Source organism: Nocardia sp. BMG51109 (assembly GCF_000526215.1).
Taxonomy (GTDB): Bacteria; Actinomycetota; Actinomycetes; order Mycobacteriales; family Mycobacteriaceae; genus Nocardia.
This window is the reverse complement of sequence record NZ_JAFQ01000004.1, coordinates 7,291,915-7,346,570: the sequence shown is the minus strand read 5'-3', so window position 1 is coordinate 7,346,570 and position 54,656 is coordinate 7,291,915. Positions and strand designations below refer to the sequence as shown.

Annotated in this window: 61 protein-coding genes and 1 pseudogene (2 of these 62 only partly in view); 35 read left to right on the top strand and 27 right to left on the bottom strand. The window is 67.6% G+C overall.

Going from position 1 to position 54,656, the window contains the following annotated elements:
- The 6 genes from D892_RS0134620 to D892_RS0134595 all read left to right on the top strand — a co-directional run.
- Positions 1–103: the end of a hypothetical protein gene (locus D892_RS0134620; RefSeq protein ID WP_024805647.1), read on the top strand. It extends 176 nt beyond the left edge of the window; 103 of the gene's 279 nt are visible here — the last part of the coding sequence; the start codon falls outside the window, past its left edge; its stop codon occupies positions 101–103.
- Entirely contained in the window at positions 100–324 is a 225-nt protein-coding gene (locus D892_RS0134615; RefSeq protein ID WP_156959821.1) for a hypothetical protein, read from the top strand. Before D892_RS0134620 ends, D892_RS0134615 begins: the two co-directional genes overlap by 4 nt.
- 9 nt (positions 325–333) lie before the next feature.
- On the top strand, positions 334–486 hold the full coding sequence (locus D892_RS47290) for a hypothetical protein (RefSeq protein WP_156959820.1): 153 nt from the start codon (positions 334–336) through the stop codon (positions 484–486).
- A 34-nt stretch (positions 487–520) separates the two neighbouring features.
- Positions 521–1,144 carry a hypothetical protein gene (locus tag D892_RS0134605; protein WP_024805645.1) on the top strand — a complete coding sequence of 208 codons (624 nt, stop codon included), beginning with the start codon at positions 521–523 and terminating at the stop codon, positions 1,142–1,144.
- A 112-nt stretch (positions 1,145–1,256) separates the two neighbouring features.
- Complete coding sequence (locus D892_RS0134600) at positions 1,257–1,673, top strand: hypothetical protein (protein ID WP_156959819.1); 417 nt, start codon at positions 1,257–1,259, stop codon at positions 1,671–1,673.
- An 11-nt stretch (positions 1,674–1,684) separates the two neighbouring features.
- Positions 1,685–1,939 carry a hypothetical protein gene (locus tag D892_RS0134595; RefSeq protein ID WP_156959818.1) on the top strand — a complete coding sequence of 85 codons (255 nt, stop codon included), beginning with the start codon at positions 1,685–1,687 and terminating at the stop codon, positions 1,937–1,939.
- A 230-nt stretch (positions 1,940–2,169) separates the two neighbouring features.
- On the opposite strand, the gene D892_RS0134590 is transcribed toward D892_RS0134595, so the two are convergent.
- From D892_RS0134590 to D892_RS0134575, 4 genes and pseudogenes are all read right to left on the bottom strand, one after another.
- On the bottom strand, positions 2,170–3,411 hold the full coding sequence (locus D892_RS0134590; RefSeq protein WP_036567689.1) for a cytochrome P450: 1,242 nt from the start codon (positions 3,409–3,411) through the stop codon (positions 2,170–2,172).
- Positions 3,384–4,142: pseudogene (locus D892_RS0134585) on the bottom strand (TetR/AcrR family transcriptional regulator). The gene D892_RS0134590 and the pseudogene D892_RS0134585 overlap by 28 nt, the downstream one beginning before the upstream one ends.
- Positions 4,143–4,297: 155 nt before the next feature.
- On the bottom strand, positions 4,298–5,071 hold the full coding sequence (locus D892_RS0134580) for an SDR family NAD(P)-dependent oxidoreductase (RefSeq protein WP_024805640.1): 774 nt from the start codon (positions 5,069–5,071) through the stop codon (positions 4,298–4,300).
- A 25-nt stretch (positions 5,072–5,096) separates the two neighbouring features.
- The gene (locus tag D892_RS0134575) at positions 5,097–5,867 is read right to left on the bottom strand and encodes an SDR family oxidoreductase (protein WP_024805639.1); all 771 of its coding nucleotides are present in this window, start codon (positions 5,865–5,867) and stop codon (positions 5,097–5,099) included.
- 101 nt (positions 5,868–5,968) lie between these two features.
- Between D892_RS0134575 and D892_RS47285 the strand changes: the two genes are divergently transcribed.
- The 4 genes from D892_RS47285 (at position 5,969) to D892_RS0134550 (ending at position 11,633) form a co-directional block, all read left to right on the top strand.
- Positions 5,969–6,130, top strand: coding sequence for a hypothetical protein (locus D892_RS47285; RefSeq protein ID WP_198037062.1), 162 nt, complete (start codon positions 5,969–5,971; stop codon positions 6,128–6,130).
- A 166-nt stretch (positions 6,131–6,296) separates the two neighbouring features.
- Positions 6,297–7,184 carry a hypothetical protein gene (locus D892_RS47280; RefSeq protein ID WP_156959816.1) on the top strand — a complete coding sequence of 296 codons (888 nt, stop codon included), beginning with the start codon at positions 6,297–6,299 and terminating at the stop codon, positions 7,182–7,184.
- A complete protein-coding gene (locus D892_RS0134555) occupies positions 7,181–10,318 on the top strand; it encodes a hypothetical protein (protein WP_024805636.1) in 3,138 nt (1,045 codons plus the stop codon). The genes D892_RS47280 and D892_RS0134555 overlap by 4 nt, the downstream gene beginning before the upstream one ends.
- A 136-nt stretch (positions 10,319–10,454) precedes the next feature.
- Positions 10,455–11,633: a hypothetical protein gene (locus D892_RS0134550; protein WP_024805635.1), complete on the top strand. Its 1,179-nt coding sequence runs from the start codon at positions 10,455–10,457 to the stop codon at positions 11,631–11,633.
- A gap of 200 nt (positions 11,634–11,833) precedes the next feature.
- Here the strand turns inward: D892_RS0134550 and D892_RS47275 are convergent, their stop codons facing one another.
- The 7 genes from D892_RS47275 to D892_RS0134515 all read right to left on the bottom strand — a co-directional run bounded on the left by D892_RS47275 (position 11,834) and on the right by D892_RS0134515 (position 16,997).
- A complete protein-coding gene (locus D892_RS47275; RefSeq protein WP_156959815.1) occupies positions 11,834–13,078 on the bottom strand; it encodes a hypothetical protein in 1,245 nt (414 codons plus the stop codon).
- A 35-nt stretch (positions 13,079–13,113) separates the two neighbouring features.
- Positions 13,114–13,653, bottom strand: a complete 540-nt coding sequence (locus D892_RS0134540) for a hypothetical protein (protein WP_024805633.1) — start codon at positions 13,651–13,653, stop codon at positions 13,114–13,116.
- A 198-nt stretch (positions 13,654–13,851) separates the two neighbouring features.
- Entirely contained in the window at positions 13,852–14,232 is a 381-nt protein-coding gene (locus D892_RS0134535) for a hypothetical protein (RefSeq protein WP_156959814.1), read from the bottom strand.
- Between the two features lie 29 nt (positions 14,233–14,261).
- The gene (locus D892_RS0134530) at positions 14,262–14,483 is read right to left on the bottom strand and encodes a hypothetical protein (protein ID WP_156959813.1); all 222 of its coding nucleotides are present in this window, start codon (positions 14,481–14,483) and stop codon (positions 14,262–14,264) included.
- 13 nt (positions 14,484–14,496) lie between these two features.
- Entirely contained in the window at positions 14,497–14,991 is a 495-nt protein-coding gene (locus tag D892_RS0134525) for a hypothetical protein (RefSeq protein ID WP_036567687.1), read from the bottom strand.
- A 174-nt stretch (positions 14,992–15,165) separates the two neighbouring features.
- Positions 15,166–15,516 (bottom strand): hypothetical protein, encoded by a 351-nt coding sequence (locus D892_RS0134520; protein WP_024805629.1) that lies wholly within the window; start codon positions 15,514–15,516, stop codon positions 15,166–15,168.
- Positions 15,517–15,755: 239 nt separating this feature from the next.
- On the bottom strand, positions 15,756–16,997 hold the full coding sequence (locus tag D892_RS0134515) for a helix-turn-helix transcriptional regulator (protein ID WP_198037061.1): 1,242 nt from the start codon (positions 16,995–16,997) through the stop codon (positions 15,756–15,758).
- Between the two features lie 376 nt (positions 16,998–17,373).
- On the opposite strand from D892_RS0134515, the gene D892_RS0134510 reads away from it, so the two are divergent.
- A complete protein-coding gene (locus D892_RS0134510) occupies positions 17,374–18,204 on the top strand; it encodes a helix-turn-helix transcriptional regulator (protein WP_024805627.1) in 831 nt (276 codons plus the stop codon).
- Positions 18,205–18,228: 24 nt separating this feature from the next.
- Here the strand turns inward: D892_RS0134510 and D892_RS0134505 are convergent, their stop codons facing one another.
- Positions 18,229–19,653, bottom strand: coding sequence for an FAD-binding oxidoreductase (locus D892_RS0134505; RefSeq protein ID WP_024805626.1), 1,425 nt, complete (start codon positions 19,651–19,653; stop codon positions 18,229–18,231).
- Between the two features lie 670 nt (positions 19,654–20,323).
- Between D892_RS0134505 and D892_RS48065 the strand changes: the two genes are divergently transcribed.
- The 5 genes from D892_RS48065 (at position 20,324) to D892_RS49865 (ending at position 24,742) form a co-directional block, all read left to right on the top strand.
- Positions 20,324–21,025 (top strand): cytochrome P450, encoded by a 702-nt coding sequence (locus D892_RS48065; RefSeq protein WP_198037060.1) that lies wholly within the window; start codon positions 20,324–20,326, stop codon positions 21,023–21,025.
- A gap of 5 nt (positions 21,026–21,030) precedes the next feature.
- Positions 21,031–22,287, top strand: a complete 1,257-nt coding sequence (locus D892_RS0134495; RefSeq protein WP_156959812.1) for an NAD(P)/FAD-dependent oxidoreductase — start codon at positions 21,031–21,033, stop codon at positions 22,285–22,287.
- Between the two features lie 174 nt (positions 22,288–22,461).
- Positions 22,462–23,709 (top strand): NAD(P)/FAD-dependent oxidoreductase, encoded by a 1,248-nt coding sequence (locus tag D892_RS0134490; RefSeq protein WP_024805623.1) that lies wholly within the window; start codon positions 22,462–22,464, stop codon positions 23,707–23,709.
- The gene (locus D892_RS0134485; RefSeq protein ID WP_156959811.1) at positions 23,640–24,485 is read left to right on the top strand and encodes a DUF1365 domain-containing protein; all 846 of its coding nucleotides are present in this window, start codon (positions 23,640–23,642) and stop codon (positions 24,483–24,485) included. Before D892_RS0134490 ends, D892_RS0134485 begins: the two co-directional genes overlap by 70 nt.
- Complete coding sequence (locus D892_RS49865; protein WP_198037059.1) at positions 24,482–24,742, top strand: LuxR C-terminal-related transcriptional regulator; 261 nt, start codon at positions 24,482–24,484, stop codon at positions 24,740–24,742. The genes D892_RS0134485 and D892_RS49865 overlap by 4 nt, the downstream gene beginning before the upstream one ends.
- Here the strand turns inward: D892_RS49865 and D892_RS0134480 are convergent.
- The 3 genes from D892_RS0134480 to D892_RS0134470 are packed head-to-tail and all read right to left on the bottom strand — an operon-like array spanning position 24,662 to position 27,149.
- Positions 24,662–25,402, bottom strand: coding sequence for a 4'-phosphopantetheinyl transferase superfamily protein (locus D892_RS0134480; protein WP_024805621.1), 741 nt, complete (start codon positions 25,400–25,402; stop codon positions 24,662–24,664). The genes D892_RS49865 and D892_RS0134480 overlap by 81 nt on opposite strands.
- Positions 25,399–26,274, bottom strand: coding sequence for an acyl-ACP desaturase (locus tag D892_RS0134475; protein ID WP_024805620.1), 876 nt, complete (start codon positions 26,272–26,274; stop codon positions 25,399–25,401). The genes D892_RS0134480 and D892_RS0134475 overlap by 4 nt, the downstream gene beginning before the upstream one ends.
- A complete protein-coding gene (locus D892_RS0134470; RefSeq protein ID WP_024805619.1) occupies positions 26,271–27,149 on the bottom strand; it encodes a cyclopropane-fatty-acyl-phospholipid synthase family protein in 879 nt (292 codons plus the stop codon). The genes D892_RS0134475 and D892_RS0134470 overlap by 4 nt, the downstream gene beginning before the upstream one ends.
- A 114-nt stretch (positions 27,150–27,263) precedes the next feature.
- On the opposite strand from D892_RS0134470, the gene D892_RS0134465 reads away from it, so the two are divergent.
- The 4 genes from D892_RS0134465 (at position 27,264) to D892_RS0134450 (ending at position 31,291) form a co-directional block, all read left to right on the top strand.
- Positions 27,264–28,967, top strand: a complete 1,704-nt coding sequence (locus D892_RS0134465; RefSeq protein WP_063629984.1) for an AMP-binding protein — start codon at positions 27,264–27,266, stop codon at positions 28,965–28,967.
- 10 nt (positions 28,968–28,977) lie between these two features.
- Complete coding sequence (locus tag D892_RS0134460; protein WP_051499290.1) at positions 28,978–29,262, top strand: acyl carrier protein; 285 nt, start codon at positions 28,978–28,980, stop codon at positions 29,260–29,262.
- Positions 29,259–30,173 (top strand): cyclopropane-fatty-acyl-phospholipid synthase family protein, encoded by a 915-nt coding sequence (locus D892_RS0134455; RefSeq protein ID WP_024805616.1) that lies wholly within the window; start codon positions 29,259–29,261, stop codon positions 30,171–30,173. The genes D892_RS0134460 and D892_RS0134455 overlap by 4 nt, the downstream gene beginning before the upstream one ends.
- A 227-nt stretch (positions 30,174–30,400) precedes the next feature.
- Entirely contained in the window at positions 30,401–31,291 is an 891-nt protein-coding gene (locus D892_RS0134450) for a DUF5995 family protein (RefSeq protein ID WP_024805615.1), read from the top strand.
- Between the two features lie 148 nt (positions 31,292–31,439).
- Here the strand turns inward: D892_RS0134450 and D892_RS0134445 are convergent, their stop codons facing one another.
- Both D892_RS0134445 and D892_RS0134440 read right to left on the bottom strand, forming a co-directional pair.
- A complete protein-coding gene (locus D892_RS0134445) occupies positions 31,440–32,435 on the bottom strand; it encodes an SDR family NAD(P)-dependent oxidoreductase (RefSeq protein ID WP_024805614.1) in 996 nt (331 codons plus the stop codon).
- A 223-nt stretch (positions 32,436–32,658) separates the two neighbouring features.
- Positions 32,659–33,264 (bottom strand): hypothetical protein, encoded by a 606-nt coding sequence (locus tag D892_RS0134440; protein ID WP_024805613.1) that lies wholly within the window; start codon positions 33,262–33,264, stop codon positions 32,659–32,661.
- Between the two features lie 137 nt (positions 33,265–33,401).
- Between D892_RS0134440 and D892_RS0134435 the strand changes: the two genes are divergently transcribed.
- Together D892_RS0134435 and D892_RS0134430 are read left to right on the top strand one after the other, a co-directional pair.
- Entirely contained in the window at positions 33,402–34,223 is an 822-nt protein-coding gene (locus D892_RS0134435) for an acyl-CoA thioesterase II (RefSeq protein WP_024805612.1), read from the top strand.
- Between the two features lie 65 nt (positions 34,224–34,288).
- The gene (locus D892_RS0134430; RefSeq protein WP_024805611.1) at positions 34,289–34,936 is read left to right on the top strand and encodes a response regulator transcription factor; all 648 of its coding nucleotides are present in this window, start codon (positions 34,289–34,291) and stop codon (positions 34,934–34,936) included.
- Between the two features lie 15 nt (positions 34,937–34,951).
- Here the strand turns inward: D892_RS0134430 and D892_RS0134425 are convergent, their stop codons facing one another.
- Positions 34,952–35,920, bottom strand: coding sequence for a hypothetical protein (locus tag D892_RS0134425; protein ID WP_024805610.1), 969 nt, complete (start codon positions 35,918–35,920; stop codon positions 34,952–34,954).
- Between the two features lie 135 nt (positions 35,921–36,055).
- Positions 36,056–36,751, bottom strand: a complete 696-nt coding sequence (locus tag D892_RS0134420) for a GAP family protein (protein ID WP_232236236.1) — start codon at positions 36,749–36,751, stop codon at positions 36,056–36,058.
- Between the two features lie 110 nt (positions 36,752–36,861).
- Between D892_RS0134420 and D892_RS0134415 the strand changes: the two genes are divergently transcribed.
- Positions 36,862–38,049 (top strand): sensor histidine kinase, encoded by a 1,188-nt coding sequence (locus D892_RS0134415; RefSeq protein ID WP_024805608.1) that lies wholly within the window; start codon positions 36,862–36,864, stop codon positions 38,047–38,049.
- The gene (locus tag D892_RS0134410) at positions 38,046–38,690 is read left to right on the top strand and encodes a response regulator transcription factor (RefSeq protein WP_024805607.1); all 645 of its coding nucleotides are present in this window, start codon (positions 38,046–38,048) and stop codon (positions 38,688–38,690) included. The genes D892_RS0134415 and D892_RS0134410 overlap by 4 nt, the downstream gene beginning before the upstream one ends.
- 152 nt (positions 38,691–38,842) lie before the next feature.
- Here the strand turns inward: D892_RS0134410 and D892_RS0134405 are convergent, their stop codons facing one another.
- A complete protein-coding gene (locus D892_RS0134405) occupies positions 38,843–40,528 on the bottom strand; it encodes an APC family permease (RefSeq protein ID WP_084161882.1) in 1,686 nt (561 codons plus the stop codon).
- A 234-nt stretch (positions 40,529–40,762) separates the two neighbouring features.
- Here D892_RS0134405 and pdxT point away from each other — a divergent pair, with 234 nt between their 5' ends.
- The 5 genes from pdxT to D892_RS0134380 all read left to right on the top strand — a co-directional run bounded on the left by pdxT (position 40,763) and on the right by D892_RS0134380 (position 45,460).
- Positions 40,763–41,416 carry a pyridoxal 5'-phosphate synthase glutaminase subunit PdxT gene (gene pdxT / locus D892_RS0134400; protein ID WP_024805605.1) on the top strand — a complete coding sequence of 218 codons (654 nt, stop codon included), beginning with the start codon at positions 40,763–40,765 and terminating at the stop codon, positions 41,414–41,416.
- A gap of 138 nt (positions 41,417–41,554) precedes the next feature.
- The gene (locus tag D892_RS0134395; protein WP_024805604.1) at positions 41,555–42,307 is read left to right on the top strand and encodes a YebC/PmpR family DNA-binding transcriptional regulator; all 753 of its coding nucleotides are present in this window, start codon (positions 41,555–41,557) and stop codon (positions 42,305–42,307) included.
- A gap of 429 nt (positions 42,308–42,736) precedes the next feature.
- On the top strand, positions 42,737–43,744 hold the full coding sequence (locus D892_RS0134390; protein WP_232236235.1) for an ABC transporter substrate-binding protein: 1,008 nt from the start codon (positions 42,737–42,739) through the stop codon (positions 43,742–43,744).
- A complete protein-coding gene (locus D892_RS0134385; protein WP_024805602.1) occupies positions 43,741–44,640 on the top strand; it encodes an ABC transporter permease in 900 nt (299 codons plus the stop codon). Before D892_RS0134390 ends, D892_RS0134385 begins: the two co-directional genes overlap by 4 nt.
- A 13-nt stretch (positions 44,641–44,653) precedes the next feature.
- Positions 44,654–45,460 (top strand): ABC transporter ATP-binding protein, encoded by an 807-nt coding sequence (locus D892_RS0134380; protein ID WP_024805601.1) that lies wholly within the window; start codon positions 44,654–44,656, stop codon positions 45,458–45,460.
- A 15-nt stretch (positions 45,461–45,475) separates the two neighbouring features.
- Here the strand turns inward: D892_RS0134380 and D892_RS0134375 are convergent, their stop codons facing one another.
- Complete coding sequence (locus D892_RS0134375; RefSeq protein WP_024805600.1) at positions 45,476–46,780, bottom strand: amidohydrolase family protein; 1,305 nt, start codon at positions 46,778–46,780, stop codon at positions 45,476–45,478.
- A gap of 191 nt (positions 46,781–46,971) precedes the next feature.
- Here D892_RS0134375 and D892_RS0134370 point away from each other — a divergent pair, with 191 nt between their 5' ends.
- The 4 genes from D892_RS0134370 to D892_RS0134355 all read left to right on the top strand — a co-directional run bounded on the left by D892_RS0134370 (position 46,972) and on the right by D892_RS0134355 (position 51,087).
- Complete coding sequence (locus D892_RS0134370; protein ID WP_051499285.1) at positions 46,972–48,180, top strand: amidohydrolase; 1,209 nt, start codon at positions 46,972–46,974, stop codon at positions 48,178–48,180.
- 69 nt (positions 48,181–48,249) lie between these two features.
- Positions 48,250–49,068, top strand: coding sequence for an ABC transporter ATP-binding protein (locus D892_RS0134365; protein ID WP_024805598.1), 819 nt, complete (start codon positions 48,250–48,252; stop codon positions 49,066–49,068).
- Positions 49,065–49,913 (top strand): ABC transporter permease, encoded by an 849-nt coding sequence (locus D892_RS0134360; RefSeq protein ID WP_024805597.1) that lies wholly within the window; start codon positions 49,065–49,067, stop codon positions 49,911–49,913. Before D892_RS0134365 ends, D892_RS0134360 begins: the two co-directional genes overlap by 4 nt.
- A 43-nt stretch (positions 49,914–49,956) precedes the next feature.
- Positions 49,957–51,087 carry a hypothetical protein gene (locus D892_RS0134355; protein ID WP_156959810.1) on the top strand — a complete coding sequence of 377 codons (1,131 nt, stop codon included), beginning with the start codon at positions 49,957–49,959 and terminating at the stop codon, positions 51,085–51,087.
- A gap of 3 nt (positions 51,088–51,090) precedes the next feature.
- On the opposite strand, the gene D892_RS0134350 is transcribed toward D892_RS0134355, so the two are convergent.
- From D892_RS0134350 to D892_RS0134315, 6 genes are all read right to left on the bottom strand, one after another.
- A complete protein-coding gene (locus D892_RS0134350; protein ID WP_024805595.1) occupies positions 51,091–51,366 on the bottom strand; it encodes a YggT family protein in 276 nt (91 codons plus the stop codon).
- Between the two features lie 850 nt (positions 51,367–52,216).
- Positions 52,217–52,459, bottom strand: a complete 243-nt coding sequence (locus tag D892_RS0134340) for a hypothetical protein (protein ID WP_156959809.1) — start codon at positions 52,457–52,459, stop codon at positions 52,217–52,219.
- Between the two features lie 13 nt (positions 52,460–52,472).
- Entirely contained in the window at positions 52,473–52,865 is a 393-nt protein-coding gene (locus D892_RS0134335; RefSeq protein WP_024805592.1) for a hypothetical protein, read from the bottom strand.
- Positions 52,858–53,100 carry a hypothetical protein gene (locus tag D892_RS0134330; protein ID WP_024805591.1) on the bottom strand — a complete coding sequence of 81 codons (243 nt, stop codon included), beginning with the start codon at positions 53,098–53,100 and terminating at the stop codon, positions 52,858–52,860. Before D892_RS0134330 ends, D892_RS0134335 begins: the two co-directional genes overlap by 8 nt.
- Positions 53,093–53,410, bottom strand: coding sequence for a hypothetical protein (locus D892_RS0134325; protein ID WP_024805590.1), 318 nt, complete (start codon positions 53,408–53,410; stop codon positions 53,093–53,095). The genes D892_RS0134330 and D892_RS0134325 overlap by 8 nt, the downstream gene beginning before the upstream one ends.
- A gap of 229 nt (positions 53,411–53,639) precedes the next feature.
- Positions 53,640–53,840 carry a hypothetical protein gene (locus tag D892_RS0134315; RefSeq protein ID WP_024805588.1) on the bottom strand — a complete coding sequence of 67 codons (201 nt, stop codon included), beginning with the start codon at positions 53,838–53,840 and terminating at the stop codon, positions 53,640–53,642.
- Positions 53,841–54,036: 196 nt separating this feature from the next.
- On the opposite strand from D892_RS0134315, the gene D892_RS0134310 reads away from it, so the two are divergent.
- Both D892_RS0134310 and D892_RS0134305 read left to right on the top strand, forming a co-directional pair.
- Positions 54,037–54,504, top strand: a complete 468-nt coding sequence (locus D892_RS0134310; protein ID WP_024805587.1) for an NUDIX domain-containing protein — start codon at positions 54,037–54,039, stop codon at positions 54,502–54,504.
- A 4-nt stretch (positions 54,505–54,508) separates the two neighbouring features.
- Positions 54,509–54,656, top strand: the start of a protein-coding gene (locus D892_RS0134305; protein WP_024805586.1) for a carbohydrate kinase family protein. 779 nt of this gene lie beyond the right edge of the window; the window shows 148 of its 927 coding nt (coding positions 1–148); its start codon is at positions 54,509–54,511; its stop codon lies beyond the right edge, outside the window.

Genomic DNA, 54,656 nt, shown 5'->3' with positions numbered 1-54,656 from the left:
GGCCGGGTTGTGGGATGCGGTGCGGCATGAGCTGTGGTCGGAACTGGTTCCCGCGCAACAGGTTTCGATCGGCAGCCGGACGAGTGGACGGCCGTGGGATTGACCGGCACACAGCCGGAGGTGTCGGGACTGCCGGAGGTGTCGGGGCGGGAGGCCGCCGAGCGGCGGGCGCGGGCCATCGAGACCAGCGCTGGACCGGACCATCGTGTCGCCCGGGCACTGGCACCGCCTTGTGGCTGGCTCCTGTGCCGTGGCGGCGAACTGTTGTGCAGCGGCAGTCTCGACCACCTCGAGCCGTGGCCGACCGCGCCGGGCACCGAGTAGGAGCCGCGCGTGCTCTGGGTTTTCGCGCTGTCGCTGCTCGGTGCCCTGGTGTCCGGGTTCCTGGCGGTGCGGTGGTGGCCGCGCCGGATCCCGCCGGGCCGCAGCGTGCACGACATCCGCCGGCGCATCAACGACGAGCGCCGCCACAGGCCACACCGATGATCGATCACCGAGCAGAGAGGACAGCAGTACCCGCATGACCATTCCCACCCCGCCACCGGTGGCCGGACACGCCCCGATCCCGCCCCCGAAGTTCCTCGAGGCAGCGCAGTCCTACATGCTCGGCGCGCACGTCTGCGCAGACGGCCCGGTGATCTATTCATGGGGTACCGGCGACGATTCCACGATCGGTATCAAGGCGATCCCGGTCGACCGGATGCCGCCTGCCACCGAGGACATCCACCCCTACGACCGGGCGACCACCGTGCTGCAACGCAGTGCCCCGATTCCGTTGTGGGGCTTCGGCATGTCCTACTGCGGGCACGTGGCATTCGTCCCGACCGGGGTACCCGACAGCATGGCCGTCGTCATCGACCCCGCCCGGACCGAACCGGACAACCCCCGGCTCGACCTCCAACGCATGTGCGCCGCGGTGCTGTTCGTCCACTCGGCCGACCGCCACGACCTCATCCGCCCGGCCGGGAAAACCGAACCGACCGCAATCACCTTCCGCGGCACCGACAACCCGTACCCACCACCCGGGGACCTGCGGCATTTGTGGATCGCGGCCGTCGCGCTCGACCGCACCAACATCGGCCGCTTCGGCCCGCCCGAGTCCGGCGACATGAAAGGAACCGGGCAAGAGGTGTCCGACGGATAGAGCCGTCGAACACCGGACGGAGCTGGATCACCAGAACCACCTGGTCAGCGGCACCCGTCCATCCTCGCGCCAGCCGAACTCCCGGCTGGGCAACTCCATGGAGGGACACATCATGGCACGTACGCAAACACTCGTTGCCGTACTCGGTGCCACGCTGATCGGCGCGGCCACCGTTGCGACCGCACCCAGCGCGACAGCAGACCCATACCCTCAGTGCGACTTCGCATTTCACCAAGGGCAGCCGTATCTTCAAGAGCCTGTCTCGGTCATCGTCGGCGGCTACGTCGCGTGCAACACCCCGCCCGAACGGTTCCATGCGGCGCTGACACTGAGCTACCGCCGGGATGGCAGGTGGATCGTGCAGGGAGCCCAGCAGAGCGACGCCGTCCCGAACCTGCGGCTGAACATCGCCACGTACGCGCGGTGCGAAGACGGAGCATGGATCGGCGCTGCCGATATGTGGGAGACTCGCGAGGGCCGAGTGCTCGCGCACAGCATCCGGACACCACCGACCTTCATCCAGTGCTGAGGACAACGCTGATGACACCGACATTGCGTGAGCGGTTGCACCGCACCAGGTTCCGGCTGTGGGCTGCGAGGCAACCGCTGCCGAAGGGCGCGCGGCGCGGTGCGCCGTTGCGGCGTGAATGGGGTGCGTGGGTGGTCCGGCCCGGCCACGGCTGGCGTCGCGTCCGCTACGTGACTCCGCCCCTGTACTCCACCCGCAGCATCCCCGCCACCGACCAGGACGCCGCAGTGGACTGGATGTTGAAACGGATGGGGTTGCGCTCCTGACCAGCACGACCCACGCGCCGCACGCTGCATTCGCCGGGCGGGGCGCTCCCTTTTCCGGGGGCGCCCTCCCTCGCTCGCCGGCTTTCATCGGAAGACCGGTTCCGGAATACTCGTCACGGAGCGAATCAGGTTCGGCGGCAACGGTATCGAGGACCAGTACCACAAGTGCCCGGGCTACGAGATGCCCGCTCCCGCCGGGGCACTACCGGTGAGATCCCGTGAGGCAGTGGTCACCACGTGACCGGCAGCTCGTGGACGCCGTACGCCAGTGCGTCGTGCTTGAAGGCGAGTTCCTCCACCGGTGCCGCGAGCCGCAGCGCCGGGATGCGGCGGAACAGCGTCGGTAGCACGATCTGTAGCTCCATGCGGGCCAGCTGCTGCCCGACGCACTGGTGGCGGCCGTACCCGAACCCGACGTGCGGCCCGTCCTGGCGCTCCAGGTCCAGCCGGTCGGGCTCCGGGAACCGTCGCGGATCCCAATTGGCCGGGGCCACATCGAGAATGATCCCCTCGCCCGCGCGGATCACCCGACCGGCCACCTCGATGTCCTCGTCCGCGATGCGGCGCTGTCCCGTCTGGATGATGCTCAGATACCGCATCAGCTCCTCGACGGCCACCGCGACCACCTTGGGGTCCTCGGCATCGCGGAGCAGCGCCAGCTGGTCCGGATGTTCCAGCAGCGCAACCACGCTCAGGCTGATCTGGTTCGCGGTCGTCTCGTGACCGGCGATGAGCACACCGGTGCCCAGTTGGGCGGCCTCGGGCACGCTCAGCTCACCGGCCGACACACGTTCGGCCAGATCGGACACCAGATTCTCGCCCGGCTCGTCGGCCTTGGCGCGAACCAGACCGGCGAGATACCGCGCGAGCGCGCCCGCGCCCTTCGCCGCGTCCTCGGCGGTGGCGTACCGGTTCATGCCCCGATTGGCCTGTGCCTGAAAGAATTCCGCGTCCTCGTAGGGCACCCCGAGCATCTCGCTGATCACCAGCGACGGGATCGGGAGGGACAGCGACTCGACGAGATCGGCCGGCCGGGGACCGGCGAGGATCGCGTCGATATGCTCGTCGGTGATCCGCTGTACCGCCGGGCGCAGCGCCTCGATCCGCTTGTAGGTGAACGGTTTCGTGAGCATCCGGCGGTAGCGGGAGTGTTCCTCTGCATCGGAGGTGAACACCGACCGGGGCCGCTGGTGCACCGTGGATTGCATGCCCTCGTTCCAGTGCGGATAACCGGGCTTGCGGTCGTCGACGCTGACGCGGGGATCGGCGAACAACATGCGGATCGCGTCGTATCCGGTGATCAGCCACGGTGTGCTGCCGTCCCAGATCCGCACCCGGCTCAGCTGTTCGGCGGAGTTCAGCTCCAGCACGGTGGGCGGCGGGGCGAACGGACAGCCCGCGGCGCGCGGTGCCGGAAAATATGGTGGGGCCGAGGATGTTTCGGTCACACCGGCGGGTGCGGTATCGGGCATGGTGGGCCCTCCTTACGGGACCGGTTCATACAGTGGTGGACAGGGCGTGCGCCGCGACCGGCCGCCGCTGCCGCGACCCCGGCGCCTGCCACAGGCCGACGAGGCCGTCGATCATCCCCTCCGCGGCGGTGGCCCACCCGGCGCGAGACGGGCCACCGGTAGCGGCCATCTCGGCCTCGAGTTCCGCGCAGGTGTGCATCAGCAGATTGCGCGCCATCATCCACCGGGCCGATCGGATTCGCCTGGGCCGCACGGGAAGACACCGATTGATGCCGCGGACGGTCCGCAGCATCGGCGGCGAGGACAACGCGTCCCGGGCGACCAGATCGCGATAGGCCGGATCCGCCATCGCCTGGGCGGCGAAGCGCGCGTAGAACGTCGGGCCGCCCAGATCGGCGAGGTGATCGGTGAGCGGATAGACCAGCGTGCCCACCCAGCCGCGCAGATCCGCCGCCGCGCCGATCTCGGCGAGCCGCTGCTCCCGGAGCACATCGATCTCACCGCGATGCTTGGCCTCGATCGCCCGCAGCAGATCGGCTCTCGTCCCGAAGTGATAGCAGGCGGCGGCGTTGTTGCCCTGTTCGGCGGCCTGACTGATCTGCCGGTTCGACACGGCGTGCATCCCCCGCTCGGCGAACAGCCGCTCGGCCGCCGCCAGCAGGGCCTCCCGGGTGACCGTCGACCTGTCGCTCCGCGCGACCTCGGCTGTACTCACCACCCAAGTGAAACATCGTATGACCAAATAAATCAAGCAGATTATTTAGAAATGAGAATGCCATTCTCGAGCCGAGTCGTGCATAGCCACGGCACCGCCGCCGGATTCACCGGTAGCGTTGCGGCGCAGTGTATTTCAGGGTACACGGGCCGGCAATCCGGAAAGCCCGGCTCACTGGGCAGTCCACCCGCCGTCGACGGCGAGCAGCGAACCGGTGATGAAGGCGGCGGCGTCCGAGCCGAGGAAGGCGACGGCCTCGGCGACCTCCTCGGGCCGCCCGATCCGGCCGATCGGATGGTCCGGGCCGAACGAGGCGAGCATCTCGCGGCCGTTGTCGACGACGCCCGCCATGATGTCGGTATCGATCACGCCCGGCAGCACGGCGTTCGAGCGGATGCCCTTGGGGCCGCCTTCGACGGCCAGCACCCGGGTGATCTGGGCGAGAGCGCCTTTCGAGGCGGCGTAGGCGGTCTGGGTGGCGAAGGCGACGACCGACGAGACCGAGGCGATCGAGACGATGGCCCCGCCGCCCCCGGATTCCATCGTCCGGAACGCCTCGCGCGCCTGCACGAAATTCCCGCGGGCGTTGATGCGCAGGATCTCGTCGAACTCCTCGACGCCGGTCTCGGTGATCGGCTTGTTCAGCGTGCGGCCGGCGTTGTTGACCAGGATGTCGAGCCGGCCGAAGCGGTCGGTGGCCAGCTGCATCGTGGCCCTGGCCAGTTCCGCGTCGGAGACGTCGCCGACGAGCGCGGCGACGTTGCCGGGGTCGTCGGCCGCGAACTTCTCGACGGCGTCGAGCCGGTCGGTGACGACGAGCCGCGCGCCGCGTGCGCGCAGCAGTTCGGCGGTGGCGCGGCCGATGCCGCGGGCGGCGCCGGTGACGACGGCGACGCGGCCGGTGAGATCCCAGGACGCCGAGTGGATGGTGGTCGAGGTGGTCATCGATTTCCTTCGGGGAGACGGGTTTTCAGCGCTGCCGGGCCGGACGGACGACGATCTCGTTGACGTCGACGTCGGCGGGCTGGTCGAGGGCGTAGGAGACGGCCGCCGCTATGGCGTCCGGTGCGATGGCGTTCGCCCGGTAGGCGACCATCGCCGCGGCCGCGCCGGGATCGGTGATGGTGTCCGCGAGTTCGGAGGTGACGACGCCGGGCGAGATGGTCGTGACCCGGATCGCGGGATCGCATTCCTGGCGCAGCCCGTCGGTGATCGCCCGGGCGGCGAACTTGGTGCCGCTGTAGACGGCGCCGGTCGGCACCACCTCGTGGGCGCCGACGCTCGCGACGGTCACGAAGTGGCCTGCGCCCTGTGCGGTGAAATGCGGTAGGGCGGCGGCGATTCCGTGCAGCAGGCCGCGGAGGTTCACGTCGATCATCCGGTCCCACTCGTCGACGAGCAGCGCGTCGAGCCGGGACAGCGGCATGACGCCGGCATTGTTGATCAGGACATCGATGCGGCCGGTCCGTTCGCGGGCGGTCTCGACGAAGGCGGCGACGTCCGCGCGGTCGGTCACGTCGAGCCGGACCGGATGCAGGCCGCCGCCGGAGTCGGCGGCGCTCGCCGCGGTGCGCTCGGCGAGCGCGTCCAGCCGGTCGGTCCGTCGCGCACCGGCGAAGACCTGATGGCCCGCACCGGCCAGCCGGGCGGCGACGGCCTCGCCGATTCCGCTGCTGGCCCCGGTGACGGCCACCACTTTGCCCGTCGCCGAGCCGGGGAGAATTGCTCGATCCGAAGTCATGTCCACCACGATGGCCGGGTGCCGACGGCGGTGGGAGGCCGGTGATCTCCTGGGAGTACCGCACCCAGGAACCCGTCGGCACCGCGACCTACGATGCGGGTATGGCTTCCTCCGAACTCGGCGACTACCTGCGGGCCCGGCGCGCGCAGATTCGCCCGGACGAGGTGAACCTGCCCGTCACGGGGTACCGCCGGGTTCCGGGTCTGCGCCGCGAGGAGATGGCGCTACTGGTCGGGGTCACATGTCGGTTACACACTCCTTAATAGCCTGTGCGCGGAGATGTCGGTGGGTAGCGCGACAATCTACCGATCACCGACATGACCGAGGAGAGACGTGGCCCGGACCGATCGCCCCGGAACCCGCCTGGCAATGGGTTACCGAACCAGGAGAGGCCGCTACGAATGTGGCGTGTGCGGCACGGTCGCCAAGATGAGTAAGGCGCACGTGCCGCCGCAGTGCGCGGGTAATGAGGGCGCGGTAACACGAGGGCATTGGATGCGCACCGGCAGCACCGTCACCCTGGGACGCGCCGACGAAGGCGGGATCTGGTTCCTCGGCCAGTGCCGGTCATGCAACTCCGCTGCGGGCCGGGTGTTCGATCCTGCCTACGGTCAACTCGCCGCCGCGTTGCGACCGCTGTGGCTCGCGTCGCTGACCCGGCCGTCGTCCGGCCCCATGCCGATACCGTCGATGGCGTTCAGCCCCGGCGCGGTAGCCCGGTCACTTCTGGCCGGGATGTGCGCGACGACAGTCATGCTTCGCCAGGAATGGCCCGATGTGCCACGTCTGCTCGATCCGGCCTCAAAGTTGACGCTTCCCGCCGATTGGAAACTGTGTCTTGCCATGACCAAAGGAAAGACAGCGTACATTTCGGGAACCGGCGCGGGTGGCTACATCAGCGGGCCACGATCGACCGACCGTACGCCAGACGGGAATCCCCGTGTGTTGATGACCTGGGCCTCGGTGTTCTTCCCGCCGTTGGCGTGGCAGCTGGTCGGACATGGCGAGCAGATGCTTCTCGACGAGGGCTGGGTCAACGTCAGCCAGTGGTGCACGATCGCACCCACCGAGACTCGTGATCTGCGGGAGTTCACGACCTCCTTGCCATTGGTCCGGCATCCGCGCCACGAGGTAAATGGAGATCATCATTGGGGCGAGATGCTCCAGCACGACGTCTCCCTGATCGCTGAGTGCTTCGATGTCACCGACAGCCACAGCGACGAAGCCCGCGCGCGACGTCGGCTCATGGCCCGACGGATGATTCCGGCCGAAGAATTCGAAGCCGCCGCAGTCCAGCGAGGGATAACCCTCGAATGACCGGGACAGGACCGCATACGAATCCCGAGACGGCAACCCCGTCCAACCCCGTCCAACTGGTCAGCATCATCGAGTTCGGGCTCTCCCGCCTGGCCGGAAACAACGGCCACCACGAATTCGAGCACCTCTGCCGCTGGATCGCCAAACGACGCCTGGTCAGCAACGTCCTTCCCGCTACCGGGCCGGTGTCGTCGGGTGGTGACCAAGGACGGGACTTCGAAACCTTCCACACCTATCTGGCGCGCGAGCTCCCTTTCAGCATCGGCTTTCTGGCACACGCCACCACCGACGCCGTCGCCTTCGCCTGCACCATCCAGAAAGACAACCTGCGCCGAAAGTTCGAACGCGACATCGACGCCATCTGCACCCAGGGCACCCCCGTGGACCGAATCTACATCCTGACCACCGCGAATGTTCCGGTCCGGCTGCGACACGAACTTCAAGACTGGGCCCAGGCGCAGCACAGTGTCGCACTGGACGTCCTTGACGGCAAGATGCTGGCGGAGTTCCTCGCCGAACCCGAGCTGTACTGGCTGGCCGAGCAATACCTCGACCTTCCACCCGAACTCACCCCGCCCCGCGCACCCACCGACCGTACGAGCGAGCTCCCGGCCGGATACATCGAGCTGCGTGAGTACTGGCAGGAACCCGACAGGCAACCGGTCAATCTTGGTGACCTGTTCGACCTGGCGGACGGTCTGCGGTATGCCATACGGCCCGGCCCAGCCCGATCCGACCTCCCAGGCTGGCTGAGGTTGACGACCCGGCTGGCTGAACAAAGCCCCGATCGAGAGGTCCGTCTCTATGCCACTTACGAGCTCGTCGCCGCACGGTCCCGAGGCGCGGCGGACCTACGCCCGGCCGAAGCGCTGATCCGCACCTTTATCGATGAGATTGTGCACAGCAACAACCCGACACTGCTGTTCGATGCGAGCGTGCTCATCCAATTCTGCTCGGCCGCAGCGACTATGGGGCAGACCGATATCCCGCTCTCCGAAACGGCCGGGTGGGTGCCCCGGCTGCGTCGCCACGTCGATGACCTGCTCAACCAGGAATGGGGTCCGAACGCACGGGCCGGACTCCTCGAGGCTGCGGCACACCTGTCCCTGCACTTGGACTACACCGGCGTCGAGCCACACGGCACAGCGACTTTGGACGAGCTCGACCAACACTACGAGGCACTGATCGACTCGATCGAATCCGGCACTCTTCGGTCCCACCTCGACACCACCGAACCCACACCGATCGTCGACCTCGACGCCGCCATGGGGCATCTGCTCACCCTGGTCGAACTGCTACCGGACGCACCTGCCTACCCGATCGGCACCCTCGCCATGACCATCGACGTCCTCACTCCTCAAATGCAAGACCACCGGCTCTATCAGCGAGTCTGCGACAGGCTCGACGAAGCGGTCGCCCGGCGTGACGGTGACGCCGCCGTCGCCGAACGATGCCGCCAGCGCGCACAGTCCTTCGAGAGCGCCGGTCGACCACTCGATGCCTTGCGCGAATACCACAAAGCCAAGGTCAAATGGTTTCACGGCGACACCTTCCAGGACGCGCTGGACACCATCGTCCATATCATCGACCTATACAGCGAGTTGGGCATGTATCTCGTCGCCAAGAAGTACGCTCTCGGCCTCGCTGCACTCGCCTACGACGGCGCCGCGCCCTCCGACAGTGACCTCACCCCACTCGGCATGTTCGCCGCCGCCAAGATGGACCACCTCGCGGGCGCCTGGATCGCCTCCGCAAAGCTGGCGACCATGGCCGGCCGCGCACACATGGCCTTGGCACCCGACTCGGGCAACCTCGAACGCCACACCATCGTGACCGAAGCGATTAAATTTCAGGGATTCACCACGGTGATCGCCGAACAGACCCGCCCCGCGTTCCTGCCGCTCGTCCACTCCATCCTCCGAGGATCGATATTCGACGAGTTCACCCACCCACGCGCAATCTCGACCTCCGCGAACGCTCAGACCGAAGTCGAATGGACCGATTGGCTAAGCGAAACCGCGGGAGCGCCTTTCAGCGACGTCGGCCCACAACGCGACATCGTCTTCCACGCGCTCGGCGTGAAATGGGCCCTGCACGCCCGCAACGATCACGACACCGTCCTCGTACTGGAAGACTTCGCAGCCACGCTCCAAATCGTTCTCGTCGAACTCGCGGCTCTCGACCCGGTTCTCCTCGCCCAGGACATCGATATCGAGATCCGGTCCTACCAGCGAGACCAGCCGCCCGCCCAGACCTACCTCACCCGCCGGTACAACGGCCAGCGTCAATGGCTTCTGCAACTGCCGACAACGACGGGCCCCGACGACGCGACCGAGAGCGCCGTGCCCAAGGCCAATCTGAGCCACGCCTTCCAGGTTATCGCGGAGTTGTCGCTGTTCGACCAGAACGGATTCAGCCAGCTCATTGACCAGGCCGCTGAGAACGGCTTGCTCTCCAACCTCGAAATCGGCCGCCCGTACAGACACATGGCGACTCTGTTCGGACTCGAACCGGTCACACCACAACTCACCAGCCCGGTACACCGGTCACTCACCAACCCCGAACGACCGAATCCGCGCGCGAGCGCGCCCCAGATGCAGCCACGAACAGGACCCGGCCCTGGGTACAGCCTCGAAAAGGCACGCACCATCCTCACCGAACGCTACGAGATACTGCCGATCTCCATTCGTCACACCATCCCACATCTACTGAGCGGTCCCGAAGTGCGCGAACTGTTCCAGCAACTCCGCGACGAAGGCTGGAAAGACTGGCATCTCCTCAACGTGGTAGTGAACATGACCGTCAACCACCGCCTCACCCTCCGACACGGCCCCCTCACCATGGACGACGCCCCACGGCTCACGCACGCATTCCATGCTGAGGCGATGCGCGAAGAACATGCGAATGATCCACGCATCTCACCCGACGCGATCACACCTGAAACCATGGACATGGGAATTCGTCTCGTCGCGGTCTCCAGCCTGCATCGTTGGGGACTGACCATGCACCACAACACCGACGAAACCGGCTCGATCATGGACATCCTCGCCAGCCGCTACGGATTCTGGAACGACGACGTACCGCACCGTGACCCCTTCGGGGGACAACTGCACCCTTCCCGGAACTCTGCTTAAGGGGCCACCATTAGGCAAGCCAGATGGCATGCGCCCGGATGTGCCGCCGCCACCGTCTCGAGTCATCAACACGTGCGGCAGCCCTTCGGGCGAAAAGTCTCTGGCGGTCCCGCTAGTTCGCTGAGAGGCTTTCGTGATGACCGCCAAGCAGTTCCACCTTGAGAGTGGCCACTTGTCCAAAGGGCTTCGCTATATGCGGGAGTTGCGCCGCGCGATCGACGCTTACTGGTACGCGACCATAGAGGATCCGGAGGCTGCCGCTTTGGAAGCACGCCGAGTCGCCTCGGCCGTCAATATCCTCGACGAGGCCGTCTTCCTCAACGCTTACGGGGACATTTACCGGCGGCACCGAGCGGGAACTACGTTGGGCAAAGTTGTCATGGGTCTGGAGCTGATTCGCAACTGCGAGGAGCACTCACCGGTCGTCTTCGATGGCCTCCTCGTGCCCGGGGCCCACTACGGCGTCCCACTATCCATGGCACCCACGCGCATGCGGGTGGTTTACGAGTGGGCGAAGTACTCAGACATGCCTGACGAATACGTTCGCGTCGATTCCTCCGCGACTGAGCGCGTCAAGCGGGCGCGGGCCGAAGCGCAGGATGCTTACCGCAAGCAAGTTCAGGGGCGGCCGGTCATCGACACCATCTTTGACGCTGTGAACTTCTTTCAAGAGTTGGACCCGCGGCTTATAGCATCAGCGCCTCCAGTCGTTCGGTGGGCGTTCGCGGAGTCCACCAGGCTTGAGCCCCTTGTCGAAGTTCCCGATACCGATACCCGGACGGAGCTGCCCTCCAAGCACCTCGTGTACCGGCCGATGGGTATGGACCAGTATGAAGTTTTTCTCTCGGATATTGCTTGTCGGCCTGCGGATCGCCGCTCGGCCCAGTGGCCCGCGTGGGACACCGCCGTCAGGACAAGAAAGGTGGGGATTCTGCAGCAGGCGAAGGATCGCAATCCGCCGGGCAGCGCACGCGAAGTCCGCTACCGCTTGATCGAGAATAGGAAGGTCATCGGCTACAGCGGGGTAGTCGAGGGGCCGGGTGCAACAAGCGAGCCTTGGGTCGAGCGCACGCGTCAGATCGCCAACGACATCGGTCGAGGCTTCACGTACTTCGTCCGCTCCGATGAGATATCGGTCCACTTGCAGCAGGCCGGGAACGGCTCTGTGGCAGCTACTTCGGATGATCGCGATGTCCTCGGCGACTTGGCGGATGCGGGAAAGCGGCCGGGGATGGACGTCACCTGGCTGAAGCTGCTGGAGGAAAATCCCGATCTATACCTAGCTACTCGGCCGCGTCCGGCGCCCCCAGGATGACACGGAGGCGCGACAAACTCGATCCCAAGGCTCCCTAACGATGCGTGACCCGCGGATCGCCGCCAGCTTGAGCAGGTAGGAGTGCAGAGCAGGTGCAACTCACCGGGGTCACATATCGGTTATGCACTCCTTGTTGACCGAGGGATTGACGGTACTTGTCTTGGGTCAGGGACTGTTACGGAACGTATTGTGCTGACTCGTCAGCGGTCTCGTTCCCGTGTCCGTTCTCGACCGAGTTCCTTGTCCCGGCCCCGGGGCATCTCCGGTGCCGGGCGTTCGCGGGCTCTTTCCAGCTCGGTCGGTGTCGGCTGTGTGACAGCCAGCAGATCCGCGATCTCGCGGCCATCCATCGGGAGCCGCTGCCCACGCTCGAATGCCTCACGCTCCTGTTCCCGGACTACGGCGAGCCGGGCGGCGGCGGCCTTCCGCGCCTTGTGGACAGCGGCATCGGCCGCCTCCCGCTCGCGGGTCTCCCGCTCCTGCCGTTCCCGCTCCTGCTGTGTGTGCCGGCCGGACTGCTCACGTGGCTTCAGGCCGAGCCATTCGTCCCGCCACTCCCGCACCGCACGCTCCTTCGCCAGCTGAATGATCCGCTCCCGCTCGGCCCGTGCCGGAGTCGTCGGTACCTCGCGCTGGTGTTCGTCTCGTTGCCGTTCCTCCTGCTGAGGTACTGCTCGTCCGGCGGTTCGGCCCCGGTCGGCGGCGTCCCGGAACTTCTGTATCGCCTGGAATCCTTCGCTGCGGTCTCGTGCTTTGACGATCTCGCGAATGTGTTCCAGCCGTTTACGGGCGCGGTCCGCGCGATGCAACTCGTAGGTCTTGACCTGCTGCTTGGATTTCGTGAGCCGCTGGACGGCCCTCTCGTCTATGGCGCGTTGTTGTGCCTTTTCTTTCTCTCTCTGCCTGTGTTCTCGTTCCTGCTTTTTCCGTTGTTTTTCGAGATTCTTTGCGACAGTCAATGCTAAGCGGAGTTGTTCGCGGGAGACTTCTTGAATCTTGAAACGATCGGGATACTTGGCTGTCAGTTCCCTGACGCGGTCCTGCACTTCTCTATCAATTCTCGCACCTTCGACTGTTGTCCAGTCGAGACGCCAGCCTTGAATTATCAGCCGCTCTTCTTTGTCGAGCTGGGGTAAGGTCTTTTCTTTGTCGACTCTCCCGGATTTGTACTCCGACCCTTCTCTGATTTCCCGGTTGGCCACATCCTGGATACGCGGACCCCGGTCGGTTTTTACGCGGACCTCTTTTTCGTAGCCGCGCTCCGGGGTTTGTCCTCGGAGAAACGCCATGCCGTCACGGAAACGGTTCCCAACCTCACGGGCTCGTTGCCACTGGTTCCGGGCTTCTTGGTAGCCTTTCCGGTCACGCGCATTGAGCCCTTGAAACCATTTGTCGCCAACGTATCGACGGTAATCTTGTTCTAGCCGGTCGTTCCATTCATACACGACGGCCCCCCGAGGCTCTGTTGATCAATCAGCACCTAGCGTGCTTCTTGCGCATCTATCCACTGACTTAACGGCAGGCGACCGCCCTGCACCCATTCCGCATAGCTCTCTTTATTTCGGTCGAAGATCCACGACCATTCTTTTCCGGTCTTCCGGTGAACGGCCACGGTCAGATTGGAGATAACCTCGGAGTAGATATCCGTGTACGGAAGCCTGATTGCCGGTTCGAATCCATGGCCACGGTCATCGGAGTCCGGTACGTTGTACCAACTGCCCTCGAAAGAGCGCCGGAATACCTCACCGATATACCGGTGGAACTGATCGGCGACATCTCGATTCTCGGGCTTCTTCGTGGCGTTGATGTCCGGGAAGATCGCCAGCGCGGCCCGTTCGGCGTGGTCCAGCCCTTCGGCTGACCATGGGTTGTCCGGCATGTCCGGAACCGTCTCGTTCAAGAATTTGTCGATCTGAGCGTTCATCCGCTCGGGCTGTACCCATTCCAGCCATTTCGGGTCTTGCTGGTCGCGTTCTTGCTGCTCGAGTTCGGCGTCGGTGTACGGCCTGAAGTCACCCATTTCACTCGCTCCCCGCTGATTCTGCGTGTGGCCGGACGGCCACCTGTCCCACCGAGGGTATGGGAAGGTGGCCGCCGGGCTGTTCATCTGTGCCGAATAGGATGATCCGGTGCGGGGCCTTTCTGGTCGGTCACAGCGATCAGAAGGACCCCGCCCCCGCCTGGCCGAGCGGCCTACTCGCCGCCTTCCTTCTCGTCGTCATCCCCGTTTCCGTTGGGTCCCATAGTCTTTCACCTCCTTCCCGCGTAGTAGTCGGTTGAGGGCCTTGTGGTCGATCTCCGCTGTCGGCGGCGGGAACAACTCCTCGTCTCGATGCATGAGGACTTTGAGCCACAACGCCTCGAGATCGGTGTGCGTGTCGACCATCTCCGGCAGCGGGGTGGCTGGCCGGACCTTGTGGAGGGTGCCGCCCCGGTCGGTGTAGGCGCAGACGCGGATGATGGTGTCCGGGCCGACGAACCATGATGCCGAGGCACACGCTGTACCGGCGACCATGGTCTCTCTGGTTGTGCGGATGAGGGTGTCTTTACGCATGCCGTTGCTGTGCTTCCGAAGGTGGCGGGGGTTGTAGTCGGTCATGCCAAGCTGCCATTTCCTGCTGGTCGCCGCTAGCCATTCAAAAACTTTTCGATATCATCGAGATACCGAGATCGGACGAACTCGCAGCCTGTCGCAGCGTCGTACAACCGAAATCCGTCCGGTCCTGTTGCGCCCGATTCCGCAATCTTGCGGTTCATCCGGAACCCAGCGCGCTTCGCGCGCTTTTCGATCAGCAACGCACGATCACGATCCGGATCATCCGGCCACATGTAATCCGTAATCGGCATCACGGAACATCTCCCTTCAATTCGGTTCCGCCTTGGACCGATCCACGTCACGCTTGCGCCACACCTCCGGCAATGCTCGCGCATTAGACTCCAGCACCCTCACGATGGAATCGTCCGATATCAACGTCCGGCGGTGGCCGGCTGTGGGTATAAATCGAACCCAGAAATTGTCGGTCGAGGCTCGAGGCGTCACCGCATGGTAGCTATTGCCGTGCATATCGACCACGATTCCCGTAATCGATGGGTCGCCGTCGTCGGTAATGGTCAGCTGATACTGTGTGTTGCCTTTTTCGATGAACGAGAAGCGTTCGAACATCAATCCGAGTCCCCAGCACCGAATACCGTTCATGATCAGCTGCGTAAACTGCTGCACCATCGCAGCCTCCGCGTATCGGGGGGCTTCGGCCGACGGCAGCGGAAACGGGTGAATGTATACCGCTTGCCCCGGACGGTATTCGAACCCGAAGCACAACGGAAGAATGCCCGCCGCGTCGTCGTAACTGTTCATCATCGTGGCGCACGAGTCCTCTCTCGTGGTCACCGGCGGACAGGGGATCACAGTCACGGGGAGTCCGGTCCTTTCAGTATTAAACCTTTCAGTATTGAAAGGTTGACGTCGATCGGGGTCTTTCACCGAGCGGCGTGATGGATCGCGGGCGGGGTTCACGAAGTGGGGTGTTGCTGTTCATACGCGTCGGCGCGTCGGCGGGATCCGGGGTGGTAGCGGCAAGTCCTCGGTGCGATACCCGTTGGGAGGGTTGATGATTCGCCAATAGTCCGCTTTCACCTCGTTCCACAGGGCGTGATGTTCCGGGAACCATTCCCGTACCTGTGCCAGGTCCGGCGGCGTGCGCTCATCGAAGGTCACATAACCGGTATCGGTATCGTCGGGCATGGGGATGTGGCTGCCGTCGGCGCGCATCCGGTATCCCGGAGTGCGCCGGTCGTGCAGGTCGCGGAGAAAGACGATCTGCGCATCGTGGCCACACACCCGCCAGCCCGCGATCAAGTTGTTGATCCGCGTGCGGTGGAACATGTTTCGACTCCTTACCCAGCGGCGTCGGGTGTCGCGAGCGAATGGCTACATGGAGTTCAGCAGTCGGTCAGTGCAGGACCGCATTCGGCAACCTCCCGTAGGCGTGGTGATCGGCGCGTGGAGGTTCCCTCCGGCCGGAGGCCGGGACGGGGGTATGCATCCGAGACGTTCATCCCCGGCCGGTGGGAACCTGCACACAGCGTCCCGCCGGTGCGATCGAATCGGCAGATGGTTGCCGTCTAGCGAGCGTCCAGCGTCGCTACCGGGGTGACGCGCGTTGCCAGCGTGGCGAGTTCGCGGCCGAGGTCCCCGTGACCGCACTGACGCAGCTCGGCGGCTAGAGCCGACATATCGCGCGACACTCGGGCCGATGCGAGTGCCGGGGGTGTGGCGATCAGTTCCTCACCCGTCGCTGTCGCCATGTCGGGGTATCCGGCGCGCAGATACGCAAGGCCGAGCAGTGCCCGCGAGTGCGAGCGCCCACGTGCCCGCTGTGGCCCCAATCGGCCGACCGCAGTATCGAATGCGGCAATCGCGTGTTCGTAGTCCCCGGCGGCGAGCAGAGATCGCGCTTTCACGTTCGACAGGTGCGCGCCGGGCAGAAACCCGGCTGCCCAGTCGGGCACCTCCAGCGAGCGCGCCGACGACAATGCATCATCCGCCCGCCCGATCGCCTCGAGTGCGGCCTGATGATCGCCAGTCATAGCAGTGTGACGCGCCCAGACCAGCAAAATGTTGGCCCGGACCGTCGGCAAAAGACGAAAATCGAAAGCGCCCGCGAGAAGGGTGGCGGCACTTCCGAAATCACGTCCGGCTGCGCGCCGAGCCGCCTCGTCGATCATGACGTGGGCTTCGACGTTCGAGTCCTGGCCGAACCGAGCGGCCTTCAGGGCCACCCCGTAGAGTCGCGCCGCTACGTCGTCGCGTCCGGCGTCGTGGTGTGCCCATCCCACCCGGTCAGCCAGGGCAGCGACCTGCACAGCGAGACGTTGACGGGTGTCGTCGGCCATGTCGCCGTCGAGCAGACGGACTGCCCATCCGAGCACCGCGCGTCCGGGTCCGGCTGCGGCCTGACCACCCTGGGCAGTATCGATCGACGTCACCCATCCCACAGCATCGGCAACTGCCTGGACGTCGCCCGTGCCGACTCGGTTGGGCGGGGTGATATCGGAGCCGTCCAAGAGACGGCCCCACTCGCCAGCGCCAGCGGCGAGCGCTGTGATAGCGGCTAGGACTGTCCGGCGGTGCATGTCATCCTCACTACGGGCAAGCGCGATCAGGTAACCGGCCGCGCCCAAGGCGGTGTCCAGCGACACCACGACGGCCGGGGACGGGTCGTTGAGACCTGATTCGATACGGTGGACGTACGCCTTCGAAACCGTCGCGGCTGTCGCGAGCTGCGCCAGCGACAGGCCAGCAGCCACACGCAAGAGGCGCACCGCTGCCGCTACCGGGTGCGATTGGCAATCGTCGTCCACCATCGTCGTACATGCCCCCATTGTTCACGAAGATGATTTCCGACGATACTTCAGAACAGACACCGACACATTAGGACCACGACAACGCAGTGGCTGATTTCCAGCGAACTAGTGCGTTGACCACGAACGTTCGCCGGGGTTGGGTGACCCGCCGCCGGGGATCTGGCGGGGGGTGCGGGGATTGCTCCACTCTTCGACAGTGGTAGTTGCTGTCGAGAGTGTGAGGTGGTTTGTGGCGGAATCGGTTCGAGCCGCCAACCCGGTCCGGATCGTGGCAGTGGACTACGCCGTTGCTGCACGCAACTGGGATGGGAGGCCGGTGATCTCCTGGGAGTACCGCACCCAGGAACCCGTCGGCACCGCGACCTACGATGCGGGTATGGCTTCCTCCGAACTCGGCGACTACCTGCGGGCCCGGCGCGCGCGGATTCGCCCGGACGAGGTGAACCTGCCCGTCACGGGGTACCGCCGGGTTCCGGGTCTGCGCCGCGAGGAGATGGCGTTACTGGTCGGGGTCAGCGTCGACTATTACGTCCGCCTCGAACAGGGCCGGGAGCGCAGGCCCTCGGCGCAGGTGGTCGACGCGCTGTCCACGGCGCTGCGGCTGAGCGAGGACGGCCGCCGGCACCTGTTCCGGCTGGCCGGGCTCGGCCCCCGGGCCCGGGCGGCGGCCGTGCGCGACCAGGTCGACCCGAGCCTGTTGCAGCTCATGGCGGCGTGGCCCAGCAATCCCGCCATCGTCTACAACCGCGCCTACGACGTGCTGGCCTCGAATACGATCGCCGACGCGCTGTTCCACGACTGGACCCATTCGCGCAACCTCATGCACGTCGTCTTCACCGACCCGGCCGCACGCACCTTCTACCGCGACTGGTACGAGGTTGCGCGCAACTCGGCGGCGGGCTTCCGGCTCGGCCACGGCGAGGCCCCCGACGACCCGCGGGTCCGGCAGACCCTCGCCGAATTGCTCGACCAGAGCCCCGAATTCGCCGAACTGTGGGCCGCCCACGACGCCCGGGGCAAGTCCCTGGAGGGCAAGCGCTTCGACCACCCCGACGTCGGCTCGCTGACACTGACCATGCAGACCTTCGACGTCCGCTCCGCCCCCGGCCAGGAACTCGTCGTCTACCACGCCGAACCGGCCTCCCCGAGCAGCGAGGCCCTGGCCCTGCTGGGCTCACTCGCCGCCACCGCCCACCGGGAGTCGTGAGCGCGGGGCACGGCGCGGCGGCCGCTACTCGACAAGCCTTCCGCGGGAGCGCAGCTCGGCCACCATCGTGTCGGGCAGTGCGAGTCGCTGTGCTTGCCGCAGCGAAACGGAGGCCGGTATGCCGTTGTCGAAATCGAACACGCCATCCGGGTCGTAGCGGTGCTTCGTCTCCACCAGTCTCGGGAAGTTGTCGCCGTAGAACAGCTGCGGTCGAGCCTCGATATCAGTGTTCGTCCAGTTCAGGTATGCGCCGGTGGCCCGGTGTGACACGTGCCGATAGAGACTGCCCGCCCACGAGGTGCAGGCCTCGTCGTCGCGCGGATCGGACCAGTCCGATCTGATCAGCATCAGATGATGGGCGCGTCCGTGTGCGAACGACTCGGTCCCGCGGTCGGCGGCGGCGGTCAACTGCCCGCCTCCGGGGAGACACCACACGAACGAATTTCCCGGCGGGCCGACGTGCGATTCGCGTAGCGCTCCGAAGACGTCGTGACTCAACGGTTCGGCGAAGAACGGCGATGCGGTCACGGCTCTGGTGGACGAATCGAACGAGTCGTCGGCGATCTTCTGCAGCAGAGCCGACATCGCGGCGGTGAAAGTCGTTACCGTCACTTCCCGTTCGGCGGGCGCCGGCCCGAGGTCGAAGAGGGGAGCAAGCAGCCCGGCCAGCTCTTCTTCGGTACCAGGGAAGAGACCACCGACATCGATACGGTTGGCCGTCGTCGTAGGCCACATGGCAAGAAATGGTGTAAGCCGTGGATCGGCGCTCGGTGCCCAGCGCTGCCACGCATCATAGACGGCTTCGAAATGATTCCACGGCCAGGACAGGCGAAACCAGACCGCGGTGGGCATCGGGGTGAGGCGCAGGACGAACTTGGTGATCACTCCGAAATTTCCGCCGCCCGCGCCCAGGCAGGCCCAATACAGGTCGGGCTCACGCTGCGGCGTTACGCGCCTGATGTCGCCTCGGGCGTCGACGATGTCGAACTCCGCGACGTTGTGCGCCATCGCACCGAGCCAGCGTGCCAGGGTGCCGAGCCCTCCGCCGGTGATGAATCCGCCCATTCCCACCGTGTGGCTGACACCGCCCGGAATGACGCGGCCGTGCGCGGCCAGCGACTCGTATACCGCATGGATCCGGGCTCCGGCACCCACTTCGGCGTACTTCGCATCCGGATCGATATCGATGCCGTCGAGGGATCTGAGGTCGATGACGACGGCATCGTCGGCGGCGGAGAAGCCGTCGACGGAATGGCCACCCGACCGGATGCGAACAGGGAGACCGCGGTCCCGGGCGTCCTGCAGCGCGAGCGATACTTCCCTTGTGTCCGTGGGAAGTACGACCTCGAACGGGTTCGCCTGGAAACGCTGGTTCCAGCCACGGCGCAGCCGATCGAAATCACGATCGGACCGCGTGATGCGGGTCAGACTACGAGCTGTTCCAGGCATGTCATCCACCTGACTCCTGCGGTGCCGGCCTCATGGTATCCCTGAGGTTCGGTCACTTTTCCGTCGATGGCGATGGGACCAAGGTCCTATACCGTTCCCGATCTCGGGCAGCTTCAATGAGGTGGATGGCGGCTATGGGAAGCAGGCTATGGGAAACACACGGCACGTCCCGCCGGATTCGCCTGTCAGGCTGGACGAGTTACCCGGGTTCGCGGCGGACCCCGCGCGCGCGTTGACGAACTCCGATCGTTCCTGGGAGCCCGAGGTCGAGTTGCACGGTCTGCGTGCGAATCTGGTAACCGGATACGACGATGTAGCGACTTTCCTCCGGGATCCGCGGCTGAGCACCGACCCGTGCCACGCCGGTGCCGACACCGGCTACGAAAAACTGCATGTTCCCTCGCCGGAACTGTCTCGGTCGATGCTCCATTCCGATCCGCCGTCACATGGCCGACTACGCCGACCTTTCGTGCCGTATTTCACCCCGCGTTCGCTGGCCCCCCTCGGACCACGGCTGAGGCATGTCAGTGCACAGCTACTGACTGCTTCCGCCGATCGGGGTGGGCAGCTGGATCTCGTCGGTGAATTCGCGGAGAAAATTTCCTACGATGTCATCGCCGATATACTGGGAATACCGCAGAAGAGGCGGCCGGCGCTGTTCGGATCGAATGTGAAGGCCATCGAATCCACGCCCGGCGATCGCCGGGCGGGCTGGTCGGGGTTGACTCGTCATATCATCACCATGATCCGTGATCCCGCCGGGGCGGGCGTGGCGGAAACCGGCCTTGTTGCCACACTGAGCCGCGAACGTGAGAAATGGGGACTCACCGTGGACGAGCTGGTCAGCTCCTTCGTCATTCTGATTGCCGCAGGCACGGATACCGTAGCGAATACTCTGGCCAACGGGATGCTTGTTCTGATGGCGCATCCCGAAAAACTCTCCGCGCTCCGGCGGGAACCCGGCCTCATCCCGGCGGCGGTCGACGAAACCCTCCGTTACCGCCCGCCGCTACACGCCGCGATACCCCGGTTCGCCGTCGAACCGATACGAATCGGGAAGCGGGTTGTCGGTCCAGGCCGAGCGGTACTCTTCTCGCTGGCCGCGGCCAACCGGGACCCTGCGGTGTTTCCGGATCCGGATACGTTCCGTCTCCGACGTCGGAACAGCCGTCCGCATCTCGGCTTCGGGAACGGGGCACATTTCTGCCTGGGCGCGCACCTCGCCCGCCTGGAACTCACGACCATGCTCCGCACGCTCGCCGAGCACACGCGACGCATCGAGCCGGCCGTCCCGATCGATCAATTGACCTGGCGCCGGCATCACATGTTGCACGGGCCGGTTCGATTACCGGTGACGGTCACCCTCGCGTGAATTCGATGGTCATCTCTCGCTCCCGAGGCCGCGTCATCGTGGTCGGCGCCGGTGTGGCCGGCCTCACCGCCGCCTACCGTCTGCACTGTGCCGGTTACTCCGTCACGACCCTGGAGCGGGAGAACCACGTGGGTGGCCGCATGGTCACCGCGGAGCGCGAAGGATACCGCTACGACGTAGCGGCATCGTTGTTACCGAATTCGTACCGGAACATGCGGCGACTCATCGCGGACGCGGGACTGCGGGACCGCGTCGTCGCGTGCCCGGACCGGATCGGGCTGCACGGCACGACCGGGTACTGCGACGTTCGAGCGGCCGATCTGCTGTCGGTCTTCGACCGCCGTGTCGCCGTCGGTGGCCTCGACGACGAAGACCTTGCCTCCTACTGCGGGCGCATCTACGGCCCGCGGACCTTTGACCGGATCATCGAACCACTGGCTGTGGCGGCATTTTTCGGCCCGCCCGAGCGGCTCTCGGCCGCTTACTCTCCGTTCCTGGAGTACACGGGAGCGCCGGGCTTCTTCGCCTCTCCGGAGGGTGTCGCATTCCTGCCCGAAGGTTTGGCCGGACGGCTCGACGTCGAGCTGTCGGCGGAGGTTCGGCATATCGAGCAGGGCACCGATCGTGTGGACGTGGAGTGGCAGAGATCGGGACGCGATACGGTCTCCGACTCCGCCGACGCGGTCGTGCTCGCCGTGCCCGCGCGACATGTCGCCGACGTCTTCTCCCAGCTCACCCCCGGACAAGAAGAACTACTCGGCAGCGTGACGTCCTCCGCCCATCTCGTCGTCCACGTGGCGTTGACGGAGCGTCCCCGCTCGGAGGCGATGTGGATGTTGCTGCCGCGCAACGATTCTCCGGATCTCGTCAGTATCGTGCTGGAACACAACAAGTCGCCCGGCAGAGTCCCGCCGGGCACCGGAATGCTCAACCTGCACTGGCGGCAGCAGTGGTCGGAGAAGCATATAGGCAGCTCCGACGCGGCGGTGGCCGAGACCGCCATGGCCGCGGTATCGAAGATCTTCCCGGGAGTCGAAGACACGGTGCGGTTCATCGATATACGACGCTGGGAGCCATGCTGCATTCCGCTCCGTCGCCCGGGCCATTTCACCGCGTTCGCAAAGGAATTCGGCGTCCGGTCTCCCGCCTCACGTGTCTTCCTCGCGGGTGACTATCTCGGCGTTCCTTCCACCGACACCGCCGTGGCGATGGGCGAGCGGGCCGCAGCGGAGGTCATGAGGGAACTCGGCCCCCCGGAATAGCAGCCGCTCTCGCCGTCACGGCGGTGTCGGCGGCCCATGAACGGATGGTCGTATGCGTGGCGCTCATATCCGTCATGCCCATGGCGGGCTTCCGGACGAACTGCGGCCGTTCCACCATGGTGTGATGACCAGATTCCCCCGCCCGAGTCGACTGTCCGGCGTCCGGAGCGGCGGATGACACGCGAACGAGTGGCGGTCGTGGGATCGGGCGTCGCCGGTCTGACCGCCGCCTGGATTCTTCGAAGCCATTATCACACAACACTTTTCGAGGCCGACTCCCGCCCCGGTGGGCACGCCCACACGCAATACGTCGAAACCCCGGGCGGTGAGCGTGCTTTCGATACCGCGTTCATGGTCTTCAACGAGCCGAACTATCCGACGCTGGTGCGTCTGTTCGGCGAGCTGGGAGTGCGTACGCAGCCGTCGGAGATGTCGCTGTCGGTGCGATGCGACGAGTGCGGGCTCGACTTCCTGGCGGGGAGCGGTCTTCGAGCCCTCCCGGACCGCGCGGACGGTGTCGACCCGGAGGTGTGGCGACGGACCCGGGAGGAAGTGCGGCGGTTCAACGGCGAGGCGGCCGGTGTGCTGGCGTCGGACGACGAGCACACGAGCTTCGGAGAATTCCTGTCCACCAAGGGATTTTCGGCGTTCTTCATCGCTCACATCGCGATTCCGATCGTCGCCTCGGTCTGGTCGTGCAGCTCCCGTACCGCTCTGGACTATCCGGCCCGCTACCTTTTCACGTTTCTGCGGCAGCACGGCCTGCTGCGGGGCGGGGAAGGCGTGCGGTGGCGCACGGTCGTGGGCGGGAGTCGTCACTATGTGGATCGGGTCGTGCGGGAAGTCGACGACTGTCGGCTCGGCACCCCGGTGCGCGCGGTGACGCGGTCGCCGCGGGAAGCGGTGATCCTGGATGCCGACGGTGTGGAGTCGCGATTCGATCGCTTGGTGATCGCCACCCACCCCGATCAGGCACTGGCGATCCTGAGGCCACCGTCCGGCGCCGAGCAGGACGTGCTCGGCGCAATTCCCTACCAGCAGAACGAGGCTGTGCTGCACACGGACACCACGGTACTTCCCTGTCGCCCGGGCGCCTGGAACTACCGGTCGCTCTCGTGTGAGCCCCGGTCGGACGGTGTGGTCATGACGTATTACCTCAACCGCCTACAGCGCACAGCCGGGCCGGCCGACTATCTGGTCACCCTGAACGCGACAGATCGGATACGGACCGAATCGGTGCTGTCGAAAACGGACTACAGCCATCCCCTCTACACGGAGACGAGTGTTCGTGCACGACAGGCACTTTCGGCGTTGTCGAATCAGTACGTCGCCTTCGCCGGCGCCTATCACGGGTGGGGCTTCCACGAAGACGGGTGTCTGTCCGGGATGCGGGCGGCCGAGGCGCTGGGGGCGAGCTGGTGACCGCCGCGAGCCACACCTCGAGACTTCCCGCGCCGATCGCCTATCGGTGTCGTCTCGAGCACACACGGTACGAAGGAGTGCACTATTCGTACCGGCACACCTACTACCCGTGGCTGGTCGATCTGGATGACCTACCGGTTCCTCCGCCGCCGTTCCGCAGCATCACGGGCTTTCGTGCGGCCGATCACCTCGGGTCTCCGCGGCGATCGCTGCGGGCGAATGTGGACCGCTACTTGGCCGTCCACGGTATCGATCTGTCCGGGGGCCGAGTATTGATGCTCGCCCAAGCGCGCGCGTTCGGCTATGTATTCGATCCGCTGTCCCTGTTCTGGTGTCATGACCGGGACGGCCGCCTGGTGTGCGTGATCATGGAAGTGCGGAACACGTTTCACGAGCGACATTGCTATCTGCTGCCACCGGATCCGGGTGGGCGAGCGACCGTGACCAAGGAGTTCTACGTGTCGCCTTTCCTTCCGGTCGACGGAAAATACCTGGTGCGCTGGCGGATATCGCCGGAAACGATATCGCTCACGGTCGTGTTGCGGCGCATGCGTTCCGGCGCGGAACGCACGACGCTGGTCGCGACAGTGCGCGGCGCCCGGGTCGGCCGTGGCCTGGTGTCATCGGCCCTCTCGGCCCCCCTCCGTACCTGGGGCCCGACTGTCGCCATCCATTACCGAGCCTGGCGATTGCGTTCGCTCGGCCTGCCGTTGGCCAGGCGTCGCTTTCATCCCGCCCAACCCGGTGTATCAGTAGACGACAGGAACGACCAGTGACAGCTATTCGAGAATCGGGAACGCCGGCGCGCAGGGCCGGATGCGATCGTGCCGTGCCGCGCGCCTTGACGCCCCGTGAGCTGGAAATACTGACATTGGCCGCCCGCGGTTCGACCAGCCACAGAATCGGTCGGCAACTCGGCATCAGCGAGAAGACGGTGAAGAACCATCTGACGTCAATCTACGGGAAACTTGCGGTGCAGTGCCGTGCCGAGGCAATCGCCAAAGTTGTTGCGGGAGGTCTCGTACGGCCCTGATCGGTGAGATCGTTCCAACAGCCGGATAGCGCCGGTGCCGTCGAAGCACATCAGGGCCGGTTCGAGTCCGGGTGCCGCGGCCGCCGTGGCCATCAGCGCACGGAGGCCGGGGAAGTGGCGGATCGATGCCCGCAGCGGCGCGCTACGCCCCTGAACCACCACCCGGGCGCCATCGTCGTGGAAGCTCACCGAATACTCCCGCATGCGGAACGGTCCGGTCCGGCAGACCTTGATTGCCGCTTCCTTGCAGGCCCAGAGCGCGGTCGCGTGGAGAGGATCCCGGATTACGGTGCTCGGCACGGTGATTCGTGGCGTAAGCGCCGTTATGCGCCGGTCGACGTGTTCTATGTCGATACCGATGGACGCCGACTCGTCGGTGGCGACGCCGACCGAAAGAGAGTCACTGTGTGACAAGGAAATCGCGCATCTCGGCAAGCCCGTGGCCGGTGCGCCGGAGAGGTCGGCGAGGATGTTCACCTCGTGGGCACGGTATCCGAACGCCAGCAACAACGCGGTGTGCGCCGTCAGCCGGCCGGCCGTCCATTCACGCCGGCGCCAGGCCGGAAAGCCCTGTGCCACACGTTGCTCGGCCGGATTCAGCAGATCGCACGGCACCGCGGGTGTATCGCGCCAGTCGACGACCACCGCGACCGTGGTCACGACAGATCTCGCACCGACGACACGAAGTCGATGAGGTCGGCGGCATCGGTACCGCCCGGAGCGTCGACCTGCTCTCGGACCAGCCGCAGCAGGGCGTCGTATGCCTCGGTGTGGTCGTACCCTACCGAGTCGGCCACCCGCAGCGACCACCGCCAATAGCCGGTGAGCGTTTCCGACAACGGCATCTGGAAACCGTGCAGCACATCCTTCAGATGTGGGATCGCGCGGGTTCCGTTGTGGCGGAGATAGTTTTCGACCAGGCGGTAGTACAGCGAGAAGTGGCGGGCCTCGTCGCGGCCGAGTTGCCGGAGCAGCTCACGTAGTACCGGCTCGTTCACCACCGCGTGGAAGCGGTGATAGAACAGCTGGGTGGCCTTTTCCTGCAACAGCGTGTACGTAAATGATTGCAGTGGATGTTCGTACGGCAGACTGAAATGTTTGACGCCTTCGGCAGCCAGCTCGCGCAGCAGACCATCGGTCTCCGCCATGCCCGATGCCGTTTGGTAGCGGGTCAGCGCGGAGGCATGCCTTTCCTCGTCGTGGGCCCAGGCGACGAAGAACCTGAAGTATTCGCGATTGACGCCATACTGCTCGGCGTCGACCCCTGCACGGCCATCGACCGGAAAGGCATCCAACAGCCAGGTCATATATCCGGGTATGTGATCTTCGATGAAGGTGATGAACCGGACAACGGAGCGGTCGTTGTCGGTCAGCAGTTCCGGTCGAATATTCTCCCACGGTATGTCCGCCAGGCTCCACCCGCGGCTGGCGCCGAGCTGGACCGCCGGCGCCACGGCCGCGCGGATGTCGCCGAGCGGCAGCGTCGGCAGAACCGGTAGCGATCCGGACTGCCGATCCGGCTCACCTGTCATCGGACGAGCTCCGTTTCTCCCTCGCGGGAGCGAATCGCCGTCAGCGCATACTGTTTCGTCGTGTATCCCCACCCCGAATTGGTGATCGTGAAGTAGCGCAGGAGGTCGTCTGCCAGTCCGGGAACGGCCGCGTCGATCCGATCCCGGTGCGCGGCGGCCCGCGCCGACCAATCCTCGATGGTGCGCCGGTAATGCGCTGTCAGGTCGAGGACCGTGCTCACGGACAGGCCCGCGTCCTCGGCGGCGGCAACCAGCCGGGACAGCGGGCGGAGCACGCCGTAACCGAAGATCTTGTCCGTGACATGTCTGCTGCCGGGATGGTCGGCGTACCGAGCGAAGGTGGACTCGTCGCGATAGCAGCTGGCCGACAGGTACATTCGGCCGCCGCGGCGCAACCGGTGCGCCACCGTCGTCAGCACCGTGCGGTGGTCGGGCATGTGCTCGATGGCGCCGACCAGGGCGACTGCGTCGAACCGTCGTCCGCTGAGATCGATGTCGTAGATCGACGCGGTTTCGACGGTGACGAGGCCGGTGACGCCCGCCCCGGCCGCACGGTCACGCACATACTCCGACTGCACGCGAGACGGGGTCACCGCAGTCACCCGGCAGCCGTGCTCGACCGCCAGATACACCGCGAGACTTCCCCAGCCACAACCGATATCGAGAACCCGCTGCCCCGCACCGACATGCAGCAGCCGAGCGATATAAGCCAGCTTGTCCCGCTGCGCCTCATCCAGCGACTCACCACCGGTGCGGTACAGACCACACGTGTACTTCATCCGGGCATCCAGGAACGCCTCGAACACCTCGGGCGGCAGATCATAATGCCGATTGGTCGCCGATACCGCCTCGGGCGAACTGATCTGTCTCGTCATCGTTTCTCACAACCGTCGGTAACCACCACTCAACGACAGCACCGGAAACCGTTGTGAAACAATAGGACCAAGGTACTATGGCTCGCCGGGCGACAACGCGCCGACAATACTCGTGTGGCAGACAATACTCGTGTAGCGGCTTCGCTCGTTCTTCCCGCCGATACGATCACCGGTGTATTGTCCGAGCGGGCGCGTGAGTTTCCTACTGCCCGAACGATATTCCCATCGACCGGCGCCACTCTGACGTTGTCGGAGCTCGACGCCGCAGTCGACCGTCACGCTCGGGGGCTTGCCGAAGCCGGCGTCCGCAGGGGTGACGTGGTCGGCCTCCTGGCGCCGACCGGAGCGGATCTTCTGGTGTGTTTGCTGGGGATCATGCGGGCGGGTGCGGCGGTGACGGTTCTGCCGGCCCCGCTCGGCACGAACAAGCTCGGCGCGCATGCCGAGAGACTGTGCCGAACCCTGGAAGTCGCGGGGGTCGAGAGGCTGGTGGGCGCGGATGCCTACGCACCGTTACTGGCCGAATTGACCAGTCGGCACGGTGCTCTGGACATCGTCGCGCCGTCGGCGGCCGGAACCCTGGACTCGCTGCCCGAGTTGGACTCGAACGACCCGGCAGTCGTTCAATTCACGTCCGGCAGCACAGGTTCGCCCCGCGGTGTCACACTCACGCACGGAAATGTGGTGGCCGGTCTGTCCGCCATCATCGAGGGGGCGGCACTGGTTCCGGACGATGTACTGATCCAGTGGGTGCCTCTCTACCACGACATGGGGTTGTTCGGGCTGCTCGCGAACATGCTCAACGGCGCGGAATCCCATGTGTTCGCGCCGTTCGACTTTCTCCGTGGGCCCGGTGACGTACTGCGATACCTGGCCGAACGGCACGGAACGTTGATGACCGGACCGAACTTCGCCTACGAACTGCTGGCCGGCGCCGCGGAACCGGTGCTGAAATCCGGCCTGGACCTGTCGCGCTGGCGACTGGCATTCAATGGCGCGGAACCGGTCTCGGCCGCGACGGTGCGCCGCTTCCTCGATGTACTCGGCCCGGCAGGGGTTCGACCGTCGACGATGTTCCCGGTGTACGGCATGGCCGAAGTAACCTTGGCCATCTCGTTTCCCGAACCGGGATCCGTACCGCGCACCGTTCGTATCGACGGTGACAGCCTGCGGACGGGCGATCGGGTCCGGCTTGTTGCCGAGCGCGATTCCGCGGCACGAGAACTGGTGTCGGTCGGGCGCCCGGTCCCCGGTATCGACGTGCGAGTGACGGGTGTCGGCGGAACACCCTGTGCGGAAGAGGAACTGGGCGAGATCCAGGTGCGCGGAGCGGCCGTGACGTCCGGATATCTACACGACGGCAAGGCCACTCGCGCCGCCTTCGACGGCCCCTGGCTGCGGACCGGCGACCTCGGGTTTCGTCACCGCGGCGACCTGTATATCGCAGGCAGGCGCAAGGAGATGGCGATAGTTCACGGCCGCAACATCTTTCCCGAGGACGTCGAAGCCGTCGCACGCGATGTCCCGGGCGTATACCGGGGGCGCTGTGTCGCCGCACCGATCTCCGCCCGGGACGGAACGGAACTCGTCGCGCTGGTGGTGGAGACCGAGCTGTCGGCCCCGGAGCATCCCGGTCTGGTCGACGCGGTGCGCCGCCGAGTCGCTGCCGCGATGGACCTGCACGCGGTGCGCATCCACATCGTGAACCCGCACTGGCTGACCAGAACCTCCAGCGGGAAATGGCAACGGCTGCAAGCAGTCCGGGCCGCTGCGGCCGAAGCAACCAACGTTCCGAGGTCTCGGAGCGGTCGACAGTGAAGGAGCCGTCGTGGCAACCGCAGAACAACAACAGCCGACCCCCTCGCGTGCAACGGTTCTGGATTCGGTGCGGGCGCAGCTTCGCGGCGAGCTGGGATTGATCGAGCACGAGTTGCCGGAATCGGAGCAGCTCGATCTGCTGCCGGCCGCGGATTCCGTGCGACTCATGCGAGTGGTCGCGGCGCTGGAGAACGAGTACGACGTGGAAGCCGACGACAATGCCATCCGCGCGGCCGACACCGTCGGTGATCTGGTCGACCTCATCAGCGCCGCCCTGGCGGACAGCGACCGATGAGCAGCGTGCCGACTCGTGCCGCCGCCGCTGCCGCGACCAATCGGCATTATGATCTGCCGCCCGAGGTGTTCGAGGCGTTCCTGGATGCCCGGATGAAGTACACGTGTGGTCTGTACCGCACCGGTGGTGAGTCGCTGGATGAGGCGCAGCGGGACAAGCTGGCTTATATCGCTCGGCTGCTGCATGTCGGTGCGGGGCAGCGGGTTCTCGATATCGGTTGTGGCTGGGGAAGTCTCGCGGTGTATCTGGCGGTCGAGCACGGCTGCCGGGTGACTGCGGTGACCCCGTCTCGCGTGCAGTCGGAGTATGTGCGTGACCGTGCGGCCGGGGCGGGCGTCACCGGCCTCGTCACCGTCGAAACCGGCTACTTTCCCGACGTGTCGCTACCGGCAGCCGAGTTCGATGCGATCGCGATGGTGGAGGTCATCGAGCACATGCCCGATCACGGTGCCGCACTGGCACAAACCGCACGTATGTTGCGGCGGCAGGGCCATCTGTACCTGTCCGCCACCTGTTACCGCAGCGGCGATCATCAGGCCGACGCCGAGCATCGGCCCGGCAGCGAGCATGCCGTCGGTCTCTACGGATTCACCGCGATGGTCACCCTGTCGAAGATCATCGGCGCACTGGAGACGGCGGGCTTCAGCATCGCGGCGCTCACCGACATGACATCGCATTACCGGCAGACGATGGCGCACTGGCAGCAGCGGATCACCGACAACCGGCAGCGCATGGAGGTCGCCGCTCCGGGCTTCGGTACCGAGATCAGCCGTTATTTCGATACCGCCGTGGCCAGTTGGGGATACACGGCACGCAATTACTCGATCGCCGCGGTGCGGTCGCGCATGGGCAGGTCCGAATACTGCGACGACATCGGCCCGGCACACCGCCGGACGTGTCCGGCGTCCTGACGGCGTTCCGGTGGTTACGTGGTAGCGGTCGGCGGTGTGGGCGAGCAGCAGCAGGCCGCTGTGCTGGGCGCGGGGCCTGCCGAGATGGCGACTGGCGACAGCCCCCGTGCGGTCCGATCGGCGCTATCGGATTCCGCCGATTGAGACGAGCCGAGAAGTGCTGCATGTCAAGAGGTCCGGGGTTCGGCCGGTGTGGTGGTCCGATCGGCCTTAGGCTTGCGGGCATGATGGTTGCTCGGAGCCTGGTGGTCGGTATGGTGACGGCGGTGCTCGGTGTGAGCGGTACGTCGGTCGCCGGGGCGGAGATGGTGGCCGGTGTTCCGGCGGCGGTGTGCGGGAGTCCGCTGTCGTCCGACGAGATCTCCACTGTCACCGAGCTTTCCGATACGACGACCCTGGCCGCGGCCGGGTTGCCGCGGCTGGAGGAGGCCGTCGACCGGCACCATCGGATCACGGAGATCCTGGCGGAGCATCGCGACCGGCGGGGGCTGTTCTCGATCGGGCTGGACGTCGCCGAGCTGGCGGCGGTGATGCCCCTGCAGCGCAATCCCATCGCCTTCGCTTCGCCCGGCTATGCGCAGGCGATCAGCTTCGAACTGTTGCGGCGGTATCTGGACAATGTGCACGGCGAGTTCACCGGGGGTTTCGTGGAATCGCACTGGGCGCAGTACTTCTCGCTGGCCGAACGGTGCGAGCTGTCGGGTGCGCGGGTGGCCATGGTCGGTTACAACGCGCACATCACCGTCGATCTCGCCTACGCGACGGCGGCCGTGGGAAGCAGGCCGGACAACGCCGGTGATTTCTTCCGGATCGTGGATGCGATCGCCTCGTCGGGCTCCGGGATCGTGGATCGGACCAAGGCGGTGTACGGGGCCGATCTGGGTCCCCTGTGGCGGCTCTACTTCGTCGGTGAGGGATTGGATCAGCTGGCGGGGCAAGGGGTCGCCACCGGCGCGCTACTCCGGGCCGCGGACGCGGGGTACAACGTGATCGTGTTCGGGAACGGGCTGGCCCTGCAGGATCCGGGTGCGAAACCCGTGGCCGAGGCCGACATCCGGGCCCTGTTCGACACGGCGAACGTGGCGTTCGACGTGCTGGCACAGTTGCGGGGGCTGTGAACCGGCCACCCGCACTCCGATCGGGATACCGCGGACGGCCGACCACGACGAAAGTCCGTCGGGCACCGGCATATCCGCACGGGGTGTTTCCATGGGATTCGCACAGACGAGCGCGGCCGGAGCCCGGCGGCTTTCACCGGTCGGTGGTTCAGCCCTTCAGCAGTTGCTCGCTCAGTTCCCAGAGTCGCTGGGCGGCTTCGGGATCGAGGGCATGGGACATGATCTCCGAAGGGGGTTCCACGGCGGACATCGGCCTGGGCTCGTCGTCCAGCACCGAGATGTCGTTGTCCTTGAGGTACACGCCGCCGATATCGGCCAGCAGCGGGCTGGCGGCCGCGAAGACGATAGTGCTCGCACCCTGCTGGAGGTTCTTCTTCCCGTGCTCGGGGTCGATGATCGGCGCCCCCGAGTCGTCGACGAGTCCCGCGGCCCGCAGCCCTTCCTCGCCCGCGGCGCTGTTGAGAGCCGTGCCGACGACGACTCCGGGATGCACCGCGTAGCCGCGGATTCCGTCCTCGGCGAATCGGCGGTCCAACTCGACCGTGAACAGCACGTTCGCGAGCTTGGACTGGGCGTAGGCGACGGTGGGTTCGTAGCCGCCGGTGGCGAAATGCGGGTCGTCCCAGCGAATCTCACCGAAGCGCTGAGCCCCGGACGACACCGTGACCACCCGGGCGCCGTGCGCGGCGCGCAGCGCGGGCAGCAGGCCGAGCGTCAGCTGGAAATGGCCCAGGTGGTTGGTTGCGAACTGCGCCTCGTAGCCGCGCGCGTCCTGCTCGAGTTCCGCGGGAGCCGCGAGGCCCGCACCGTTGATCAGGATGTGCAGCGTGCGCCCGGAATCGGCGTACCGGGCCGCGAAGGCATCGACGGACGCCGGGTCCAGCAGGTCCAGCCGGCTCACCTCGACACGCTCGATGCCGGCGACCGCCGCGGCGGCGCGGTCCGGATGGCGCGCCCCGACGGTGACCGAGGCGCCCGCCGCGCTCAGCGCCCGCGTTGCCGCCCGGCCGATTCCGGCATGGCCGCCGGTCACGATGACGTTCTTTCCGGACAGGTCGATGCCCCGAAGCACCTCCTCGGCCGTCGAGGCGGCGGTGAAGCCCGATCCGATCGGATGCTGCTGCTGCGTCGTATCTGGTGTCATGCCCCAAGTCTGCGCGCATCCGCCCGCACTCTGAATAACTGGAAGTGCGCACTTTTTGCGCGGGAGTACGGAGACGGAGTGGTCGCGCCGGGGCCTGAGCCCGCTGTGCGGCGTGCGGTCACCGATCCGCCGGGCGGGCTCGTCGCTCCCGAAACCCGGCCGCGTGATCGTGCCGGGCCGATGGCCGTCGTCGGTCACGATCGCAAGCCGGGACGCGAATCTCCTACCGGCGCACGGCGGGACGGTCGCGGTGGTCCCAGTTCACCAGCACGTCAGGGTCTTCGGGGGATTCCCGGCGGTGCCGCAGGACGGCGTCGACGGTGAAGAGCTGGGTGGATTCGGTGCCGCGGCGCAGCGCGCCCTCCGACAACCGCAGCTCGACGGTGAGGTCGAAGGCCAGGCCGCGGCCGAGCAGCATCGGGCCCGCGACGAACAGCACGGTGTCGCCGGCGGCGGAAATCGTTGTGGCGCGGGCGGAACGGTCGGTCGCCTCGTCCCAGAGCGCGGGCAGCCAGCGGCCGTGCTCGCGCAGTCCGCGCAGCACTTCGCGGTCGAGTCCGGCGTAGTCGAACCACGCGGTGCGGTAGGACAGTGCGTCGCGGCCGAACTCGAGACGCAGCGACGCGGGGCGAACGTAGTCGTGCAGGGAGACGGCCTCGGCCGGGCGCCCGCGGGTGCGCAGCGATGCCGCGGCGGCGCGGGCGAACTCCAGCGGGTCGGCGGCGTCGGCGCCGTCCACCGCGACGACGGCCCGGCCGGGAAGCGCGGCGGCGCGGTCGGCGACGAGATCCACCAGGGTATCGGCGGCGATCGGGTCGAACCTGGGCATCGAACCATGATGCACGGGCAGCCGGGGGTAGGCGGACCGGCCGAGCCGGAACTTTCCGGCCGCGCTCCGTGTGCCGGGCGTCGGTCACAGTTCGTCATTGTTTAACCTGAGCTGGTTCGATACCGGAAGGACGGTTGATGGCGACGATCGAGGAAGCCCTCGAGATCGAGCGGCTCGAGCGGGACATCTTCCGTGGCGCGTCCACGAAGACCCAGCTGGCGCGGACGTTCGGCGGGCAGGTCGCGGGGCAGGCGCTGGTGTCGGCGGTGCGGACCGTGGAGCCGGCGTACCAGGTGCATTCGCTGCACGGGTACTTCCTGCGCCCGGGCAACCCGCAGGAGTCCACGGTGTATCTGGTCGAGCGCATCCGCGACGGCCGGTCGTTCTGCACCCGGCGGGTGACCGGCGTGCAGAGCGGCGAGGCGATCTTCACCATGTCGGCGTCGTTCCACGTCGGCGACGACGGCCCGGAACATCAGGACGAGATGCCGGAAGTGCCGCCGCCGCACGAACTTCCGGACGCTCGCACGGCGATGTCGGCGGAGGCGCTGTGGGCGATGCGGGAGTGGGAGCACTGGGACACCCGCACGATCCCGCAGGAGCAGGTGGCGCACAAGACCGGGCTGGTCGCCCAGCAGCAGGTGTGGTTCCGCTACCGGCACGCGCTGCCGGACGACCCGCTGTTCCACGTGTGCACGCTGGCGTACATGAGCGATATGACGCTGCTCGGATCCTCGAAGGTGATTCACCCGGACGAGCCGACCCAGAACGCGTCGCTGGATCACGCGATGTGGTTCCTGCGCCCGTTCCGCGCCGACGACTGGCTGCTCTACGACCAGGCCTCGCCGTCGGCGGGCTTCGGCCGCGCCCTGACCGGCGGCCGGATCTTCAACCAGGAGGGCCGGTTGGTGGCGGCGGTGGTGCAGGAGGGACTGATCCGCAAGCTGCGCGAGGACTGAGGTCGTGACCCGACCGGACCGGCACACTGGAACGGGCGGAACCCGTCTACGGCGAGGAGGTTGCGATGATCGATATTTTCGTCGTCGACGACCACGAGATCGTGCGGCGCGGACTACGTGACCTGTTCGGCGAAGCGCCCGACCTGACGGTGGTGGGCGAGGCGAGCACCGGTGCCGAGGCGCTGGCCCGGATTCCCGCCGCCCGCCCGCGGGTGGTGATGCTGGACGTTCGCCTGCCCGACTACGACGGCGACGAACTCTGCCGTGACCTGCTGGCCGCCGTGCCCGGGCTGCGGATCCTGATGTTCACCGCGTTCGCCGACGAACCGTCGATGATCGGCGCGGTGCTCGCCGGTGCGGCCGGCTACCTGGTCAAGGATGTGCGCGGTCCGGAACTGCTCGATGCGGTCCGGGAGGTGGCGGCAGGCGGGTCGCTGCTGGACTCGCGTGCGACGGCCGCGGTGATGGCGGCACTGCGCGCCCAGGCCGGATGGCAGGACGGACCGCTCGGCGAGCTGACCGACCGGGAGCGCACCGTCCTGGGACTGCTGGGCCGCGGGCTGACCAACCGGCAGATCGCGCAGCGAATGTTCCTGTCGGAGAAGACGATCAAGAACTACGTGTCCCGGGTGCTGCGCAAGCTCGAGGTGCAGGGCCGCACCGAGGCGGCCGTGCTCGCCGCCCGGATGGGACTGATCCATTCCTGCGGCTGATCAGCGGTCCACGATTCAGCGGTCCACGATGTCGCCGACGGCCCGGCGCGGCGTGCTGGGCAGCGGGGCGGTGTTGACCGGGACCCAGCCGATCCGCACCATCGTCTGCGGGAACGCGCAGTCGTGCAGCACGGCGCGGCGGATATCGTGCCGCAGATCCCGCATGCCGAGCGGCTCGGTCTGGATGCAGGTGGACAGGCCGAGGTCGGTCGCGGCCAGCAGCAGCGCGCTGGTCGCCTCGCCGGCCGACAGCTGGAACCGGCGGTCGTCGCCCGCCGTGCAGACCACCAGCCATTCCGCGCCGTCGGAGCCGGCGGCGGCATCGGTCAGGGCCGGACCGGCGAACAATCGGCTCGGGATCTCGTCCGTGGGACGTGGCGGGGGAGTGTTGCGGGCGGGCACGCCGTCCGGGGTGCCGTGCCGTCCGCTCCAGGCCGTGAGTTCGTACAGATAGTCCGCGTCGTCGGCGTGCCGGGTCGCGGCGCGGCGGACGGACCCGGCGAGCTGCGGCCGCAACAGTCCGGGCACGTGCCGCACCGCCGCCCCGAACCTGTTGGCGCGGGTGGAGACCGTCCGGATATAGCCGGGCGGAACCCGCCAGTCGGCATAGCGGCGGCGGTCGCTCTGCCGGTTCAGGATGGCGGCGGTCATCTCGATATCGACGTCCGAGGGGCGCCGCGGTGTCGTGGTGATCGTTGCCAGCAGGTCGGGGTGGTCCGGATCGGGCACCCTGGTAACCGTTGCGGCCCAACCCAATCCGGCCAGCGCCACGCGCAGGTGGTGCAGCGCGGCGCCGCAGCTCACCACCAGCGCCCGCTGCTGCGGATCGGTGTGCGGCAGGTGCCGGTCCGGGTCGGCGTGCAGCGCGATATGGTCGCCGGCGATCCGCCATCGCCAGGGCTGGGAGTTGTGTACCGAGGGCGCGCGGACCGCCATCCCGAGGGCGACCTCCAGGGTTTCGTCGTCCGGCAGCGCACTGACCATGCTTCGGATGCCGTCCTTCCCGATCGAATTGGCAGATCGAAGTGCCGATGTCAACGACCAGACTGCCCGGGTTCGGGCGAACCGGCAGGGGGAGAAAGGTCCCGAAAACCGGGGCGGACGGGCCCGAATCGCAGGTCAGGAGCCGAACAGCCCGGCCGCGGCGCCCCGGGCGATGACCAGGCCCCCGATCGCCAGGGCCCAGCCGGTCGCGCTGTCCGCATGCCGGGACAGAAAGGCATCGAGCCGGGTCAGCACCGGTTCGATCGCCGAGTGGAACAGGGAGCGCCCGGTCATCAGCAGTAACGCCGGCACGATCATGATCACGCAGTAGCCCGCCAGCAGGGCGGCCGCGGTGGCGGCCGGAACGTCCTGGGAGACGAGCAGGCCGATCGCCCCGAGATACGGCACCATCGACAACGCCTCCAGCGCACCGGCACTCACCGCGAGCACGGCCAGCCCGCCGGCGGAGGACTGCCGCCGCAGCGCCCGGGTCCGCCACGCGGTGGTGCGATCGGGCTCGCCGCGGGCCCGGCGCTTCTTCGAATCGAAGCGCCAGGACACCGCGAACAGCGCGATGCCCAGTAGTAGTTGCGGCACCAGCACCACGGGGCTGCGCGCCAGCTCGCCGAGATGGTTCAGGCCGGCGTTCGCGGCCGTCATGAGCGACACGCCGAGCAGGAAATAGAACACGGCGATGGCGCCGAGGTAGCACAGCAGCCGCCGCGCGGGCGGGCGCTCCGGCGCGAGCAGCAGCCACACGGGCAGAACCAGCGTGCCGATGCTGGTGCTGTCCACCAGCGCCAGTCCGATGAGGGCCGGGATGAGAATCACGGATATCAGCGTCGCGCCGCGCGGAGGGACGGGGCGTCGGCTGTCGGATCGATCGGCCGTCATCACTTCGACCGATCCGGGTCCCGTCGCGGCTGTGCTGTGATGGTGCGGTGAGGTGGAACGCGTTGCCGGCCGGCGTGCAGGACGGGCTCGTCGCGCTGTTCGCGTTCGCCATCGGTGCGATTCTGTACCTGGCGGGCCTGTCCACGCTGGTGGGCCCGAATACGACGCCGCTGCTCGCGCGGTTCGGGGTGCTCGCGCTGCTGTGCCTGGCGACGCTCCTGCGCCGGCGCGCACCCCTGGCGGCGCTGGCCGCCGGAGTGGTGCCGGTGGGTATCGATCTGGTGCTGGGCGCCACGGTGCCGGTGTGGCTCGTCTACTCGGATCTGATCTACGCGGCGTGCCTGTACGACAGCCGGCGGGTGTCGCGGTGGGTGGCGGGTACCTGCGGGGCGGTGTCCATCGCGATCGCGATCGCGATCTTCGTGATCACCGGGGAGTGGCGGGCGGCCGCCGTCGTGATCGGTGCCGCGTCCGTCTTCGCCGGCACCTCGGTGTGGTGGGCGTTGCAGGTGCGCCACCACAAGGAGATGGCCGAGGCCGAGCGGACCCGCGCGCAGGCGATGGCGATGGTCGCCGAGGCGGACCGCCGCGCGGCGATCGACGACGAACGCCGGACCATGGCCCGTGACCTGCACGATGTGATCGCCGGTCATCTGTCGGCCATCGCGTTGCAGTCCGAGGCCGCGCTCGGCGTGGCCGGCGACCGGGATCCCGCGGTGGCCGGGATACTCGGCTCGATCCGCACCAACAGCGTCGACGCGCTGCAGGAGATGCGCACCATGATCGGCCTGCTGCGGCGCGACGGCGGTGCGGACGGCGCCGACGGTCCGGTCGCGCCGCGCGGGCTGGCCCAGCTGCCGCTACTGGTGGCCGCGGCCCGGGACACCGGAACGACGGTGCGCCTGCGGAATTCGGGCGAGGGGGCGACCCTGCCGAGCGCGGTGGATCAGGCCGCATATCGGATCGTGCAGGAGGCGCTGACGAATGCCATGAAGCACGCGCCGGGCCGGGAGGTCGACGTCGAGGTGGCGGCCGGGCCCGACGCGCTGGCGCTGTCGGTGCGCAACCGGTTGCCCGCGACACCGTCACCGGACGCCGGGTACGCCCGGCACGGGCTGATCAATATGCGCGAGCGCGCGGCCGCCCTCGGCGGAAGTTTCTCCGCCGGAACAGAATCCGCCGACTGGGTGGTCACGGCCCGGCTCCCGTTGCGCGAAAGATCGGAGGTGGCATGACGATTCGGGTGCTGATCGCCGACGACCACGGCGCCATCCGGGCCGGGCTGCGGATGATCCTGGACAGCGCCGGCGATATCGAGGTGGTCGGCGAGGCCGCCGACGGCGATATCGCGGTCGCCCAGACCAAGGCGTTGCGGCCGGACGTGGTGCTGATGGACGTGCGGATGCCCGGCGTGGACGGGATCGCCGCCACCGGGCAGATCACCGCCGAGGGCCTGGCCGGGGTGCTCATCCTCACCACCTTCGACCTGGACGAGTACGTCTTCCGCACGCTGCGCGCCGGGGCGTCCGGATTCATCCTCAAGTCGGCGTCGAGCAAGGTGCTGATCGATGCCGTGCGCTCGGTGGCCGCCGGCGACGGCGTGCTGGCACCGGAGGTGACCAGGACGTTGATCACGGCCTTCGCCGCCACCGGCGCACCGGCCGAACCGAAACCCGACCTGCCGGCCGAACTCACCGAACGCGAACGCGAGGTACTGACCTGTCTCGGCGAGGGCCTGTCCAACGCGCAGATCGCCACCCGCCTCTACATCGGCGAGACGACGGTGAAAACCCATGTCTCCCGCGTCCTCACGAAACTCGGCGTCCGCTCCCGCGTCCAAGCCGCCATCCTCGCCCGCGAGGCCGCCCAGTCGTAGCCGATCCGGATCGGCCGGGCAGCTTGCCGAGCAACCAGCCGCCGACCCGTCCGAGCCCCTCGTGATCCGAAATCGCTACGGCCGGCGATGGCGGCCCCGACCTGCCGCATCGGCGAGTCGCCGCTGGTGCGGCAGGTCGGGCCGGGGTGCTGCTACGAGGCGGGGACCCGCAGGTGGCAGACCACCGTGTCGGGGAGGTGGCGGAGGCAGCGTTCCAGTTCGTCGCTGCGGTGGCTGGGGAGCAGGCGGTGCCAGCCGGTGGGCGGGTCGACCTCGGCGATGAGCACCACCTTGCGGCGGCCGTCGAAATGGTGCCGCAGATGCCGGGCGACGGGGCTGCCGACCGAGCAGTCGCCGGCATCGATGACCTCCAGCGGCACCTCGGGATGCCAGGCCTCCCATGCCTTGGTGAATACGGTCGTGTTCTCGTCCGGCAGGCAGACATGCAGCGCGACCACATCACGCCCCAGCGATAGCGCCGCGGACAGCGCCTCCCGGCTGAGTTCGGACACCTCCGACACCGGTACCACGATGACCGCGCCGGTCGGCTCCGGCGGTGCGGGGGTACCGCCGAGGCCGCGGCTGTCGTCGATTCTGCGGTAGGTCCGGCGCACCCGCTCCATGCCGAGCACCAGCAGCGGGAGCACCAGCACGATCAGCCAGGCGCCCTCGGTGAACTTCATCGCCGTGGTCACGATCGCGGCGACGAAGGTCAGCAGCGCGCCGAAACCGTTGAGCGCCAACCGCCATCCGCCGCCGCCGTGGCGGCGCCAGTGCACGACCATGCCGGTCTGGGCGATGGTGAAGCCGACGAACACACCGATCGCGAACAGCGGCACCAGCGCGTTCATGTTCCCCGCCGACGCGACCAGCAGCACCGCCGCCGAAATGCCCAGCGTCACCACGCCGTAGCGGTACACCTGCCGCGGCGTGGCGACCGCGAACCGGTGCGGCAGGCAGTTGTCGTCGGCGAGGATCTTGGTCAGCGTCGGCAGGCCGCCGTAGGAGGTGTTGGCGGCCAGTGCCAGCAGCACCACGGTGGCGAATTGCACAGTGTAGTAACCGATTCCGTCGCCCAGGGCGGCCTCGGTCAGCTGCGAGAGCACGGTGGTGCCTTCGATCGGGTGCACCGAGAACTTGCCGACCAGGGTGGCCAGGCCCAGCAGCATGACGCCCAGCAGCGCACCGAGCGCCACCTCGGCGCGCTGGGCCCGGCGCACTCGCGGCCGCTCGAAGCTGGGCACCGCGTTCGCGATCGCCTCCACCCCGGTCAGCGCGGCGCATCCGCTGGAGAACGCCTTGAGCAGCAACAGGACTCCGATGGTGCGGGCGTCGGTCGCGACGGCGGGCCCGGTCTCCGTGACGGCCGGTGCCGACCGCAGCAGCCCGGCCACGATGACGACCAGGATGCCCGCCACGAAGACGACGGTCGGTGCCATGAACACCCGCGCGCTCTCCCGGATCCCGGCCAGATTGAGCACCGTGATACCGAGCAGCACGGCCAGGCCGATCCACACCGTGTACGGCAGCAGCGCCGGGAAGGCGGAGGTGAGCGCCGCCGTGCCCGCGGCGATCGACACCGCGACATTGAGCACGTAGTCCACGATCAGCGACGCGGCGGCGACCAGACCGGTCCGCCTGCCGAGGTATTCCTTCGCCACGGCGTAGGCGCCGCCGCCGTCGGGGAAGGCGGCGATCACCTGGCGGTAGGAGGCGATCAGCACCGCGAGCAGGGCGACGATCGCGGCGGTCACCGGCAGCGTCAGGCCCAGTCCGGCGCCGCCGGCCGCGGCGAGCACCAGCACGATCGCCTCGGGCCCATAGGACACCGACGCCATCGCATCCAGGGACAGTCCGGCCAGGCCGGTGGGGACGGTGAGCCCGCGCCGGTGCGCCGCGGTGGGGGCGGGCGCGGGCTCGGGTTTCGGCAGAACTTCGGTCACGGCGCGAGTGTTCCCGCATGCCGGTCGGTCGAACAGATCCCTTGCGGAACCTTGACGCCACGGGTGAGCAGGGCCACAGCGGTCCCGGCTGCGAGCGGCGCCGCCGTGCCCGGCTCGTATGCTCGAGGCGTGAGACCGACCATTGGTGTGCTGGCGTTGCAGGGCGACGTGCGCGAACATTTCCGCGCCCTGGCGGCCTGCGGCGCCGACGCGGTGAGCGTGCGCCGGGAGCCGGAGCTGGCGGCGGTCGACGGGCTGGTGCTGCCCGGCGGGGAGTCCACCGCGATCAGCAAGCTGCTGGAGGTGTTCGGGCTGCTGGAACCGCTGCGGCAGCGGCTGCGCGAGGGTATGCCCGCGTTCGGGTCCTGCGCCGGGATGATCCTGCTGGCCGGCGAGGTGCTCGACACCCGGCCCGATGCGCGGTCGCTGTCCGGCATCGATATGACGGTGCGGCGCAACGCCTTCGGCCGCCAGGTCGACTCCTTCGAAACCGATCTCGACTTCGCGGGCCTCGACGACGGCCCGGTCCGGGCGGTGTTCATCCGGGCGCCGTGGGTCGAGCGTGTCGGCGAGGGCGTCGAGGTACTGGCCCGGGTACCGTCCGTGGGGGCCGCGACCGCGGGGGAGCAACCGCCGTCGGACGCCGCGGCCGGGCGGATCGTCGCGGTGCGCCAGGGCGGCGTGCTGGCGACCTCGTTCCACCCGGAGGTGACCGGCGACCTGCGGGTGCATCGCATGTTCGTCGAGTCCGTGCGGGAGCGCGCGACCGTGCGGTCCTCGTGATCACCGCCGTGCAGCCCGCGTGACGGCACCGAACGGTACCGGACCGGCGCATCCGGCCGCCGGAGACGACAGGGCCGGGCAGTAGACTGGACAAGTTGTCTGCCGGACCCGAGCACACCGACGTGAAGGAAGTAGGGAATGAGCGGCCACTCCAAATGGGCCACCACCAAGCACAAGAAGGCCGCCCTGGACGCCAAGCGGGGCAAGCTGTTCGCGAAACTGATCAAGAACATCGAGGTGGCGGCGCGGACCGGCGGCGGTGACCCGGACGGCAACCCGACGCTGTACGACGCCATCCAGAAGGCCCGCAAGAACTCGGTCCCGCAGGACAACATCGAGCGCGCGCGCAAGCGTGGCGGCGGCGAGGAGGCCGGCGGCGCCGAGTGGCAGACCATCATGTACGAGGGCTACGGCCCGAACGGCGTCGCCGTGCTGGTCGAATGCCTGACCGACAACCGCAACCGCGCCGCCGGCGAGGTGCGGGTCGCGATGACCCGCAACGGCGGCAGCATGGCCGATGCCGGTTCCGTGTCGTACCTGTTCAGCCGCAAGGGCCTGGTCACCCTCGAGAAGAACGGCCTGTCCGAGGACGACGTGCTGGTCGCGGTGCTCGACGCGGGTGCCGAGGAGGTCAACGACCTGGGCGAGTCGTTCGAGGTGATCAGCGAGCCGAGCGATCTCGTGGCGGTGCGCACCGCGTTGCAGCAGTCCGGCATCGACTACGACTCGGCCGAGTCCGGGTTCCAGCCCTCGACCACGGTCGCGGTCGACGCCGACGGCGCCCGCAAGGTGTTCAAGCTGGTCGACGCCCTCGAGGACAGCGACGACGTGCAGAACGTCTACACCAACGTGGACGTCTCCGACGACATCCTCGCCGAACTCGACGCCTGAGCGCGTCTCTCTCGCAGGGCGCCTGTCGCGCCACCGCCCGTGTCGGCTCTGCCGACGACCGGTCCGGCGCCGAGCAGCCGCTGGTACTGCCGGTGTCGCTCGGCGCACTGCCGGCGCATCCCACCTGCCCGGCGACCGGGTCGTACCGGTATCGGTGCTCGGGTATGTGCCGTTGCCTGGTCGATCGGGGGTATCCGGGGCATGTGGCGAACGGCGTCCCCCGGCGGCCCGCCGTGTGCGCGAGGGCACGGCGGCCCCTCGCCGGTGCTCCCGGAAGTTCGTGGGTTCGTACGGTTCTCGGCCGGGCATTGCGTCGGTGTAAAGCACTCGTGACGTTCGTTCGCCCGCGTGGCGACCCGGCCGACCGCCTCCTACTGTCGGCAGACAAGTGGTCCAACCAATGTGGGCCGGGAGGCGGAAGGTGCGAATGTGGGGTCGATCGTCGAGGACCCGGTACCCGGCCGCGGCGGCGGGACGCGCTGGCGCTCCCTGCTCGCGGCGCTGGTGTCGGCCGTGGCACTGGCCGCTCTGACGGCCTGCATACCCACCCCGGACAGCGTGGGTGGATCCGATCCGAACGCGATTCGCATCGGTACGCTGCGCGGTCAGCCGCATCTGTACGCGCCGTATTTCATGCAGCGCTTCGCGCCCGCGGGCACGACGTACGAGGTTGTGCTGTTCGATAATTCGCCGGACATCAAGAACGCGCTCGCCTCCGGCGCCGTCGACTTCGGCGTGCTGGGCGCCCCGTCCATGCTGGCGGGCGCCGCGGCGCGCCAGGACGTCCGGATCGTCGCCTCGGCGGCGGACGGCGGCTCCGGATTCGTCGGGCGGCCCGAGATCGCCGGCCCGAACGGCCTGCGCGGCAAGAAGATCGGCTTCCCGGCCGGATCGTCCCAGGAGATCCTGCTGAAACTGACGCTGCGGGCGCACGGGCTCGATCCGGCGGCCGATGTGCAGCTGGTCAACCTGGCCTACGGGGATATGGTGAACGCCTACCGGTCCGGGCAGGTCGATGCCTTCCTGAGCGCCGAGCCGGGCGTCTCGATCGCGCTGAAATCCGGTGCGCGGCAGTTGCTCTCGCCGTACGACACCCCGATCGGCGGCGTCAACATCGTCTTCGGCGCCGCCGGCCGCGCGCTCGACGACGATCGGGAACGGGCGCGGCAGACCGTGCACAGCTTCACCCGGGCGGTCGAATTCATGCGGTCCGACCACGACGCGTGGGCTCGCGGGCTGGCCGATACCTTCGGCGTCGATCGCGCCGTCGCCGATATCGCGATCGCGAACATCACGCCCCGCTCGGAGCTGGACGACGCGTACCGGCGGCGGGTCGCGGCACTGGCCGAGCAGATGGTCGCCTTCGATCAGCTGCCCGAGGCGCCCGATATGACCCGGGTGTTCGCCGCCCAGCCGGCCCGGGAGGGTGCCCGATGACCCGCGCCGACGCTCCGGTCGCCACCGAAAAACCCGCGGTGACAACGACATCCGATCCGCGACCGGCGCTGCGGGCCGCGCGCTACCGGTCCCGGGCCGCCGCCGCGCTGTGGGCGCTGCCGGTTCCGATCCTGATCTATCTGGCGTGGGATCGCGGTGTACACGGCGGCTGGACGCTGCCGCTGGGTATCCAGATGCGTTATCTGCCGACACCGTTCGAGGTGCTGCGACGGCTGGCCGACCTGGCCGTCGGGGGCATCATCGACGACTCCTACAGCGGCACCCTGTGGTGGCATCTGTACGCGAGCACCGTGCGCGTCGTGCAGGGTTTCGCGCTCGCCGCGCTGGTGGCGATTCCGCTGGGCATCATCATGGGTCGTTCGCGCCTCGTGTACCGGATGGTGGAGCCGACGATCAACCTGATCCGGCCGATCCCGGTCACGGCCTGGGCCCCGCTGGCGCTGCTGATCATCGGGTTCGGGGACCGCTCGACGATCTTCCTGGTGTTCCTCGCCGCGGTCTTCCCGGTGCTGCTGAACACCATCGCGGGGGTGCGGGCGGTGCCGTCGCGACTGTTCGAGGCGGCGGCGATGCTGGGCACCCGCCCGGTGCGGACGCTGTACAAAGTGGTGCTCCCGGCCTCGATACCCGGCATCGTCGCCGGGCTGCGCATCGCGCTCGGACTGTCGTGGGTCATCCTCGTCGTCGGCGAAACCGTCGGCATCCGAGTCGGTTTGGGCGCGCTGATCACCCAGGCGCGCGAACAGTCCCGCACCGACCTCATCGTCGCGGTCATGATCGTCATCGGACTGGCCGGATTCCTCGCCGACCGGATCCTCGTGCTGCTGGTCCGGCTGTTCGCCCGGCGGCGACCACTCCTGCCCGCCGCCACCTGAGACAGGTTTCGCCATGAACGTCACTTCCACTCCGCGCGCGGCGAATCCGCCCGCGCATCTCCACCTCGAGCAGCTCGGCAAGCGGTATCCGGGTGCCTCCGGACTCGCGGTCGCGGACGTGAGCCTGGACATCACCGCCGGCGAATTCGTCTGCCTGGTCGGCGCCAGTGGCTGCGGCAAGTCCACCCTGCTGCGCATCCTGGCCGGATTCGACTCGGCCACAACGGGTTCGGTGACCGTCGGCGGCGATCCGATCGCGGGCCCCGGGCCGGATCGCGGCGTCGTATTCCAGGACTACGGGTTGTTCCCGTGGCTCACCGTGGCCGAGAACATCGCCTACGGGCCGAAACAGGCGCGCCTGGCCCGCGCCGATATCCGCGAGACCGTCGACCGCTGCCTGGACACCGTCGGTCTCACCCGGATGCGGGATGCCTTCCCGCATCAGCTGTCCGGCGGCATGCAGCAGCGCGTGGCCATCGCGCGGGTGCTGGCGAACCGGCCGGCGGTGCTGCTGATGGACGAGCCGTTCGGCGCCTTGGACGCCCTGACCCGCGCGTCCATGCAGGCGGAGCTGAAGCGCATCCACGCCGAGACCGGCGTCACCGTCGTCTTCATCACCCACAGCATCGACGAGGCGGTGTACCTGGCGGACCGGGTGGTCGTGATGACCGGCGGCACGGCGCACGGGAACGCCGGACACGTCCGGCAGATCATCGACATCGACCTGCCCGCCGAACGCGACACGACCGCACCGGAATTCAACGACTACAAGCGCCGGATCGACGCGCTGGTGCACGAGAGCGACGACCGGGCGGCGTGATGCCCCGCCCGGTGGTCAGGCCGTACGTATTTCCCCGCGTGCGGCACCGGCCGGCGGCAGTGTCCGGACGCCGGGCCTGGCCGGCTCGTGAATTCGGCTGGTGCGGGACACGATTCGGCCCGCCTTGAGGACGTAGCAGCGGTCCGGGCGGTCGAGCAGCACGTCGGCGACGCGGTGGGAGGACAGCACCACCAGGTCCGCGGCGGCGCCGATGCGGATGCCGTGGCGGTCGTCGACGCCGGTCACGCGGGCGGCCTGGCCGGTGGCCATGTCCAGCACCCGCCGCAGGTCGTCCGGGCCGGAGAGATGGCAGGTCTGTGCCAGGAACAGTCCGATATCGAGCAGGTCGGCGTTGCCGTACGGGGTGAAGGCGTTGCGGATGTTGTTGGAGGAGTAGGCCGTGGTGACCCCGGCTCGCCACAGTTCGCGGATCGGCGCGATGCCGCGCCGGACGTTGGTGTCGTCGCCGCGGCCGCCGAGGTGCATATCGGTCGCGGGCAGCGGCACCACCGCCACACCGGCCTCCGCCAGCCGGGTCAGGGTGCGCCGTCGTCGCCGCGGCGGCTGCCCCGCCAGCGAGGTCATGTGCCCCAGCGCCACCCGGCCGGCCATGCCGGTCCGGTCGGTGGTGTCGGCGATGTAGTCGGCCATCGCGAAGCGGGGGTCGGTGGCGTCGTCGGCGAAATCCGCGTGGATATCCACCGGCACACCGAATTCGGCGGCCAGGCCGAAGACGATATCGACGTGGCGGCGGCACTCGGCGACCGTCGCCTCGTTGTAGGCGCACCCGCCGATCACGTCGGCGCCCGACCGCAGGCTCTCGCGCAGCAGTTCCAGTGTGCCCGGCGCCCCCAGGATCCCCTCCTGCGGGAATGCGACGATCTGCAGATCGATGAGTTCGCGGTACTCCTCCCGCAGTTCCAGCAGCGCGTGCACGCCGCGCAGGCCCACGATCGGGTCGACGTCCGGGTGTGCCCGGACCACCGTGGTGCCGTTGGCGATCGCCGCGTCCAGCACCCGGCGCGCGCGGTCGCGGATCGAGTCGACGGTGAAGCCGCGCTTGAGTTCGGCGGTGACCGCGATCGCCCCGGCGAGGGTGCCGTCTCGGTTGGGCCGCTCCGCATCCAGCAGTGCCTTGTCCAGGTGCAGATGGGATTCGATCAGGCCGGGGATGACCACCCGTGCGGCGCAGTCGATCTCGTTCTCGGCGCGAACGGCCTGCCGGGATCCGATCGCGGTGATGAGCCCTTCGTCGACGACGATGTCGACGGGGTCCGCATCGTCGGCGATGCGGGCGTCGCGCAGGATCAGATCCGGCATGGGGCACCTCCCGGGAGAACGACGGCACCAGTTGTATACGACGTATGTGTTTCGATCCTGGTCGGACAATGCTTCGCCGATGTTACGAAGCGCCCTGCGGCGCAGAGCCTTCCGGGCGCACGCCGAGGACACCCGCCAGGCATTTCGGGCGATATTTGTATACGATGTGCCGCACATTTCTCCGGAAGGTGATGACCGTGAACGACCTGCTGCTGACCGGGGGCCGTCCCTGGGTTCCGGGACGGCCCGCCGCGGCCGCCGACATCCTGATCCGCGACGGCCGCATCGAGACGATCGGCCCCGGCCTGTCGGCGCCGGACGCCGACACCCTCGATCTGGCCGGGGCGCTGGTGTTTCCGGGCCTCGTCGACACCCACTGCCATCTGGACAAGACGCTGTTCGGCGCCCCGTGGACGCCCAATACCGGCGGTCGGACGCTGACCGGGCGCATCGCCAACGGCGAGGGGCGGCGTGCCGAACTGGGGATACCGAGCGCCGAGTACGCGGGCAACCTGCTCGGCGAGATGATCCGCCGGGGAACGGCACACGTGCGCAGCCACATCGACATCGACCCCGAGATCGGCCTGCGCGGCGTCGAGGCGGTCCGTGCCGCGGCCGCCCGGCATGCCGGGCGGGTCGACGTCGAGCTCGTCGCCTTCCCGCAGGGCGGCCTGATCACCCGCCCGGGCACCGCCGAGCTGCTGGAGGCCGCACTGGCCGACGGTGTGCAGGTGGTCGGCGGCCTGGACCCGGCGGGCTACGACCGCGACCCGGTCGCGCACCTCGACGTCATCTTCGGCCTGGCCGAGAAGTACGGCGCCAAGGTGGACATCCACCTGCACGACGCCGGTTCGCTGGGCGCCTGGCAGTTCGGCCTGATCATCGAGCGAACCAGGGCGACCGGCCTGTCCGGCCGGGTCGCGATCAGCCACGCGTACGCCATGGGCGCGCTGCCGGCCGACGAGCAGCGCCGCATCGCCGACGATCTGGCCGAGGCCGGCGTCGCCATGGTGACATGCGCGGTCGGCGACGCGCCGGTGGTGCCGCTGCGGGTGATGCACGAGGCTAGTGCCGCCCTGGCGCTCGGCAACGACGGCATCCGCGATCTGTGGACCCCCTACGGCGACGGCGACATGCTGCGCCGGATCAACACCGTCGCCTTCCGCGACCGGCTGCTCGCCGACGCCGAGATCGAGCTCGCACTGGCCGCCGGAACCTACGGCGGCGCACGGGTTCTCGGGCTGGAACGGTACGGGCTCGAGCCGGGTGCGCCCGCCGACCTGTTCGCCGTCGACGCCGAAACCCCGGCGGCGGCGGTCGTTTCGGTACCGCCGCGCAGGCTGGTGCTCCAGCGCGGGCGGATCGTCGTTCGCGATGGGACTACCGCGCAACCGGATTAATCGTATACGAAACAGGGGCGTAATCGTTCGGAACGCTGTCGGCAACCACCGGCCGATAGAACTCTGGGTATGAGCACTTCCGCCGCGATCTCCTCCGCGGATGCCGAGCGAGCCGGGTATACGAAAACCGCGCCGGCCGAGGCGGCGCCGTCTCTCGTTCTGGAGCGGGTCGGACTGACCTTCGGCAACGGCACCCACGCCCTGCGGGATGTCGACTTCGCCGTTCGCCCAGGCGAATTCGTGTCCCTGGTGGGTCCGTCCGGCTGCGGCAAGTCGACCCTGTTGCGGTTGGCGGCCGGATTCGAGCGGCCGACCTCCGGCACGGTCGACGTCGCCACCGGGCGGCTCGGCTACATCTTCCAGGAGGCGACGCTGCTGGCCTGGCGGAGCGTGCTGGCCAACGTGGAACTTCCCGCCGAACTGGCCGGTGCCGATCGCCGCACCCGCCGGGCCGGTGCCCTGGACGCGATCGAGCGGGTCGGGCTGGCCGGATTCGAGAAGCACAAGCCCGCCCAGCTGTCCGGCGGTATGCGGATGCGGGCGTCCATCGCCCGCGCCCTCACCCTGCGGCCGGAGCTGTTCCTGTTCGACGAGCCGTTCGGCGCGCTCGACGAGATCACCCGGCAGCGGCTGAACCAAGAGGTGAGCCAGCTGTTCCTGCGGGATTCCTTCGCCGGGGTGTTCGTCACGCATTCGGTCGCCGAGGCGGTGTACATGTCGACGCGGGTGATCGTGCTCACCGGACGGCCGGGCCGGGTCGCCGCGGAAATACCTGTGCCGCTGGAGTTTCCCCGCGATCCGGGGATCCGGTTCACCGCCGAGTTCGGCGAGATCGCGACGGCGGTGTCGGCCGCGCTGCACGGCGCCGAGCGGGAGACGGCGGCATGACGACGGCGAGCGGGGCGGTGGCGACGGCGCGGGCCGGTGCGCGGTCGAGGCTGCCGCGGTTGCACGGCGGGCCGCTGCGCATCGTCGCGCCGATCGTGGTGTTCGCGCTGGTGCTGGCCGCGTGGTACGTCGCGGGCCACTACCTGCTGCCGGAGCAGTCGAAGTTCCTGCTGCCGCCGCCGGAGACGGTGGTGTCGAAGGGGCTGCTGGATCCGGTGGCGCGCACCGAGATCCTGACCGCGCTGTGGTCCACCGTGCAGATCGCGCTGGCCGGGCTCGTCATCGCGATCGTGGCGGGCGTCGGGTTCGCCGTGGTGATGAGCCAGGCGCGCTGGGCGGAGTACTCGCTGTACCCGTACGCGGTGGTGCTGCAAACGATTCCGATCCTCGCGGTGGTGCCGCTGTTCGGATTCTGGTTCGGCTACGAGTTCGGCAGCCGGGTCATCGTGTGCGTGATGGTGTCGCTGTTCCCGGTCGTCACGAATACCCTGTTCGGGCTGAAGTCGGTGGCGGCGGCCGAACACGACCTGTTCACCCTGCACGGCGCGAACCGGTGGCAGCGGCTGGTGAAACTGCAACTGCCCGCGGCACTTCCGGCGATGATCTCCGGGTTCAAGATCTCCGGCGGCATGGCCGTCATCGGGTCGATCGTCGCGGACTTCTTCTTCCGGCAGGGCGAGCCGGGTATCGGCCGGATGATCGACGTGTACCGGCAGCGGCTGTCGACCGAGGAACTGCTGACCGCGCTGCTGCTGTCGTCGCTGGTCGGGCTGATCCTGTTCTGGTTCTTCGACTTCCTGGCCGGCCGCGTCGACCGGGCCCACGGCCGCCGGCGCGGCGCTTAGCGAATCGTCTTCTCTCCCATCACTTCGAACACCAGGAATGCTCGTGAACACACGCATACTCGCCGCGGCCGCGCTCGCCTGCGCCGCCGTCCTGGCCGCCTGCACCAGCGCCCCGACCACACCGGCGCCGACCGGGAACGGTCCGCTCGCCGGAGTCTGCCCGTCCACCGTCGTCATCCAGACGGATTGGTACGCGACACCGGAGCGGGCGGCGGCGTTCCAGCTGGTGGGGCCCGACGGGACGGTCGATGTGACGAAGGGCGCCTACGCCGGTCCGCTGGGCGATACCGGCATCAATGTGGAGGTCCGCCTCGGCGGCCCGTTCCTCGGCGGTCAGCCGGTGCCGGCGCAGATGTACCAGGATCCCGGTGTCACACTGGGTTTCGTGCCCACCGACGACGCGGTGCGCTCGCAGTCGAAGTTCCCGGTGCGCGGCGTGTTCGCGTCGCTGGACGTGAATCCGCAGATCATCATGTGGGATCCGGCGACCTATCAGGTGTCGTCGTGGCGGGACGTGGCCGCGACCGGTGCGCCCGTCGTCTACAGCGAGGGCAAGATCTTCATGGACTACCTGATCGCCAACGGCTACGTGCGGCCGGAACAGGCCGACGCCTCCTTCGACGGCACCCCCAGCCGGTTCGTCGCCGAACACGGCCGGGTGATGCAGCAGGGCTACGTGTCCAACGAGCCCTACCGCTGGGAGCACGACGTCAAGGGCTGGCAGAAGCCCACGAAATCGCTGCTCGTGCACGAGGCGGGCTACGAGATCTACCCGCACGCCTGGTCGGTGCGCAGCGGTGAGCTGGACAAGCTCCGTCCCTGCCTGACCGAGCTGGTGCCGATGCTCCAGCAGGCCCAGATCGACTACGTCACCGATCCGGGACCGGTCAACGACGCGATGCTGCGGATCGCGGAGACCATTCCCGACGGCCCGCCCATGACCGCGGCCGGCAACACCGACTCGGTCCGCCGGCAGCTCGAGGAACATATCGTCGGCAACGGCACGGACGCCACGCTCGGCAATTTCGACACCGCCCGCGTCGACCGCGCGATCGCCGCCGTGACACCCGTGCTGCGCTCCCGCGGTCAGCAGGTCGCCGACGGGCTGACCGCCGCGGACCTGGTGACCAACGAATTCATCGACCCGGCGCTGGGCCTGAAGACGACACCGTAGCGGTCACAGGCTGAACGCGATCGACCGCAGCACCAGCACCGCGATGAACACCACGGTGAAGGCCAGGTCGAGGGCGACACCGCCGAGCCGGACCGGTTTCAGCACCCGCCGCACCGGCCCGATCACGGGTTCGGTGGCGGCGTGCGTGAACCGCCGCACCTTCCACATCCACCGCGGATTGTTGCCCAGCATCTCCGCCCAGTCCACGATCAGCCGGGCGATGAGCAGTAGCAGGAACACCGTCAGGGCGTACCCGAGCACGTTTCCGATGAGGCTCATGAGGTCTCCTTCGTGCCGACGGCGTCTACTTACCAGTGTCAACGCCCCGGCCCTCGAGAAAGTGCCGAATCGCCGGACCGCCTGATCCGCGGCTCGGTCCGGCCTCGTGTTCTCGGCCGAGTGCCGCCGTGGTCGCAGGAGCAGGCCGACTCGCTTGCCGCCCGGCCGCGGGCGGCGATGGGTGCGGCGTGATTCCGGGGACGAGTTGGTCGCCACGCCGGGCGGGTGATTGCAAAACTGTCGGTCGTTACGCAGGGTTGGCCGGTATGTCCGTTGCTTGCCCGGCCTGCTCGTGGCCCTCGCCGATGCACGTGTCGTCGCACGGGGTGGTGCGGTATCTGCGGTGTGTGTGCGGGAGGTGGCTGGTGGAGCATCGGGGCGGGGTGAGCCTCGTGACCGGGCGCAACAGCTGTGCCACGTCGTCGGTGGTGCCCGAACATCTCGAGCTGATTCCCTTACCCGACAGCTGAGCCGGCGCGGCCGATAGACCCGCTCGCCGCGATGCGCGGGGAGATCGGGATTCGGTGTCAGCCGGTGCCACCGGCAGCCCACCCGGGCGGCCACCCTCGGGAGCGACGAGGTGAACGCCGCTGCGGCGAACTGCCAGGTGTGGCCGCCCTCGGTGGTGTGGACGGTGCATTCGATCCCGACGGATTCGACCCGGGCACAGAGCCTTTCGGCGGCACCGACCTCGCCCGTGTCCGCCGCGCCGTCGCGGCCGCGCACCCTGCGCCGTCGTCCACCGGCGGGCAGGGGCGGCCGTTGCCCGCACGCCGGGACGGGGTGAGCTCTCGGCTCCGGGGCGTTTCCGCCTCCGGGCAACGCGGTATCGAGGGTTCGACGGCTCGGCTCACTGCTCCGTCTTGTCGAGGAGGTCGCGTCCGGCGTCGTCGATCGCCCAGTGTTTGGCGTTGTGTTCGCCGCGGATGCCGCTGTAGCGGATCATGCTGTGGCGGTCGAGGCCCGCGATCGTATTGCACACCCGGGACAGCTCGATGCCGGTTTGCTCGGATATCTGCCTGCAGGTGCGTGGCATCTCGTCGCGGAGCAGGTGCAGGATCTGTTGTTGGTTCGGCCCGTGTCCGGCGAGCATCGTTCCCCTCATCTCAGGCTCTGGGTTGCTGACTGCATTCGGGTGGAATCTGTTGCCGTCCCGCGCTGTTGATCTGCCACACCCGCGTCGGCCAGTGGCGGGCGCGGCCCACCTCGCATACCCAGTGCCGGGTGTGCATGACCGTGATCGTCTCGTGCACGCTATGGGGGCTGATCCGGAGATCCTCGGCGATGGTCAGGCAGTCGCGGGGTGCGCCGTCGGCCAGCAGTTGCAGGATCTGTTGCTGTCTGCGTCCTGTTCCCTGTCTCATGTGGCTTTCGGAGTCTCGGAGTGCGGTCAGGACCCGCACCAGCAGGCCGGTGGTCGGGTGGGGGACCGGGCGGGTCCACAGGAATTCGGTCGGGATGCGGTGCGGCAGGCGTTCACCGGGGGCGGGGTCACGCATCCTGGCCCCATTCGTCGACAGCTTGTTTCGCCACATCAACGCAGGTGACGGAGGCTTCGCGGATCATCCGGCCGTCGGTGGTGTAGATGCCCCACGCGCAGGTCGTGGGCGTTGTCGGCCGGATCTTCGCCACGAGCGAGTCAGCGTGTTTCGACAGCCACCAGCTGTTCTCGTCGCCGTCGAGCCGCCACTCGTCCGTCGCGTGTTCGGGGCGGAGGGGGCCGAGATCACTCATCGCGCAACGGCTCCTCGGACCACCGCGAATAGCACATGCCCGGTGTGGCGGTGACGATTTCGCACAGCATCGGCAACAGCACGTCGAGGTCGATGCCGTCGCGGGTGTCGACGATCAGCCCGTCGATGAGGAGTCCGTCGTCGCGCCACCGGTGGATGGTGTCGGCGATCAGGGTCGAGTTGGGCAGGCAGAGCGCGATGACCGAATATCCGAGCCGGTCGGCCAGCCGCCGCAATCGTTTCTCGACCAGCTGATAGTTGGGGCTGCCGGTGTCGGCGGCGATCAACGCGGTCGGTGCGTCGTCGGTCACTGGTGCACCCTCTTCTGCGCGGGCCTTTGGATGGGGTTTGTGGTAGGAACTTGAACGGAGGTCATGCTGGGCATACGCGCGGCTGCGGAGCGCACCCGGCGGATGTCCCGCAAGTCCCAGGCGCGTTCAACCATCAAATCCATCAAGTGCACCTGGCACATGAACTCAGCTAATTTGCCGTCTGCTTGCACAAATGTCCTGTGGCTCACGGGTTCTGGCATCGGCATCGTCAATCCCACAGCTCCCCATACGGGAGCGGCTGTAGGCCGTCGCGCACGTTGTCGTCAACGGTCACGTGCAGTTCAAGTTCCGAATAACCAGTCGCCAGCTCATTGGCGACGTTCTGTGCCTGCTCCGCTGGCGCTTGGTAGTCCAGCCTCAATGCGCCGGATTCGATCCGGATGTGGCGCGGATGCCGCATGTTCACCATCCCCGTTCCGTTGTTAGCCAAATTGCCTGGTAACGAGGGTGAATCGGCAACCGCGACGGGTCCATGCCGTGACCCGTTGGTCGGTATACGTCCGGCGTATATTTCCCCACCGCCCTGGGCATTAGGCTGGCCTCGCTCGCTCGTCCCTTGTTGCAAACCCCGCTCAACTATTATGGAAGAAGGGGATTTTCACTTCATGACCGACACAGTCACCAAGCAAGCTCACGGCTCAGACACGCGCCGCCACAAGGTCACCGGCGATGTTCACCTTGTCCTGCGCCGCGGCAACGAAGTGCTCTTCGGTCAGCGCCAAAACACCGGCTTCGAGGACAGTGCCTGGCACCTGCCCAGCGGCCATCTGGAGGCCGACGAATCCGTCATCACCGCCCTGATCCGTGAAGCAGAGGAAGAGATCGGCGTCGCCATCAAGGCCGAGGATGTGCAGTTCAGTCACGTCATGCACAACTCCTCGTCCGGTGGCCGGATGGCCTTCTTCTTCACTGTGCGGAACTGGCAGGGTGAGCCCGACAACCGCGAGCCGGACAAATGTGCTGCCCTGGAATGGTTTTCAGTGAACGAGCTGCCGGATCACATGATCGACTACTGCCGCGTGGCCATGCGGTCCATCGCCGACGGCAACAGCTTCTCGGTGTACGGCTGGTAGCACGATGACGCTCCAGTCCGGGCCGGTGGTGTGCGTCAGCTACCTGGCGCTGGCGGAGCTGTGGACTGTGCCCCAGTTCCCACGCGCGAACCACGGGGCCGAAGTCCGAAGCATTGAACGATCCGTCGCAGCTGACGGGCCAACAACAGCGG

Excerpts from the sequence above, each read along its gene's own strand:
- D892_RS0134605 (WP_024805645.1), top strand. The coding sequence starts at position 521 with ATGACCATTCCCACCCCGCCACCGGTGGCCGGACACGCCCCGATCCCG.
- D892_RS0134600 (WP_156959819.1), top strand. The coding sequence starts at position 1,257 with ATGGCACGTACGCAAACACTCGTTGCCGTACTCGGTGCCACGCTGATC.
- D892_RS0134595 (WP_156959818.1), top strand. The coding sequence starts at position 1,685 with ATGACACCGACATTGCGTGAGCGGTTGCACCGCACCAGGTTCCGGCTG.
- D892_RS0134590 (WP_036567689.1), bottom strand. The coding sequence starts at position 3,411 with ATGCCCGATACCGCACCCGCCGGTGTGACCGAAACATCCTCGGCCCCA.
- D892_RS0134580 (WP_024805640.1), bottom strand. The coding sequence starts at position 5,071 with ATGACCACCTCGACCACCATCCACTCGGCGTCCTGGGATCTCACCGGC.
- D892_RS0134575 (WP_024805639.1), bottom strand. The coding sequence starts at position 5,867 with ATGACTTCGGATCGAGCAATTCTCCCCGGCTCGGCGACGGGCAAAGTG.
- D892_RS47285 (WP_198037062.1), top strand. The coding sequence starts at position 5,969 with ATGGCTTCCTCCGAACTCGGCGACTACCTGCGGGCCCGGCGCGCGCAG.
- D892_RS47280 (WP_156959816.1), top strand. The coding sequence starts at position 6,297 with ATGAGTAAGGCGCACGTGCCGCCGCAGTGCGCGGGTAATGAGGGCGCG.
- D892_RS0134555 (WP_024805636.1), top strand. The coding sequence starts at position 7,181 with ATGACCGGGACAGGACCGCATACGAATCCCGAGACGGCAACCCCGTCC.
- D892_RS0134550 (WP_024805635.1), top strand. The coding sequence starts at position 10,455 with ATGACCGCCAAGCAGTTCCACCTTGAGAGTGGCCACTTGTCCAAAGGG.
- D892_RS0134540 (WP_024805633.1), bottom strand. The coding sequence starts at position 13,653 with ATGGGTGACTTCAGGCCGTACACCGACGCCGAACTCGAGCAGCAAGAA.
- D892_RS0134535 (WP_156959814.1), bottom strand. The coding sequence starts at position 14,232 with ATGACCGACTACAACCCCCGCCACCTTCGGAAGCACAGCAACGGCATG.
- D892_RS0134525 (WP_036567687.1), bottom strand. The coding sequence starts at position 14,991 with ATGATGAACAGTTACGACGACGCGGCGGGCATTCTTCCGTTGTGCTTC.
- D892_RS0134520 (WP_024805629.1), bottom strand. The coding sequence starts at position 15,516 with ATGTTCCACCGCACGCGGATCAACAACTTGATCGCGGGCTGGCGGGTG.
- D892_RS0134515 (WP_198037061.1), bottom strand. The coding sequence starts at position 16,997 with ATGGTGGACGACGATTGCCAATCGCACCCGGTAGCGGCAGCGGTGCGC.
- D892_RS0134510 (WP_024805627.1), top strand. The coding sequence starts at position 17,374 with ATGGCTTCCTCCGAACTCGGCGACTACCTGCGGGCCCGGCGCGCGCGG.
- D892_RS0134505 (WP_024805626.1), bottom strand. The coding sequence starts at position 19,653 with ATGCCTGGAACAGCTCGTAGTCTGACCCGCATCACGCGGTCCGATCGT.
- D892_RS0134495 (WP_156959812.1), top strand. The coding sequence starts at position 21,031 with ATGGTCATCTCTCGCTCCCGAGGCCGCGTCATCGTGGTCGGCGCCGGT.
- D892_RS0134490 (WP_024805623.1), top strand. The coding sequence starts at position 22,462 with ATGACACGCGAACGAGTGGCGGTCGTGGGATCGGGCGTCGCCGGTCTG.
- D892_RS0134475 (WP_024805620.1), bottom strand. The coding sequence starts at position 26,274 with ATGACAGGTGAGCCGGATCGGCAGTCCGGATCGCTACCGGTTCTGCCG.
- D892_RS0134470 (WP_024805619.1), bottom strand. The coding sequence starts at position 27,149 with ATGACGAGACAGATCAGTTCGCCCGAGGCGGTATCGGCGACCAATCGG.
- D892_RS0134455 (WP_024805616.1), top strand. The coding sequence starts at position 29,259 with ATGAGCAGCGTGCCGACTCGTGCCGCCGCCGCTGCCGCGACCAATCGG.
- D892_RS0134450 (WP_024805615.1), top strand. The coding sequence starts at position 30,401 with ATGGTTGCTCGGAGCCTGGTGGTCGGTATGGTGACGGCGGTGCTCGGT.
- D892_RS0134445 (WP_024805614.1), bottom strand. The coding sequence starts at position 32,435 with ATGACACCAGATACGACGCAGCAGCAGCATCCGATCGGATCGGGCTTC.
- D892_RS0134440 (WP_024805613.1), bottom strand. The coding sequence starts at position 33,264 with ATGCCCAGGTTCGACCCGATCGCCGCCGATACCCTGGTGGATCTCGTC.
- D892_RS0134435 (WP_024805612.1), top strand. The coding sequence starts at position 33,402 with ATGGCGACGATCGAGGAAGCCCTCGAGATCGAGCGGCTCGAGCGGGAC.
- D892_RS0134430 (WP_024805611.1), top strand. The coding sequence starts at position 34,289 with ATGATCGATATTTTCGTCGTCGACGACCACGAGATCGTGCGGCGCGGA.
- D892_RS0134425 (WP_024805610.1), bottom strand. The coding sequence starts at position 35,920 with ATGGTCAGTGCGCTGCCGGACGACGAAACCCTGGAGGTCGCCCTCGGG.
- D892_RS0134410 (WP_024805607.1), top strand. The coding sequence starts at position 38,046 with ATGACGATTCGGGTGCTGATCGCCGACGACCACGGCGCCATCCGGGCC.
- D892_RS0134405 (WP_084161882.1), bottom strand. The coding sequence starts at position 40,528 with ATGGCGTCGGTGTCCTATGGGCCCGAGGCGATCGTGCTGGTGCTCGCC.
- D892_RS0134395 (WP_024805604.1), top strand. The coding sequence starts at position 41,555 with ATGAGCGGCCACTCCAAATGGGCCACCACCAAGCACAAGAAGGCCGCC.
- D892_RS0134385 (WP_024805602.1), top strand. The coding sequence starts at position 43,741 with ATGACCCGCGCCGACGCTCCGGTCGCCACCGAAAAACCCGCGGTGACA.
- D892_RS0134380 (WP_024805601.1), top strand. The coding sequence starts at position 44,654 with ATGAACGTCACTTCCACTCCGCGCGCGGCGAATCCGCCCGCGCATCTC.
- D892_RS0134375 (WP_024805600.1), bottom strand. The coding sequence starts at position 46,780 with ATGCCGGATCTGATCCTGCGCGACGCCCGCATCGCCGACGATGCGGAC.
- D892_RS0134370 (WP_051499285.1), top strand. The coding sequence starts at position 46,972 with ATGACCGTGAACGACCTGCTGCTGACCGGGGGCCGTCCCTGGGTTCCG.
- D892_RS0134365 (WP_024805598.1), top strand. The coding sequence starts at position 48,250 with ATGAGCACTTCCGCCGCGATCTCCTCCGCGGATGCCGAGCGAGCCGGG.
- D892_RS0134360 (WP_024805597.1), top strand. The coding sequence starts at position 49,065 with ATGACGACGGCGAGCGGGGCGGTGGCGACGGCGCGGGCCGGTGCGCGG.
- D892_RS0134350 (WP_024805595.1), bottom strand. The coding sequence starts at position 51,366 with ATGAGCCTCATCGGAAACGTGCTCGGGTACGCCCTGACGGTGTTCCTG.
- D892_RS0134340 (WP_156959809.1), bottom strand. The coding sequence starts at position 52,459 with ATGCTCGCCGGACACGGGCCGAACCAACAACAGATCCTGCACCTGCTC.
- D892_RS0134335 (WP_024805592.1), bottom strand. The coding sequence starts at position 52,865 with ATGCGTGACCCCGCCCCCGGTGAACGCCTGCCGCACCGCATCCCGACC.
- D892_RS0134330 (WP_024805591.1), bottom strand. The coding sequence starts at position 53,100 with ATGAGTGATCTCGGCCCCCTCCGCCCCGAACACGCGACGGACGAGTGG.
- D892_RS0134315 (WP_024805588.1), bottom strand. The coding sequence starts at position 53,840 with ATGGTGAACATGCGGCATCCGCGCCACATCCGGATCGAATCCGGCGCA.
- D892_RS0134310 (WP_024805587.1), top strand. The coding sequence starts at position 54,037 with ATGACCGACACAGTCACCAAGCAAGCTCACGGCTCAGACACGCGCCGC.